This window comes from Streptomyces sp. NPDC037271, assembly GCF_055603605.1.
In genome coordinates this window covers 21,199-78,103 of the sequence record NZ_JBVJVN010000016.1, presented here as the reverse complement: position 1 = coordinate 78,103, position 56,905 = coordinate 21,199, and the positions used below count along the sequence as shown (strand labels likewise).

48 protein-coding genes and 5 tRNA genes are annotated in these 56,905 nt (G+C 71.7%); 33 read left to right on the top strand and 20 right to left on the bottom strand.

Translation table 11 applies throughout. The annotated features are described in order from the left end of the window. Nucleotides 1–336: 336 nt before the first annotated feature. Nucleotides 337–1,926 carry a phosphoglycerate dehydrogenase gene (gene serA / locus ACZ7G3_RS24915; RefSeq protein ID WP_426600244.1) on the top strand — a complete coding sequence of 530 codons (1,590 nt, stop codon included), beginning with the start codon at nt 337–339 and terminating at the stop codon, nt 1,924–1,926. 63 nt (nt 1,927–1,989) lie between these two features. Here serA and ACZ7G3_RS24910 read toward each other — a convergent pair whose 3' ends face one another. Beyond that, on the bottom strand, nt 1,990–3,537 hold the full coding sequence (locus ACZ7G3_RS24910; protein WP_470928302.1) for an MFS transporter: 1,548 nt from the start codon (nt 3,535–3,537) through the stop codon (nt 1,990–1,992). A gap of 83 nt (nt 3,538–3,620) precedes the next feature. On the opposite strand from ACZ7G3_RS24910, the gene ACZ7G3_RS24905 reads away from it, so the two are divergent. Beyond that, on the top strand, nt 3,621–4,205 hold the full coding sequence (locus ACZ7G3_RS24905; RefSeq protein ID WP_470928301.1) for a TetR/AcrR family transcriptional regulator: 585 nt from the start codon (nt 3,621–3,623) through the stop codon (nt 4,203–4,205). Here the strand turns inward: ACZ7G3_RS24905 and ACZ7G3_RS24900 are convergent. The 5 genes from ACZ7G3_RS24900 to ACZ7G3_RS24880 form a co-directional block, all read right to left on the bottom strand. Beyond that, nucleotides 4,192–4,872 carry an ATP-binding cassette domain-containing protein gene (locus ACZ7G3_RS24900; RefSeq protein ID WP_470928300.1) on the bottom strand — a complete coding sequence of 227 codons (681 nt, stop codon included), beginning with the start codon at nt 4,870–4,872 and terminating at the stop codon, nt 4,192–4,194. The genes ACZ7G3_RS24905 and ACZ7G3_RS24900 overlap by 14 nt on opposite strands. Then, the gene (locus ACZ7G3_RS24895) at nt 4,869–5,828 is read right to left on the bottom strand and encodes an ABC transporter ATP-binding protein (protein WP_470928299.1); all 960 of its coding nucleotides are present in this window, start codon (nt 5,826–5,828) and stop codon (nt 4,869–4,871) included. The genes ACZ7G3_RS24900 and ACZ7G3_RS24895 overlap by 4 nt, the downstream gene beginning before the upstream one ends. A gap of 212 nt (nt 5,829–6,040) precedes the next feature. Then, on the bottom strand, nt 6,041–7,825 hold the full coding sequence (locus ACZ7G3_RS24890) for an ABC transporter permease subunit (protein WP_470928298.1): 1,785 nt from the start codon (nt 7,823–7,825) through the stop codon (nt 6,041–6,043). After that, on the bottom strand, nt 7,822–9,315 hold the full coding sequence (locus ACZ7G3_RS24885; protein WP_470928297.1) for an ABC transporter substrate-binding protein: 1,494 nt from the start codon (nt 9,313–9,315) through the stop codon (nt 7,822–7,824). Before ACZ7G3_RS24885 ends, ACZ7G3_RS24890 begins: the two co-directional genes overlap by 4 nt. Before the next feature lie 115 nt (nt 9,316–9,430). Continuing rightward, complete coding sequence (locus tag ACZ7G3_RS24880) at nt 9,431–10,690, bottom strand: PucR family transcriptional regulator (RefSeq protein WP_470928296.1); 1,260 nt, start codon at nt 10,688–10,690, stop codon at nt 9,431–9,433. Nucleotides 10,691–10,854: 164 nt separating this feature from the next. On the opposite strand from ACZ7G3_RS24880, the gene ACZ7G3_RS24875 reads away from it, so the two are divergent. From ACZ7G3_RS24875 to ACZ7G3_RS24820, 12 genes are all read left to right on the top strand, one after another. After that, the gene (locus ACZ7G3_RS24875; RefSeq protein ID WP_470928295.1) at nt 10,855–11,835 is read left to right on the top strand and encodes a proline dehydrogenase family protein; all 981 of its coding nucleotides are present in this window, start codon (nt 10,855–10,857) and stop codon (nt 11,833–11,835) included. Between the two features lie 49 nt (nt 11,836–11,884). Continuing rightward, the gene (gene pruA, locus ACZ7G3_RS24870) at nt 11,885–13,525 is read left to right on the top strand and encodes an L-glutamate gamma-semialdehyde dehydrogenase (protein ID WP_470928294.1); all 1,641 of its coding nucleotides are present in this window, start codon (nt 11,885–11,887) and stop codon (nt 13,523–13,525) included. 304 nt (nt 13,526–13,829) lie between these two features. Next, entirely contained in the window at nt 13,830–13,961 is a 132-nt protein-coding gene (locus ACZ7G3_RS24865) for a hypothetical protein (RefSeq protein ID WP_011030289.1), read from the top strand. Between the two features lie 73 nt (nt 13,962–14,034). Next, complete coding sequence (locus ACZ7G3_RS24860; RefSeq protein ID WP_426600234.1) at nt 14,035–15,078, top strand: 3-isopropylmalate dehydrogenase; 1,044 nt, start codon at nt 14,035–14,037, stop codon at nt 15,076–15,078. A gap of 259 nt (nt 15,079–15,337) precedes the next feature. Next, the gene (locus tag ACZ7G3_RS24855; protein WP_426600233.1) at nt 15,338–16,426 is read left to right on the top strand and encodes a branched-chain amino acid aminotransferase; all 1,089 of its coding nucleotides are present in this window, start codon (nt 15,338–15,340) and stop codon (nt 16,424–16,426) included. 238 nt (nt 16,427–16,664) lie between these two features. Then, complete coding sequence (gene ureA, locus ACZ7G3_RS24850) at nt 16,665–17,366, top strand: urease subunit gamma (protein ID WP_470928293.1); 702 nt, start codon at nt 16,665–16,667, stop codon at nt 17,364–17,366. Continuing rightward, complete coding sequence (locus ACZ7G3_RS24845) at nt 17,366–19,078, top strand: urease subunit alpha (RefSeq protein WP_470928292.1); 1,713 nt, start codon at nt 17,366–17,368, stop codon at nt 19,076–19,078. The genes ureA and ACZ7G3_RS24845 overlap by 1 nt, the downstream gene beginning before the upstream one ends. Nucleotides 19,079–19,095: 17 nt before the next feature. Further along, nucleotides 19,096–20,115, top strand: a complete 1,020-nt coding sequence (locus tag ACZ7G3_RS24840) for an agmatine deiminase family protein (RefSeq protein ID WP_470928291.1) — start codon at nt 19,096–19,098, stop codon at nt 20,113–20,115. Between the two features lie 11 nt (nt 20,116–20,126). Further along, nucleotides 20,127–20,735, top strand: a complete 609-nt coding sequence (locus ACZ7G3_RS24835) for a TetR/AcrR family transcriptional regulator (protein WP_470928290.1) — start codon at nt 20,127–20,129, stop codon at nt 20,733–20,735. Between the two features lie 138 nt (nt 20,736–20,873). After that, on the top strand, nt 20,874–22,151 hold the full coding sequence (locus ACZ7G3_RS24830) for a TolB family protein (RefSeq protein WP_470928289.1): 1,278 nt from the start codon (nt 20,874–20,876) through the stop codon (nt 22,149–22,151). A 305-nt stretch (nt 22,152–22,456) separates the two neighbouring features. Continuing rightward, nucleotides 22,457–24,061 (top strand): citramalate synthase, encoded by a 1,605-nt coding sequence (gene cimA / locus ACZ7G3_RS24825; RefSeq protein ID WP_426600227.1) that lies wholly within the window; start codon nt 22,457–22,459, stop codon nt 24,059–24,061. Nucleotides 24,062–24,130: 69 nt separating this feature from the next. After that, a complete protein-coding gene (locus tag ACZ7G3_RS24820; protein ID WP_470928288.1) occupies nt 24,131–25,492 on the top strand; it encodes a hypothetical protein in 1,362 nt (453 codons plus the stop codon). 55 nt (nt 25,493–25,547) lie between these two features. Here the strand turns inward: ACZ7G3_RS24820 and ACZ7G3_RS24815 are convergent, their stop codons facing one another. The 3 genes from ACZ7G3_RS24815 to hpnR form a co-directional block, all read right to left on the bottom strand. Next, nucleotides 25,548–26,726 (bottom strand): Cmx/CmrA family chloramphenicol efflux MFS transporter, encoded by a 1,179-nt coding sequence (locus ACZ7G3_RS24815; RefSeq protein ID WP_470928287.1) that lies wholly within the window; start codon nt 26,724–26,726, stop codon nt 25,548–25,550. A 341-nt stretch (nt 26,727–27,067) separates the two neighbouring features. Next, entirely contained in the window at nt 27,068–27,625 is a 558-nt protein-coding gene (locus ACZ7G3_RS24810) for a YceI family protein (protein ID WP_426600224.1), read from the bottom strand. Between the two features lie 92 nt (nt 27,626–27,717). After that, nucleotides 27,718–29,211, bottom strand: coding sequence for a hopanoid C-3 methylase HpnR (gene hpnR / locus ACZ7G3_RS24805; RefSeq protein WP_470928286.1), 1,494 nt, complete (start codon nt 29,209–29,211; stop codon nt 27,718–27,720). Between hpnR and ACZ7G3_RS24800 the strand changes: the two genes are divergently transcribed. The 3 genes from ACZ7G3_RS24800 (at nt 29,191) to ACZ7G3_RS24790 (ending at nt 31,743) form a co-directional block, all read left to right on the top strand. Further along, a complete protein-coding gene (locus ACZ7G3_RS24800; protein WP_470928285.1) occupies nt 29,191–29,790 on the top strand; it encodes a polysaccharide lyase beta-sandwich domain-containing protein in 600 nt (199 codons plus the stop codon). The two genes, hpnR and ACZ7G3_RS24800, sit on opposite strands and share 21 nt — an antisense overlap. 154 nt (nt 29,791–29,944) lie before the next feature. After that, entirely contained in the window at nt 29,945–31,528 is a 1,584-nt protein-coding gene (locus ACZ7G3_RS24795) for an acyl-CoA carboxylase subunit beta (RefSeq protein ID WP_426600221.1), read from the top strand. 17 nt (nt 31,529–31,545) lie between these two features. After that, nucleotides 31,546–31,743, top strand: coding sequence for an acyl-CoA carboxylase epsilon subunit (locus ACZ7G3_RS24790; protein ID WP_426600220.1), 198 nt, complete (start codon nt 31,546–31,548; stop codon nt 31,741–31,743). 210 nt (nt 31,744–31,953) lie between these two features. On the opposite strand, the gene ACZ7G3_RS24785 is transcribed toward ACZ7G3_RS24790, so the two are convergent. The 8 genes from ACZ7G3_RS24785 to ACZ7G3_RS24750 form a co-directional block, all read right to left on the bottom strand. Beyond that, entirely contained in the window at nt 31,954–32,535 is a 582-nt protein-coding gene (locus ACZ7G3_RS24785) for a GTP-binding protein (protein WP_009314218.1), read from the bottom strand. Next, nucleotides 32,516–33,088, bottom strand: a complete 573-nt coding sequence (locus tag ACZ7G3_RS24780) for a DUF742 domain-containing protein (RefSeq protein ID WP_470928284.1) — start codon at nt 33,086–33,088, stop codon at nt 32,516–32,518. Before ACZ7G3_RS24780 ends, ACZ7G3_RS24785 begins: the two co-directional genes overlap by 20 nt. A 94-nt stretch (nt 33,089–33,182) precedes the next feature. Further along, the gene (locus ACZ7G3_RS24775; RefSeq protein WP_055421938.1) at nt 33,183–33,596 is read right to left on the bottom strand and encodes a roadblock/LC7 domain-containing protein; all 414 of its coding nucleotides are present in this window, start codon (nt 33,594–33,596) and stop codon (nt 33,183–33,185) included. A gap of 10 nt (nt 33,597–33,606) precedes the next feature. Beyond that, nucleotides 33,607–36,882: a nitrate- and nitrite sensing domain-containing protein gene (locus tag ACZ7G3_RS24770; RefSeq protein ID WP_470928283.1), complete on the bottom strand. Its 3,276-nt coding sequence runs from the start codon at nt 36,880–36,882 to the stop codon at nt 33,607–33,609. 402 nt (nt 36,883–37,284) lie between these two features. After that, entirely contained in the window at nt 37,285–37,860 is a 576-nt protein-coding gene (locus ACZ7G3_RS24765) for a GTP-binding protein (RefSeq protein WP_426522086.1), read from the bottom strand. Then, entirely contained in the window at nt 37,841–38,239 is a 399-nt protein-coding gene (locus tag ACZ7G3_RS24760) for a DUF742 domain-containing protein (RefSeq protein WP_003973454.1), read from the bottom strand. Before ACZ7G3_RS24760 ends, ACZ7G3_RS24765 begins: the two co-directional genes overlap by 20 nt. A 111-nt stretch (nt 38,240–38,350) precedes the next feature. Next, nucleotides 38,351–38,764 carry a roadblock/LC7 domain-containing protein gene (locus tag ACZ7G3_RS24755; protein ID WP_003993189.1) on the bottom strand — a complete coding sequence of 138 codons (414 nt, stop codon included), beginning with the start codon at nt 38,762–38,764 and terminating at the stop codon, nt 38,351–38,353. A gap of 9 nt (nt 38,765–38,773) precedes the next feature. Continuing rightward, on the bottom strand, nt 38,774–42,808 hold the full coding sequence (locus ACZ7G3_RS24750) for a sensor histidine kinase (RefSeq protein ID WP_470928282.1): 4,035 nt from the start codon (nt 42,806–42,808) through the stop codon (nt 38,774–38,776). A 601-nt stretch (nt 42,809–43,409) separates the two neighbouring features. Between ACZ7G3_RS24750 and ACZ7G3_RS24745 the strand changes: the two genes are divergently transcribed. The 9 genes from ACZ7G3_RS24745 to ACZ7G3_RS24705 all read left to right on the top strand — a co-directional run bounded on the left by ACZ7G3_RS24745 (nt 43,410) and on the right by ACZ7G3_RS24705 (nt 47,987). Further along, entirely contained in the window at nt 43,410–43,598 is a 189-nt protein-coding gene (locus ACZ7G3_RS24745; RefSeq protein ID WP_470928350.1) for a hypothetical protein, read from the top strand. A gap of 183 nt (nt 43,599–43,781) precedes the next feature. Continuing rightward, entirely contained in the window at nt 43,782–44,558 is a 777-nt protein-coding gene (locus ACZ7G3_RS24740) for a fumarylacetoacetate hydrolase family protein (RefSeq protein WP_426600212.1), read from the top strand. Continuing rightward, nucleotides 44,551–46,038 carry a glutamate--tRNA ligase gene (gene gltX, locus ACZ7G3_RS24735; protein ID WP_470928281.1) on the top strand — a complete coding sequence of 496 codons (1,488 nt, stop codon included), beginning with the start codon at nt 44,551–44,553 and terminating at the stop codon, nt 46,036–46,038. The genes ACZ7G3_RS24740 and gltX overlap by 8 nt, the downstream gene beginning before the upstream one ends. A gap of 592 nt (nt 46,039–46,630) precedes the next feature. Further along, nucleotides 46,631–47,365 (top strand): HAD family hydrolase, encoded by a 735-nt coding sequence (locus tag ACZ7G3_RS24730; protein ID WP_426600209.1) that lies wholly within the window; start codon nt 46,631–46,633, stop codon nt 47,363–47,365. 93 nt (nt 47,366–47,458) lie between these two features. Beyond that, nucleotides 47,459–47,530: transfer RNA gene (locus tag ACZ7G3_RS24725), tRNA-Gln, on the top strand. Nucleotides 47,531–47,570: 40 nt separating this feature from the next. Further along, a tRNA-Glu gene (locus ACZ7G3_RS24720) sits at nt 47,571–47,643 on the top strand. Nucleotides 47,644–47,705: 62 nt separating this feature from the next. Further along, nucleotides 47,706–47,778 (top strand) — tRNA-Glu (locus ACZ7G3_RS24715). 20 nt (nt 47,779–47,798) lie between these two features. Then, nucleotides 47,799–47,870: transfer RNA gene (locus ACZ7G3_RS24710), tRNA-Gln, on the top strand. A 44-nt stretch (nt 47,871–47,914) separates the two neighbouring features. Further along, a tRNA-Glu gene (locus tag ACZ7G3_RS24705) sits at nt 47,915–47,987 on the top strand. A 147-nt stretch (nt 47,988–48,134) separates the two neighbouring features. Here the strand turns inward: ACZ7G3_RS24705 and ndgR are convergent. Next, a complete protein-coding gene (gene ndgR, locus ACZ7G3_RS24700) occupies nt 48,135–48,851 on the bottom strand; it encodes an IclR family transcriptional regulator NdgR (RefSeq protein WP_217162275.1) in 717 nt (238 codons plus the stop codon). A 197-nt stretch (nt 48,852–49,048) separates the two neighbouring features. On the opposite strand from ndgR, the gene leuC reads away from it, so the two are divergent. The 4 genes from leuC (at nt 49,049) to ACZ7G3_RS24680 (ending at nt 52,370) form a co-directional block, all read left to right on the top strand. Beyond that, nucleotides 49,049–50,479: a 3-isopropylmalate dehydratase large subunit gene (gene leuC / locus ACZ7G3_RS24695; protein ID WP_426600208.1), complete on the top strand. Its 1,431-nt coding sequence runs from the start codon at nt 49,049–49,051 to the stop codon at nt 50,477–50,479. Nucleotides 50,480–50,484: 5 nt separating this feature from the next. Continuing rightward, on the top strand, nt 50,485–51,078 hold the full coding sequence (gene leuD, locus ACZ7G3_RS24690; RefSeq protein ID WP_470928280.1) for a 3-isopropylmalate dehydratase small subunit: 594 nt from the start codon (nt 50,485–50,487) through the stop codon (nt 51,076–51,078). 276 nt (nt 51,079–51,354) lie between these two features. Continuing rightward, nucleotides 51,355–51,585 carry an SCO5555 family protein gene (locus ACZ7G3_RS24685; RefSeq protein ID WP_426600206.1) on the top strand — a complete coding sequence of 77 codons (231 nt, stop codon included), beginning with the start codon at nt 51,355–51,357 and terminating at the stop codon, nt 51,583–51,585. 137 nt (nt 51,586–51,722) lie between these two features. After that, a complete protein-coding gene (locus ACZ7G3_RS24680) occupies nt 51,723–52,370 on the top strand; it encodes an HU family DNA-binding protein (RefSeq protein ID WP_470928279.1) in 648 nt (215 codons plus the stop codon). 209 nt (nt 52,371–52,579) lie between these two features. On the opposite strand, the gene ACZ7G3_RS24675 is transcribed toward ACZ7G3_RS24680, so the two are convergent. Both ACZ7G3_RS24675 and cofC read right to left on the bottom strand, forming a co-directional pair. Beyond that, on the bottom strand, nt 52,580–52,783 hold the full coding sequence (locus ACZ7G3_RS24675) for a hypothetical protein (RefSeq protein ID WP_426600204.1): 204 nt from the start codon (nt 52,781–52,783) through the stop codon (nt 52,580–52,582). Nucleotides 52,784–52,792: 9 nt separating this feature from the next. After that, nucleotides 52,793–53,431 (bottom strand): 2-phospho-L-lactate guanylyltransferase, encoded by a 639-nt coding sequence (cofC, locus tag ACZ7G3_RS24670; protein WP_426600203.1) that lies wholly within the window; start codon nt 53,429–53,431, stop codon nt 52,793–52,795. Between the two features lie 143 nt (nt 53,432–53,574). Between cofC and ACZ7G3_RS24665 the strand changes: the two genes are divergently transcribed. From ACZ7G3_RS24665 to ACZ7G3_RS24655, 3 genes are all read left to right on the top strand, one after another. After that, on the top strand, nt 53,575–54,378 hold the full coding sequence (locus ACZ7G3_RS24665) for a lysophospholipid acyltransferase family protein (RefSeq protein ID WP_470928278.1): 804 nt from the start codon (nt 53,575–53,577) through the stop codon (nt 54,376–54,378). Further along, a complete protein-coding gene (locus tag ACZ7G3_RS24660) occupies nt 54,375–55,385 on the top strand; it encodes an NAD(P)H-dependent glycerol-3-phosphate dehydrogenase (RefSeq protein ID WP_470928277.1) in 1,011 nt (336 codons plus the stop codon). Before ACZ7G3_RS24665 ends, ACZ7G3_RS24660 begins: the two co-directional genes overlap by 4 nt. Nucleotides 55,386–55,477: 92 nt before the next feature. Beyond that, entirely contained in the window at nt 55,478–56,635 is a 1,158-nt protein-coding gene (locus ACZ7G3_RS24655; protein ID WP_470928276.1) for a D-alanine--D-alanine ligase family protein, read from the top strand. Nucleotides 56,636–56,905: the final 270 nt, after the last annotated feature.

Genomic DNA, 56,905 nt, shown 5'->3' with positions numbered 1-56,905 from the left:
GAGCACTTCGGGGAAACAAAGGAAAGGGGGTGAAGAAGGCGCAGGGGTGGGGTAGACGGGGGGGCGAACCCCCGAAGGGCGGGGGGGGCCGGCCCCCCCCCCCCCCCCCCCCTCCCCGAACCCCGGGTAACGTCGTGGGGGCGGCGTTGTCCAACCCGTCCGGCCACGGACGGGTGATCCTTCCGCCAAGGCGCAGGACGACCTCCGCCACGCCACTAGACTGCTGACAACATACGCGTCAGGCCCACAGCGTCGTGCGTCTTCCACGCGGCCACCAACCCTCCACCGCATGCGGCCGTCGGGACGGCCGTCCGCATTGGACTTGTGAGGACTCACGTGAGCTCGAAACCCGTCGTACTCATCGCCGAAGAGCTGTCGCCCGCGACCGTGGACGCGCTCGGCCCCGACTTCGAGATCCGCCAGTGCAACGGCGCGGACCGGGCCGAGCTGCTCCCCGCCATCGCCGACGTGGACGCGATCCTGGTCCGCTCCGCGACCAAGGTCGACGCCGAGGCCATCGCCGCCGCGAAGAAGCTCAAGGTCGTCGCCCGCGCCGGGGTCGGCCTGGACAACGTGGACGTCGCCGCGTCCACCAAGGCCGGCGTGATGGTGGTCAACGCCCCGACCTCCAACATCGTGACCGCCGCCGAGCTCGCCTGCGGTCTGCTCGTCGCCACCGCCCGCAACATCCCGCAGGCCAACGCCGCGCTCAAGAACGGCGAGTGGAAGCGCAGCAAGTACACCGGTGTCGAGCTGGCCGAGAAGACCCTCGGCGTCGTGGGCCTGGGCCGCATCGGCGCCCTCGTCGCGCAGCGCATGTCGGCCTTCGGCATGAAGGTCGTCGCCTACGACCCCTACGTGCAGCCCGCGCGGGCCGCGCAGATGGGTGTCAAGGTGCTGTCGCTGGACGAGCTGCTCGAGGTCTCCGACTTCATCACCGTCCACCTCCCCAAGACCCCCGAGACCCTCGGCCTGATCGGCGACGAGGCGCTGCGCAAGGTCAAGCCGAGCGTCCGCATCGTCAACGCCGCGCGTGGCGGCATCGTCGACGAGGAGGCGCTGTACTCGGCGCTGAAGGAGGGCCGGGTCGCCGGCGCCGGCCTGGACGTGTACGCCAAGGAGCCCTGCACCGACTCGCCGCTGTTCGAGTTCGACCAGGTCGTCTGCACCCCGCACCTCGGCGCCTCCACGGACGAGGCCCAGGAGAAGGCCGGCATCGCCGTCGCCAAGTCGGTCCGCCTCGCCCTCGCCGGCGAGCTGGTCCCCGACGCGGTGAACGTGCAGGGCGGTGTCATCGCCGAGGACGTCAAGCCGGGCCTGCCGCTCGCCGAGCGCCTCGGCCGCATCTTCACCGCGCTCGCCGGCGAGGTCGCAGTCCGCCTCGACGTCGAGGTCTACGGCGAGATCACCCAGCACGACGTGAAGGTGCTGGAGCTCTCCGCCCTCAAGGGTGTCTTCGAGGACGTCGTCGACGAGACCGTGTCGTACGTCAACGCCCCTCTGTTCGCCCAGGAGCGCGGCGTCGAGGTCCGGCTGACCACCAGCTCGGAGTCCCCGGAGCACCGCAACGTCGTCACCGTGCGCGGCACCCTCCAGGACGGCGAGGAGGTGTCGGTCTCCGGCACGCTGGCCGGCCCGAAGCACCTCCAGAAGCTCGTCGCCGTCGGCGAGTACGACGTGGACCTCGCCCTCGCCGACCACATGGTCGTCCTGCGCTACGAGGACCGTCCCGGCGTCGTCGGCACCGTCGGCCGCGTCATCGGCGAGGCGGGCATCAACATCGCCGGCATGCAGGTCGCCCGTGCGACGGTCGGCGGCGAGGCGCTGGCCGTGCTGACCGTCGACGACACGGTGCCCGCCGGGGTGCTGGCGGAGGTTTCAGCGGAGATCGGGGCGACGTCGGCCCGGTCGGTGAACCTGGTCTGAGGTGACCGCCCCGGGGGCTGCCGCCCCCGGGACCCCCGCTTCGGCCCTGAACGGGCCTCGTCCTCAAACGCCGGACGGGCTGACTTGATCAGCCTGTCCGGCGTTTTCCGTGCACGCCTCCTCGCGCACCCGTACCCTCCGCAACGTCACCGACGCCAGGACCGCCGCACCGGCGAGCACCACCGCGCCCGCGATCGCCGCCGCGTGCATCCCGTCGGTGAACGCCTCCCGTGCCGCGGTGGCCAGGGCGTCTCCCGCGCGCCCCGGCAACTGCCCGGCGACGGCCAGCGCGCCGCCCAGCGTCTCGTGTGCCGCCTCCGGAGCGGAGTCCGGCATCTCCTGCCGGTAGACCGCCGTACCGATGGAACCGAGCACCGCCATCCCCAGCGCCCCGCCGAACTCGGCGCCGGTCTCCATGAGGGAGGACGCGGAGCCCGCCCGCTCCACCGGAGCGGCGCTCAGCGCGAGGTCCATGATCTGGGACATCACCATGGTGACGCCCGAGGCGAGGACCCCGGCGGCCACCAGCCCCAGCGCCAGCGCGTCCGTGTCCACCGGCGTCAGCAGGACGTAGCCGCAAGCGGCGAGGGCGAAGCCCGCCGACACCACGTGGGCGCGGTTGACGCCCTTCTGCACCAGGTGGGCCGCGAGCGGGGCCGCGAAGCCGATCGGCACCGAGGGCAGCAGCGCCCACAGGGCCGCCTCCAGCGCGCTCTTGCCCACGACCGACTGGATGTACTGCGAGGTGAAGAACGCCGAGCCCATCATCGCGAACATCGTGACCAGGTTGAGGACGACGGCCGGGGCGAAACCGCGCGCGCGGAAGAGGGCGGGTGAGACCATCGGCGAGGCGGTGGTCCGCTGCCGGTGCACGAACAGCGCCGCGAACAGCAGACCCACGGTCACCGCCATGACGTACCGGACGTTCCAGCCGTCGGCCGAGATCTCCTTGAGGCCGTAGACCACCGGGAGCACCGCGGCCATCGACAGCGGGATGCTCACCCAGTCGAAGCGGCCCGGCGCCGGGTCCTTCGACTCGGGCAGCAGGAGCGGCCCGAGGATCAGGAGCAGGGCCATCGCCGGCAGGTTCACCAGGAAGACCGAACCCCACCAGAAGAACTCCACCAGCATCCCGCTCAGCACCGAGCCGAGCGCCACGCCGGCCGTCATCACGCCGGACCAGATCGCGATGGCCCGCGCCCGCTGGGCGGGGTCGGTGAACAGGGAGCGGACCAGGGCCAGGGTCGAGGGCATCAGCGTCGCGCCGCCGATGCCGAGCAGCGCGCGGGCCGCGATGAGCGTCCCGGCGCTGTCCGCGTACGCCGCGGTCAGTGAGGCGGCGCCGAAGGCCGCGGCGCCGATCAGCAGCAGCTTGCGGCGGCCGATGCGGTCGCCGACCGACCCCATGGTGATCAGCAGGCCGGCCACGGCGAAGGCGTAGACGTCGAAGATCCACAGTTGCTGGGTGCCGCTCGGCGCGAGGTCGGCGTTGATCGCCGGGACGGCGAAGTACAGGACCGACACGTCCATGGAGACGAGCAGCAGCGGAAGCATCAGCACGGCGAGCGCGGTCCATTCGCGGCGGCCGGCACGGGACGGGGTGGGTGTCATGCGAGCGACTATACGAACGTGTAAGACGCCTGTCTATGACGCTTGTATAGGACGCCCGTATGGACCGGGGATAGGGTGGGCGCATGGGACACCGTGAGGATCTGCTCGCCGGCGCCAAGCGCTGCCTGCTGGAGAAGGGCTTCGCGCGCACGACCGCGCGGGACATCGTCAAGGAGTCGGGGACCAACCTCGCGTCGATCGGCTACCACTACGGGTCCAAGGACGCGCTGCTCGTACAGGCCTACATCGAGTTGGTGGAGGCGATGTCCGGCGCCTTCGAGGGCGGTGCCGAGGGCGATCTGCCCGGCGAACCCGGCTCGCTGGAGCGGTTCTCGGCGGTGTGCTCGAACATCATCGGCACCATGCGCGACCCGGGCTCGCTGTGGCGGCTCAGCATGGAGATCGTGTCCACGGGCGACCAGATGCCGGAGGTGCGGGATCACCTGGCACGGGCCCAGCGGGAGGGTGCGCGGGGCCTGGTCACGCTCTTCATGGGCGGGCGTGAGGAGGACGTACCGGAGGAGACCGTGGACACCCTCGGGAACTTCTACGTCACGCTGCTGATGGGACTCATGACGCAGTGGTCCTTCGCTCCCAAGGACGCCCCCGAGGCGGAGCAGCTCGCCGAGGGGCTGCGCCGGGTGGTCGAGGGCGTCACCCGGAGCTGATCCGCCCGTCCCGCATCTCGACCACCCGGTCCGCCACATGCCGTACGACGGCCCGGTCGTGGCAGATGAACAGGTAGCCGAGGCCCAGCTCGTCCTGGAGGTCGGCGAGCAGGTTCAGCACCCCGGCCCGTACCGAGGCGTCCAGGGCCGACACCGGCTCGTCGAGGACCAGCAGGCGGGGCTCGGAGGCGAGGGCGCGGGCGATGCCGACGCGCTGGCACTGGCCGCCGGAGAGCTCGTGCGGGCGCCGGTCGCCGTACGACGGGTCCAGGCCGACCCGGTCGAGCAGTTCGGCCACCCGGTCCGGGCCGTCGGCCGGGTTCCAGCGGCCCTGCACCTTCAGCGGCTCGGCCACCGCGTCGCGGATGCGGTGGCGGGGGCTGAGGGAGCCGTAGGGGTCCTGGAAGACGGGCTGCATGCGCGGGCGCAGCGGCCGCAGTTCCCGCTCGGACAGGCCCGTCAGCTCCCGCCCCTCGAAGCGGACCTCGCCGCCGTCCGGCCGGCGCAGTTGGAGCACCGCCAGGGCGGTGGAGGACTTGCCGCAGCCGGAGGGGCCGTTGAGGGCGAGGGTCTCACCGGCGTCCAGGGTGAAGGAGACGTGGTCCACGGCGGTCACCGGACCGTAGCGGACGACCAGGTCGCGCACGTCCAGGAGAAGGTCGTTCACGCGAACTCCTTGAGGGGCTCGGGGATCTCGGCCGCGCGGTGGCAGGCGACCAGCCGGCCGTCCACCGTCTGGGGCACCGGTTCGGCCGCACCGCACTGCTCCACCGCCAGTGGGCAGCGCGGGGCGAAGGCGCAGCCGGGGCCGAGGGCGTCCGGGGCGGGCGGGGTGCCGGGGAGGGCCGGGAGGCGGCGGCGCCGGGGGCCGTCCTGCGGGAGCGAGGCCAGCAGGCCCGCCGTGTACGGGGCACGCGGGCGGGACAGCACCCCTTCGGCCGGTCCGAGTTCGACCGCCCGCCCGGCGTACATCACCAGCACGCGGTCCGCGTGGCCGCGTACGACGTCCAGGTCGTGGGTGACCAGGACCAGTGCGGCGCCCACCGCCTCCCGCTGCTCGGCGAGCACGCGCAGCACCTGCTCGCGGCGCTCCTCGTCCAGCGCGGTGGTCGGTTCGTCGGCGACGACCACGTCCGGCTCGTTGACCGTCGCCATGGCGATCACCGCGCGCTGGCGCATGCCGCCCGAGTACTCGTGCGGGTAGGCGCGCGCCAGGCGGGAGGCGTCGGGGATGCCGACCCGGTCGAGGGCCGCCACCGCCCGCGCCCGGGCCTCCTTGTGGGAGACGCGGCGCACCGACCGTACGGCGGCCGCGAGTTGGTCGCCCACCGGGTGGACGGGGGAGAGGGCGGACAGGGCGTCCTGGGGCACGAGGGCGATCCGGCGCCCGCGCTCGGCGGCGAGGTCGGCCGCTCCCCGCAACCGGACGCTGCCGCCGGTGGCCGCGCTCCGCGGCACCATGCCCAGCAGCGCGCGGGCGGCGAGGGACTTGCCCGCCCCCGACTCCCCGACGACGCCCAGGACCTCACCCGGGTGCACGTCGAAGGACAGACCGCGCACGGCCTCCGCGGGGCCGAAGGAGATACGCAGGTCACGCACGGACAGCAGGGGCTCGGGTGGCATCGGTGGCCTCCTTCCGGGGGGCGGGTGTGGCGTGGGGGGCGTGTCGGTCACCGTGCGCCGCGCCTGATGCCGACGGCTCCGCGTGCGGGGCCGCCGGCAGGCCGGAGGGGGTGCCGCGCACGGACGGCGGCGGCTCGGGTGGCCTCGGTGCCGCTGCTGATGCCGGCGGCTTCGCGCGGGGGGCCGCCGTGGGGCCGGAGGCGGTGCGCGGGTCACGCACCGACGGCAGTGCCTCGGACCGCATCGTTGGTCTCCTTCCGGGACGCGGGGCCGGCAGTGGGCCTGGCGTGCGGGCCGCGGCGGGTGCCGCGACCGCGGGCGAGCGCCGCGCCCGACACCGCCAGCCCCGCCAGCAGGGCGAGGGCGACGGCAGGGGCCAGGGCCGCCCAGGGGGCGCGTTCGATGTAGGCGCGGGACTCGTCCAGGAGCAGGCCCCACTCGGGGGCCGGTGGCTGGGCGCCCAGGCCCAGGAAGCCCAGGGAGGCCAGGGCGAGCGCGATGCCGGGCAGCCGGAGGAGGGCGTGGCGGGCGACCGGGGCGGCGACGGACGGCAGGACGTGCCGGGTGAGGATCCACAACGGCGGTGCGCCGATGGCGCGTTGCGCGGCCAGGAACGCCGACGCCCGTACCTCCTGCACCAGCGCAGCCGCGTGCGCGGCCAGCGGCGGCCAGGAGATCAGCGCGACGGCGAGGGCCGCGCCGCCGGTGCCGGGACCGGCCGCAGCCGCGACCAGGATGCCGACGATGACGGGCGGCAGGGCGTTGGCGATGTCCGCCGCACCCGCCGCGACACCCGGCCAGAAGCCCAGCGCCAGCCCGGCCAGCAGGCTCAGCAGGCAGACGGCCGCCGCCGTGCCGACCGTCGAGGCGGCGCCGTGTCCGAGCCGGGCCAGCACGTCGCGGCCGAGCCCGTCGGTGCCGAGCGGGTACGCCCAGGAGGGTGGGGAGAGGCGGGCGGCCGTGTCCACCGCGTACGGGTCGCGCAGCAGGCCCCAGCCGATCGCCGCCAGCAGTACGGCGGCGAGGGCGGCCGGGATCGCCGGATGCGCCCGGACCGGGCGGGCCGGCGGCAGCGAGAGCCCGGCGTCGCGCAGGGCGGGGCCCAGCAGCCGGCGCCGTACGAGGGCGGATGCCGCGCCGGCCACCAGGCCGAGGGCGAGCAGGGCGAGGACCGCACCCTGGAGCAGCGGCAGGTCCTGCGACTTGGCCGCCCCCAGTGCCGTACGCCCGATGCCGGGGACCGCGAACACCGTCTCCACCGCGACCGCGCCGCCCGTCAGTCCGACGGCGACCATCCCGAACTGCGGGACCAGCGGCGGCAGTACGCGGCGCAGTGCGGCGGCCGAGACGCGGGCACGGCTCACTCCCGCGCCCCGCCACAGCTCCACCCACCGTTCGTCCAGTACGGCGGGCAGCGCGTCCGCGACCAGCCGCCCGAGCAGGCCGCCCGCGGGGACGCCGAGCGCGAGGGCGGGCAGGACCAGGTACTCGGGCCCCTGCCAGCCGGACGTCGGCAGCCATCCCAGCCACACCCCGCACACCAGCAGCCCGACCGTCGCCAGCAGGAACTCGGGGACGGCGGCGGCCATCGCGGCGAACGCCCCGGCCGACCCCCGCCCCCGCACCAGTACGGGTGCCACCAGCGCCACCGCCAGCAGCACGGCCACCGTCAGCGCGGCGGCCATCAGGCCCAGTGACACCTGGAGTCCGGAGACGACGGACGGCGCGACCTCGGTCCCCGACACCCACGAGGTGCCGAGGTCGCCGCGGAGCAGCCCGGACGCCCAGTCGCCCAGCAGGGAGAGCGGGCCGGCGTCCAGGCCGAGGTCCCGGCGGATCGCGGACAGCGCCTCCTCGGTCGGTTCCTGCTCGGCGGACCGGGCGCGCAGCACGGTCAGCGCCGGGTCCCGGCCGGACAGCCAGGGCAGCAGGCCGACGGCGGCCAGCACGGCGACGAGGGAGACGGCGCGCGTCACCCCCGCTGTGGTCGGCCTCACTTGACGTGCGTGTCGAGCGTGACCAGTTCCCGCTCGCGCGGGTCGTGGGCCGCGCCGACCACGTCGGCGGCGTCGCCCTGGATCACGCGCTCGTGCAGCATCGGCACGGCCGCGTCGGTGGCGAGCACGGCGGCCTCCGCGTCGACGACCGCCCGGCGCCGGGCGTCACCGGTCGGGGTGGTGCCCGCCTTGTTCAGGGCCTTGTCCACGGCCGGGTCGGCGAGCTGGGAGATGTTGAAGGAGCCGTCGGAGGCGAAGTCGCTGTAGAGGTAGGCGGCCGGGTCGCCGGAGTCGAGGACGGTGGCGCGGGAGAGGATGAACGCGTCGAACGCGCCCGCCAGGGCGTCGGACTCGATGTTGGCGTACTCGCGGACCTCCAGCTTCACCTCGAACCCCGCCTTCTTCAGCTGCTGTTGCAGCGCGGCGGCCACCTCGGGCAGCTCGGCCCGGTCGGTGAAGGTGCCGATGGTGATGCTCTTCCCGGACGGGTCGCCCGCCTTCGCCCGCCGCACCGGCTCGCGCAGCCCGGCCGCCCACGGCAGCGCGGGTCCGAGCAGCCCCTCGGCCACGTCGGCCCGCCCCTCGTAGACGCCCTTCACGATCGACTCGGCGTCGATCGCCTCCCGGGCCGCCGCCCGCAGCGCCGGGTCCTCGAAGGGGCCCTTCTCCGTGTTGAGGTACAGCGTGTTGGTGCGCGGCATCGGGACCTCGGTGATCAGGTCCTTCTCCAGCAGCGCGGCCTGCGAGACGGGCACCGCCTCGACGATGTCGGCCTCGCCGCTGCGCAGGGCGGCGGCGCGCGCGGTGCCGTCCGGTACGAACGTCACGTCGATGCCGGGTGCCTTGGCCTTGCCGCCCCAGTAGTCGTCGTAGCGGTCGAGGGCGGCGGAGGAGGTGCCGTTGACCTCGGTCAGCTCGAAGGGGCCGGTGCCGGCGCCGACCGGGTTCACCGTCTTCCCCCGGTACGCCTTCGCCGCGAGGACCGACAGCTGCGGGGAGCTGAGCCGCTGCGGGACCAGGGGGTCCACCTCGGCGGTGGTGACGACCACGGTGCCGGCGTCGCCTTCCTTCACGGTCAGCTCGACGCCGTCCAGGATGCGGGGCTTGGGGGAGGCGGTGGCGGCCTCGGTGAGGGAGCGGACGACGGCCTCGGCGGTCAGCTCCGTGCCGTCGTGGAAGGTGACGCCCTCGCGGAGGGTGAACGTCCAGCTCCGGCCGGACTGCTTCCACTCGGTGGCCAGCGAGGGCTGGGCGTCGCCGTCCGCGTTCAGTTTGACGAGCGTCTCCGCGGTGGACCAGCGGGACAGCTTGAACGCGTCGTCGGAGAGCGGGGACAGGCCCGAGCGCGGCGGCTGCATCATCGCGACGCGGATGCGCTCGCCCCCACCCGCGCCGGTGCCGGTGGCTTCCGTGGACGCGAAGCAGCCGGTGAGCAGGGCGGAGGCGGCGAGGGCCGCGGGGACGGGCAGGAGGCGGGCGGAGACGCGCACGGGGTCACTCCGAGTAAGGGGCCGGTCAAAGGTTGAGCGTTCGATGACCGTAACACGATGACAATCGTTTTCAGAAGTGGCCCCGGGGGTGGCCGTATGGCCGCGTGACCGTGCGTCAGAGGCGCGCGCTCTTCAGCGCCATGTGCAACAGCAGCCGGTCCTCGCCGTCGTCCAGGTCCAGGCCCGTGAGCTGTTCGACGCGGGAGAGGCGGTAGTACAGCGTCTGGCGGTGGATGCCCAGCTCGGCCGCCGTACGGCCGGCCTGGCCCGCGCAGTCGAGGTAGACCTCGGCCGTGCGGGCCAGTTCGCGGTGGGCGGGGGAGAAAAGCCCCCGTACGGCGGGATCGTGGACGACCCGCGCGGGCAGCGCGGTCAGCAGGCGGAACGCCCCGATGGACGTCCACTCGGCGACCGGCCCGAACCGGCTCTCGGCGCGCGCCGCCCGGGCCGCCGCCGACGCCTCCCACCAGGCGTCCCCCAGCTCCGCCAGCCCGGTGCGCGGTGCGGACACCCCCGCCGCCACCCCCGCCGTCGCCCCGGCCGCCCCCGCTGCCGCCCCGGCCGCGCCCCGCGCCCGCTCCAGCAGCCGCCCCGCCGCCGTCGTCGCCGGGGTCGGCACGTCCACCGAACGCAGCCGCACCAGCAGCGCCAGCGACTGTCCCGCGGCCCCCGCCGCCCAGAGGGCGTGAGCGGCGTCCCCGTCCCACGGCATCGTGCACAGCGCCGTCGCCCCCGGCACCGTACGGACCGAGGGCGCGTCGTCGGGGCCGGCCGAAGGCCAGGGGGCCACGCACACCACCGCGTGCGGGGTGTCCGCGCGGGCGCCGAGCGCGGTGCGCAGTTCCGCCACGGCCATGTCCCGCTGCCAGTCCCGGTCGGCGGTGAGGACCGCCCGCAGCTCCCGGCTCAGGTCCGCGCCGTGCTGCGCCTCGTCCGCGAGCAGCGCGCCGATCCGGGCGGTGACCTCCATGGCCGCCGTCAGCTGCCGCTCCGTCGGGCCGGGCTCGGTGTCCAGGAGCCACACGTAGCCGAGGACGACGCCCCGATGGCGTACCGGCAGGCAGGTGCGCCCCCGGTACACGCCCGCCTCCGGGGTCGGCGGGATACGGACCGGGCCGGTCGCGCGGGTGATGCCGAAGCCCTCGAACCAGGCCCGGACCGCCGTGGTGGAGCGCCGGGTGAGGATCGAGCGGGTGCGCACCGGGTCCAGCGCGGAGGGGTCGAGGTCGCCCTCGCTGTCGTACGCGCCGAAGGCGATCAGCTCGAAGTCGCGGTTCTCCAGGGTCGCGGGCGCGCCCAGCAGTTCGGAGATCTCGTCGACCAGCTCCTGGTAGTCACCCCTGGAATCCGTCGTCACCCGGGCATTCTGCCGCATTTGCGTGCCTGGTTCATACATCTGTCTGAGATCTGCGGCACGGATGCGTGACAGCTGTCGATGGCCCACGATCGGGGGGATCCTTAGATTTCACGGTGGTTCTCCGTGCCGTCCCCCGTTCGTCGGGCTACGGCCTCGTGTTGGTTGGTAAGTGGAGGTGCCCCGTGCTGGGTCCCGTGATTCTCGCCGCGTCGCGCAGCGACCGGATGCGTCGTCTGGTCTCGGCCGCGCCGGTGACCAAGCCGGTCGTCGACCGGTTCATCCCCGGCGAGACGGTCGACCAGATCGTGCCGATCATCAGGGACCTGACCGACCAGGGCCTGGAGCTGACGATGGACGTCGTCGGCGAGGACATCACCACCCCCGAGCAGGCCGAGGCCGCCCGCGACGCCTACCTGGAGCTGATCGACCGGCTCAAGCCGCTGGACCTCGGCACCCGCGCCGAGATGTCCGTCAAGCTCTCGATGTTCGGCCAGGCCCTCCCGTCGCCCACCACCGCCCTCAACGGAGGGTCCTCCGGACCCGCAGCCGCATTCCACGGCGGCCACGAGCTGGCCCTCGCCAACGTCCGCCCGGTCGTCGAGGCCGCCGCCGAGATCGGAACCACGGTCACCCTCGACGCCGAGGACCACACCACCCTCGACTCGATGTTCGCCATCCACGACGAGCTGCGGAAGGACTTCCCGCAGACTGGCTGCGTCATCCAGGCCTACCTCTTCCGCACCGAGGCCGACGCGCGCCGGCTCGCCGACAACGGCTCTCGCGTACGGTTGGTGAAGGGCGCCTACAAGGAGCCCGCCGAGGTCGCCTACCAGCAGCGCCACGAGATCGACAAGGCGTACGTGCGCATCCTGCGGACGCTGATGGAGGGCGAGGGTTACCCGATGATCGGGTCCCACGACCCGCGCCTGATCTCCATCGCGCAGGAACTGGCCCGCACCGCCGGGCGCAAGCTCGACGAGTACGAGTTCCAGATGCTGTACGGCATCCGCGGCGACGAGCACCTGCGGCTCGCCGCCGAGGGCCACCGCATGCGCGTGTACACCGCCTACGGCACCGACTGGTACGGCTACTTCATGCGCCGTCTCGCGGAGAAGCCGGCCAACCTCCGGTTCTTCGCCCGCTCGATGGTGAGCAAGGGCTGAGCCCGCACCCGCTCGCACAACCCGCTCAAGTCAAGGAGTAACGGAACCCATGGACGCTGTGACCCAGGTCCCCACCCCCGTCAACGAGCCGGTGCACGGCTACGCCCCCGGCTCGCCCGAGCGTGCCCGTCTGGAGGCCAAGCTCAAGGAGCTGGCCGACAACCCGGTCGACCTGCCCTGCACCATCGGCGGTGTGAAGCGGATGGGCGGCGGTGAGCGCTTCGACGTCGTGCAGCCGCACAACCACAAGGCGCGTCTGGGCACGTACGCGAACGCCACCCAGCAGGACGCCCAGGACGCGATCGACGCCGCCCTGGCCGCCGCACCCGCGTGGCGCGCGATGTCCTTCGACGACCGCGCGGCGATCATCCTGCGCGCCGCCGAGCTGCTGTCCGGCCCGTGGCGCGAGACCATCGCCGCCTCCACCATGCTCGGCCAGTCCAAGACGGCCCAGCAGGCCGAGATCGACAGCCCCTGCGAGCTGATCGACTTCTGGCGCTTCAACGTCCACTACGCCCGCCAGATCCTGGCCGAGCAGCCCCCGGCCAACTCCCCGGGCGTGTGGAACCGCATGGACCACCGCCCGCTGGAGGGCTTCGTCTACGCGATCACGCCGTTCAACTTCAGCGCGATCGCCGCCAACCTGCCCACCGCCCCCGCCCTCATGGGCAACGTGGTGGTCTGGAAGCCGTCCCCGACGCAGACCCACGCCGCCGTGCTGCTGATGCAGCTGCTGGAGGAGGCCGGGCTGCCCAAGGGCGTCATCAACCTGGTCACCGGCGACGGCATCGCGGTCTCCGAGGTCGCCCTGGAGCACCGCGACCTCGCGGGCATCCACTTCACCGGCTCGACCAAGACCTTCCAGCACCTGTGGAAGACGGTCGGCAACAACATCGAGAAGTACCGCACCTACCCGCGCCTGGTCGGCGAGACCGGCGGCAAGGACTTCCTGGTCGCCCACCCGAGCGCCGACCGCGCCGTGCTGAAGACCGCCCTGACCCGCGGTGCCTTCGAGTACCAGGGCCAGAAGTGCAGCGCCACCTCCCGCGCGTACATCCCGGCGTCCATCTGGAACGACGGCTTCAAGGAGGAGTTCGCCGCCGAGGTCGACTACCTCACCATGGGTGACGTCACCGACCTGTCGAACTTCATCGGCGCCGTCATCGACGAGCGGTCCTTCGCCAAGAACAAGGCCGCCATCGACCGCGCCAAGGCCGACGAGACCTGCACGATCGTCGCGGGCGGCTCCTACGACGACTCGGTCGGCTACTTCGTCCGCCCGACGGTCGTCGAGTGCACCGACCCGGAGAACGAGGTGTTCCGCACCGAGTACTTCGGCCCGTTCCTCGCGGTGTACGTGTACGACGACAGCAAGGCCGACGCGTACGACGAGATGCTGACCCAGATGGAGTCGGTCTCCGACTACGCGCTCACCGGCTCGGTCATCTCGAACGACCGCGCGGCGGCGGCGTACACGATGGAGAAGCTGCGCTACGCGGCCGGCAACTTCTACATCAACGACAAGTCGACCGGCGCCGTCGTCGGCCAGCAGCCCTTCGGCGGCGGCCGTGCCTCCGGCACCAACGACAAGGCCGGCGCCCCGCAGAACCTGATGCGCTGGACCCTGACCCGCGCCATCAAGGAGACGCTGGTCGCGCCGACCGACTACACGTACCCGCACATGGGCTGACGCCCACCCGATCCCGGACGGGCCAGGTCTCCCCCCGACCTGGCCCGTCCGACGTTTTCGCAGGTCACGGCGGAGTGACCGACGGCACTGTCTCAGATAGTAGGAAGTCCGAGTAATTGTGGAGACAGACGCACCGCGTTCCCTTAGTTTTGTAGGAGCCGAACGTCCCGCTCGATCGAGCGAAAGGCGGTCGTGAGCCGGGCCCCGCGCAGGCAACCCCTGCGGCACCGCGCTCCCCGCCCTTCCGGCGTCTCCCCGTACCACTCGCTTTCCGCGCTCCCGCGCGCCGAAGGAGACGATTCCCATGGCCGAGACGACCGTCCGCCGCCGAGTCCGCCACCTCTCCCGCACCAGCGACTCCGACCGCAAGAACGCGGCCGCCGCCCTCCAGCGCTCCCTCGACCGCCGCGACAACGGCGGCGCCACCGGCCACTGAGCCGGGCGTGACGGGCGCGTCCGCATGCCGGACGTCGCATGTCATCCCGTGGGACGAGGGGTAGGGTGCCGTCATGTCTCGCAGCCTCAATCTCGCAGTGATTCCCGGTGACGGCATCGGCCAGGAGGTCGTGGCCGAAGGCCTGAAGGTCCTCTCCGCCGTCCTTCCGCAGGATGTGAAGCTGGAGACCAAGGAGTTCGACTTCGGCGCCCGGCGCTACCACGCCACCGGTGAGACCCTCACTGACGCCGACCTCGACGCCCTCAAGGCGCACGACGCCATCCTGCTCGGCGCGATCGGCGACCCGTCGGTGCCGTCCGGCGTGCTGGAGCGCGGCTTCCTGCTGAAGCTCCGCTTCGCCTTCGACCACCACGTCAACCTGCGGCCGTCCAAGCTGCTGCCGGGTGTGGCCACCCCGCTCGCCGGCCAGCCGGAGATCGACTTCGTCGTCGTCCGCGAGGGCACCGAGGGCCCGTACACCGGCAACGGCGGCACCATCCGCAAGGGCACCGAGCACGAGGTCGCCACCGAGGTCTCCGTCAACACGGCCTACGGTGTCGAGCGCGTCGTCCGCGACGCCTTCGCCCGCGCACAGGCCCGCCCGCGCAAGAAGCTGGCGCTCATCCACAAGAACAACGTGCTGACCTTCGCCGGTCACCTGTGGACGAACGTCTTCAACAAGGTGGCCGCCGAGTACCCCGACGTCACCACCGAGTACATGCACGTCGACGCGGCCACGATCTACCTCGTCACCCAGCCCGAGCGCTTCGACGTGATCGTCACCGACAACCTCTTCGGCGACATCATCACCGACCTCGCCGCGGCCGTCTCGGGTGGCATCGGCGTCGCCGCGAGCGGGAACATCAACCCCTCCGGCGACTTCCCCTCGATGTTCGAGCCGGTCCACGGCTCCGCGCCCGACATCGCCGGCCAGGGCAAGGCCGACCCCACCGCCACCGTCCTGTCCGTCGCCCTGCTGCTGCGCCACCTCGGCCACGAGGCCGAGGCGGCCCGCATCGAGGACGCCGTCTCCGCCGACCTCGGTGAGCGCGGTGACCTGCCCGCCCGGAGCACCTCCGAGATCGGCGACGCGCTCGCCGTACGCGTAGCCGGCTGACCCGGCACACTCGAAATCCAACCTTTCGAAGCCGCCGGGTCCGAGAAACAAGGCACCCGGCGGCTTTCTCCTGCGTCCGCAAGGTGCGACCATCGAGACCTGGGCCGCATTCACCCCGCTTCATCCGTCACGGACCGCGCGCGATAATCGAACGCGAAGCCGTGACATGAGGGAATGCTCGGACGTCCTAGCACCGGCCACCGGCCGTACGGGCGTGACCGCGGCCCGTCACAACCAAACCGGTGAAGGACATCAACCCATGACGACGCCCACGATCGAGCTCAAGCCCTCCGCCAACCCGCTCTCCGACACGGAGCGGCAGGCGATCCTGGCCAACCCCGGGTTCGGCCGCCACTTCACCGACCACATGGTGACGGTCAAGTGGACCGAGGGCCGCGGCTGGCACGACGGCCGGCTCGTTCCGTACGCCCCGCTCTCCCTCGACCCGGCCACCATGGTCCTGCACTACGCGCAGGAGATCTTCGAGGGGCTGAAGGCCTACCGGCGCCCCGACGGGTCCGTCGCCACCTTCCGCCCGGAGAAGAACGCGCAGCGCTTCCAGGCGTCCTCGCGCCGGCTCGGCATGCCGGAGCTGCCGGTGGAGACCTTCATCGAGGCGTGCGACGCGCTGGTGCGGCAGGACCAGGGCTGGGTCCCGGCGCACGGCGGTGAGGAATCCCTCTACCTGCGCCCCTTCATGATCGCGACCGAGGTCGGCCTGGGCGTGAAGCCGGCCAACGAGTACCTCTTCATCGTCATCGCCTCCCCGGCCGGCGCCTACTTCCCGGGCGGCGTCAAGCCGGTCTCCATCTGGGTCTCCGAGGACCGCGTCCGCGCCGTGCCCGGCGGCATGGGCGACGCCAAGACCGGCGGCAACTACGCCGCGTCCCTCCTCGCCCAGGCCGAGGCGGCTGCCAAGGGCTGCGACCAGGTCTGCTACCTCGACGCGGTCGAGCACCAGTGGGTAGAGGAGCTCGGCGGCATGAACCTGTACTTCGTGTACGGCGACAGGATCGTCACCCCGACCCTGACCGGTTCCATCCTGGAGGGCGTCACCCGCGACTCCCTCCTCACCGTCGCCCGCGACCTCGGTTACGAGGCCGAGGAGGGCCGCGTCTCCGTCGAGCAGTGGCAGCGCGACTCGGAGAACGGCACCCTCACGGAGGTCTTCGCCTGCGGTACGGCGGCCGTGATCACGCCGGTCGGCACGGTGAAGCGGGCCGGGGCGCAGTGGCAGCAGAGCGGGGGCGAGCCCGGCGAGGTGACGCAGCGCCTGCGCGGGGCCCTGCTGGACATCCAGCGCGGCACCGCGGAGGACAAGCACGGGTGGATGCACCGCCTGGTCTGAACCGCCCCCGCTGAACGGCCCCCTTCCCGGACACCGGACACCGGACGGGCTGAGTCCGCGCCGCCCCCGGGCCCTGCCGAGGCAGAGCCCGGGGGCGGCGGCACGTCCACCGCCTTGCCCAGCATTTAGAGCGACGTTCAATGCGATGTCTACAGGCGAGCTCATCAGCGCTTTTCTTCCAAGGAATCCGCGTTTAGAGTGATGCTCTAACTTATGGATGGCAAGGAGGTGTCGCGTCGTGAGACTGACTCCCACGGAGCGCGACCGGCTGCTGCTCTTCGGGGCGGCCGAGCTGGCCCGCTCCCGGCGCGCCCGCGGGCTGCGGCTGAACGTGCCGGAGGCGACCGCGCTGATCGCGGACACCGTGTGCGAGGCCGCCCGCGACGGCGCCCGCCTCGCGGAGGCGGTCGAGCGCGCCCGGTCCGTGCTCGGCCCGGACGACGTGCTGCCCGGCGTCGCGGACGTCGTCACCGAGGTGCACGTGGAGGCGGTCTTCGACGACGGCTCCCGGCTAGCGGTCGTCTCCGACCCGATCGGGGGCGGACTGGGGGAGCGGGCGCCGGGCGCCCTGCTGCCGGGTCCCGCCCTCGCCGAACCGGAGGCGGCGGTACGCGTCCCGGTCACCAACACCGCGACCGTGCCCGTCTCCGTCACCTCCCACTTCCACTTCTTCGAGGCCAACCCGCGCCTGGACTTCGACCGCGCGCGGGCCTACGGCATGCGCCTCGCCGTCCCCGCCGGGTCCTCGGTCCGCTTCGGGCCCGGGGAGAGCGCCGAGGTCGGCCTGGTGCCCATCGGCGGGCGGCGGGTCGCGATCGGGTTCGCCGGTCTGGTCGACGGACCGCTGGACGCACCGGGAGCGAAGGAAGAGGCCCTGCGGCGGGCGGCGGCCTGCGGGTATCTCGGCGTCGCACGACAGGCACCGGAAGGAGACGGGTGATGAGCCGCTCGAAGGGACGCGAGGTCAGCGAGGCGGTCCGCGTCGACGCCCACGCCTACGCCGCCACCCACGGCCCCCGCGCCGGCGACCGCCTCCGCCTCGGCGACTCGGGGCTGGTGGTCCGCGTCGAGTCCGATGCCCAGCGCCACGGTGACGAGTTCCTCGCCGGCTTCGGCAAGACCGCCCGCGACGGACTCCACCTCAAGGCCGCCGCCGTGCGCGAGACCTGCGACGTCGTCATCAGCAACGTCGTGGTGATCGACGCGGCGCAGGGCATCCGCAAGGTGTCGATCGGCATCCGCGAGGGACGGATCCACGCGATCGGCCGGGCCGGGAACCCCGACACCCTCGACGGCGTCGACGTCGTCGTCGGCACGGGCACCTCCATCGTCTCCGGCGAGGGCCTCATCGCCACCGCCGGAGCCGTCGACACCCACGTCCACCTGCTCTCCCCGCGCATCATGGAGGCGTCGCTCGCGTCCGGCGTGACGACGGTCATCGGGCAGGAGTTCGGCCCCGTCTGGGGCGTCGGCGTCAACTCGCCCTGGGCGCTCAAGCACGCGTTCGGCGCCTTCGACGCCTGGCCGGTCAACATCGGGTTCCTGGGCCGGGGATCGTCGTCCGACCGGGCGCCCCTGATCGAGGCGCTGGCCGAGGGCGGCGCGTCCGGCTTCAAGGTGCACGAGGACATGGGAGCCCACACCCGCGCCCTCGACACCGCCCTGCGCGTCGCCGAGGAGCACGACGTCCAGGTCGCCCTGCACAGCGACGGCCTGAACGAGTGCCTCTCCGTGGAGGACACCCTCCGCGTCCTGGAGGGCCGCACCATCCACGCCTTCCACATCGAGGGCTGCGGCGGCGGACACGTGCCCAACGTGCTGAAGATGGCCGGCGTCCCCAACGTCATCGGCTCCTCCACCAACCCCACCCTGCCCTTCGGCCGGGACGCGGTCGCCGAGCACTACGGCATGATCGTCTCCGTCCACGACCTCAAGACCGACCTGCCGGGCGACGCCGCCATGGCCCGCGACCGCATCCGCGCCGGGACCATGGGCGCCGAGGACGTGCTGCACGACCTGGGCGCCATCGGCATCACCTCCTCCGACGCACAGGGCATGGGCCGGGCCGGCGAGACCGTCCGCCGCACCTTCGCCATGGCCGGGAAGATGAAGGCCCAGTTCGGCGCCGACGGGGACGACGACAACGAACGCGTCCTGCGCTACATCGCCAAGCTGACCATCAACCCCGCCATCGCCCACGGCCTGGCCCACGAGGTCGGCTCCATCGAGGCCGGCAAGCTCGCCGACATCGTGCTGTGGCGGCCGGACCACTTCGGTGCCAAGCCGCAGCTCGTCCTCAAGTCCGGCTTCCCGGCGTACGGCGTGGTCGGCGACCCGAACGCGGCCACCGACACCTGCGAACCCCTCGTCCTCGGACCGCAGTTCGGCGCGCACGGCGCCACGCCCGCCGAGATATCGGTGGCCTTCGTCGCGCAGGCCGCCCTCGACCAGGGCGGCGACACCATGCCGACCCGCCGCCGCCGGGTCGCCGTGCGCGGCACCCGTGGCATCGGCCCGGCCGACCTGCGCCTGAACTCCCGCACCGGACAGGTCGACGTCGACCGGCGCACCGGCCTGGTCACCCTGGACGGCGACCCGCTGCGCTCGGAACCGGCCGACTCCGTCTCCCTCAACCGCCTCTACTTCCTCTGACCTCCTGGGACATCTCCATGACCTTCCGCATGCCCCCCGAGTGGGCCCCGCACGAACGCACCTGGATGGCCTGGCCCGGCCCCAACCCGACGTTCGCCGACGCCGGGCAGCTGGCCGAGGCCCGCGCCGCCTGGGCGTCCGTCGCCCGCGCGGTGCGCCGCTTCGAACCGGTGACGATGGTGCACGGACCCGGCCAGGGCGACTCTGCGCGTGAGCTGCTCGGCCCGGACGTCGACCTGGTCGAGCGCGAGCTGGACGACGCCTGGATGCGGGACATCGGCCCGACCTTCGTGACGGACGGGCAGGGCGTCCTGGCCGCCGTGGACTGGGTGTTCAACGGCTGGGGCGCCCAGGACTGGGCCCGCTGGGAGCACGACTCCGAGATCGCCCGCCATGTCGCGCAGCTCGCCGGTGTCCCCGTGCTGGGCAGCGCGCTCGTCAACGAGGGCGGCGCCATCCACGTCGACGGCGAGGGCACGGTCCTGCTGACCGACACCGTCCAGCTCGGCCCCGGCCGCAACCCCGGCTGGACCCGCGAGCAGGTCGAGGCGGAGATCCACGCCAAGCTCGGCACCACCAAGGCCATCTGGCTCCCGCACGGCCTGACCGGCGACTACGGCACGTACGGCACCCAGGGCCACGTCGACATCGTCGCGGCCTTCGCCCGGCCTGGCACCGTCGTAGTGCACAGCCAGCGCGACCCCGCCCACCCCGACCACGCCCGCTCGCAGACCTACCTGGAGATCCTGCGCGGCCAGACCGACGCCAAGGGCCGGCGCCTGGAGGTCGTCGAGGTTCCCGCCCCGACGGTCCTGAAGGACGACGAGGGCGACTGGGTCGACTACTCGTACATCAACCACTACCTGTGCAACGACGGCGTCGTCCTGTGCGCCTTCGACGACCCGAACGACGAACTCGCGGCGGGCATCTTCCGGCGCCTGTTCCCCGAGCGCACGGTGACACTGGTGGACGCCCGTACGATCTTCGCGGGCGGTGGGGGCATCCACTGCGTCACGCAACAGCAGCCGAGGATCTAGAGGAGTCAGCCATGGCCGGTGCGGCGCGAGCGCGGAAGAACGCACCGCCCCGCGAGGACGTCCTCGCCGCCGCCATGGAGATGATCGCCGAGCGCGGCCTGGAGAAGCTCACCATGGCGGCGCTCGGCCGCGAGGTCGGCATGAGCAGCGGCCACCTCCTCTACTACTTCCGCTCCAAGGACGAACTGCTGCTGCGCACCCTGGAGTGGAGCGAGGGCCGCCTCGGCGTCGAACGCGGCCGGCTCCTCGCCCGGCCCGGCACCGCCCGCGAACGCCTCCACGCCTACGTCGACCTGTACGTCCCCGACGGGCACCGCGACCCGCACTGGACGCTGTGGCTGGAGGTCTGGAACCGCTCGCAGAACGCCGGCGACGAGGCCCGCGACCGGCAGGCCGCCATCGAGGGCGCCTGGCACCGCGACCTGGTCGCACTGCTCGCCGAGGGCGTCTCGCGCGGCGAGTTCCGCCCCGTCGACCCGGACCGCTTCGCGTCCCGGCTGCGCGCCCTCCTCGACGGCTTCGCCATCCACGTGGCGATCGGGCTGCGGGGCACGGACCGGGCGCAGGTGCTCGACCACGTACGGGAGTTCCTGACGGACGGCCTCTTCGCGGACGCCTGAACCCGTGCCCGGGTTGTACGTAATACGGGTGATTGACCCTGTGCGTGCGATGCGCTTGGCTCGGGGAAGCCCCTCGGCGCGGGGCCGGGGGAAGGCGTCAACGGGGAAACAGGGGGAATCGTGCTCAGGTCGGGAATCATGCGCAGATCCATGCGGGGAGCGTCCGTCGCGGTGCTCGCGGGGGCGATGGTCGCACTGTCGGCGACCTCGGCGGCACCGGCACCGAAGCCGGGGACCGAGCGGGTCACCCTGGCGGGGACGGGGGAGCAGGGCGACGGCGACTCGTACGGCCCGCGGCTCAGCGCCGACGGCCGGTTCGCGGTCTTCTCGGGATACGCGTCCAACCTGGTACCCGGCGACACCAACGCGCTCGCGGACGTCTTCGTGCGCGACCTGCGCGAGGGAACCGTCGAGCGGGTCAACGTCGGCCCGGACGGCGCGCAGGCCGACGGCGACTCCTCGGCGCTCGCCGTAAGCTCCGACGGGCGTCACGTCCTGTTCCGTTCCCAGGCCCGGAACCTGGTCGACCGGGAGGCCCCGCCCGCGGACGCGGGGGCGTACGACATCTACCTGCACGACCGGCGCACCGGCCGCACCGAGCGGATCAGCGTCGGCCTCGACGGAGGTTCCGCCCACGCGGGCGGCGCCGTCATGTCGGCGGACGCCCGCCACATCGCCTTCAACGCCAAGGCCGACCGGATGGAGCACGAACCCGGCGACCTCTTCGGAGCCGTGTACGTCCTCGACCGGCGCACCGGCGCCGTGGAGCGGATCAGCAACCGCGACCGCCCCGACAACCCCGCCCTGCTCCAGGCCATCAGCGCCGACGGCCGCCACGTGGCGTACACGCAGATGGTGCCACGCAGCTCCAACGGCGCCACCTGGGTCCACGACCGCCGCACCGGCACCGAGGAGCGGGTCAACGTCCGGGCGGACGGCACCCCGGCCGAGCGGTACGCGCTGCCCGCCTCGCTCTCCGCGGACGGCCGGACCATCGCCTTCCAGTACTGGGGCGACGACCTGGTGCCGGGCGAGACCCCCGGGGACGACACCCACCTCTACGTCCGCGACCTGCGCACGGACGTCACCCGCCGCGTCGATCCCGGAACGGCCGGCGAGGAGCGGCCGCGCCAGCCGGTGCTCAGCCCGGACGGCCGGTACCTGGCCTACCAGGCGGATCCCCGGTCGGCGGACGGGCGGCTCGGACCGGCCAACGTCTACCTGCGTGACCTGCGCGACGGCACCACCCGCACGGTCAGCGAGTCCGTCACCGGGGGCCCGGTGACCGACGCCTCCGTGGCGGTGTCCTGGGTGAGCGCGGACGCCCGGAGCGTCGGCCTCGGCAGCGACTCCGCGCAACTGGTCCCGGGCGACACCAACGGCCACTACGACGGCTTCGTGCGACGCCTGCGCTGAACGCCCACTGTTCGCATCCTGAGACGGACGGTGAGCACGGGGACAGACTGTGCCAGAATGCCCGCGTGCTCTCGTTCGCCATGATTATTGGCAGCAGGCGCGCCGGTCCGCAGTGACCACCACGTACGACCAGGTACGGGTGGACACCGTCGTCCTCGACCCGCGCGCAGACCTCTCGCACCCGCGAGAGGTTTTTCGTTTTCCTGGCCCCACCCCCAGCCGGGAAGAGAGCGCGAGGGATCATAGACGGACGGTGGAACCGGTCATTCCGGTAGACCGAGATCCCCTACAGGAGCCTTCAGATCATGACCGCAACCAGCGAACTCGACGATTCGTTCCACGTCTTCGACACCACCCTGCGCGACGGCGCGCAGCGCGAGGGCATCAACCTCACGGTCGCGGACAAGCTGGCCATCGCACGGCACCTGGACGACTTCGGGGTGGGCTTCATCGAGGGCGGCTGGCCCGGCGCCAACCCGCGGGACACCGAGTTCTTCGCCCGTGCCCGCGAGGAGATCGACTTCCAGCACGCCCAGCTGGTCGCCTTCGGCTCCACGCGCCGCGCGGGCGCCACCGCCGCCGAGGACCACCAGGTCAGGGCACTGCTGGAGTCCGGCGCCGAGGTGATCACCCTGGTCGCCAAGTCCCACGACCGGCACGTCGAGCTCGCCCTGCGCACCACGCTCGACGAGAACCTGGCGATGGTGCGGGACACCGTCTCCCACCTCGTCGCACAGGGCCGCCGGGTCTTCGTCGACTGCGAGCACTTCTTCGACGGCTACCGCGCCAACCCCGAGTACGCCAAGGCCGTCGTCCGCGCCGCCTCGGAAGCGGGCGCCGACGTCGTCATCCTCTGCGACACCAACGGCGGCATGCTCCCGGCGCAGATCCAGGCCGTGGTCGCCACCGTGCTGGCCGACACCGGCGCCCGGCTCGGCATCCACGCCCAGGACGACACCGGCTGCGCCGTCGCCAACACCCTCGCCGCGGTCGACGCGGGCGCGACCCACGTCCAGTGCACGGCGAACGGCTACGGCGAGCGCGTCGGCAACGCCAACCTGTTCCCGGTCGTGGCCGCCCTGGAGCTGAAGTACGGCAAGCAGGTCCTGCCCGAGGGCCGGCTCCGCGAGATGACCCGCATCTCCCACGCCATCGCCGAGGTCGTCAACCTCACCCCCTCCACCCACCAGCCCTACGTCGGCGTCTCCGCCTTCGCCCACAAGGCCGGCCTGCACGCCTCCGCCATCAAGGTCGACCCGGACCTGTACCAGCACATCGACCCCGAGCTGGTCGGCAACACCATGCGGATGCTGGTCTCCGACATGGCCGGCCGCGCCTCCATCGAGCTCAAGGGCAAGGAACTCGGCATCGACCTGGGCGGCGACCGCGAACTGGTCGGCCGGGTCGTCGAGCGCGTGAAGGAACGCGAGCTGGCGGGCTACACGTACGAGGCCGCCGACGCGAGCTTCGAGCTCCTGCTGCGCGCGGAGGCCGAGGGCAGCCCCCTCAAGTACTTCGACGTCGAGTCCTGGCGCTCCATCGCCGAGGACCGGCCCGACGGCACCCACGCCAACGAGGCCACGGTCAAGCTGTGGGCCAAGGGGGAGCGCATCGTCGCCACGGCGGAGGGCAACGGCCCGGTCAACGCCCTGGACCGCGCCCTGCGCGTCGCCCTGGAGAAGATCTACCCGGAGCTGGCCAAGCTCGACCTCGTCGACTACAAGGTCCGCATCCTGGAGGGCGTGCACGGCACCCAGTCCACGACGAGGGTCCTCATCTCCACGAGCGACGGGACGGGGGAGTGGTCCACGGTGGGCGTCGCGGAGAACGTCATCGCCGCCTCCTGGCAGGCCCTGCAGGACGCGTACACGTACGGGCTGCTGCGGGCGGGGGTCACGCCCGCCGGGTGAGCCGGTTCTGCCGGTTTTCCCCGCCCGCACCGATGTCTTATTGAGGGTGATTCGGGTATTTTCGAACGTATGGCGGACATACGTGTTCGAGTCCTCATACGCCTCCTGGTCGCGCCGGTCGTCGCCGCGCTGGCGGTGCTGATGGCCGGTGCGCCCGGCGCGTCCGGGGCGCAGGCGGCCACCGACGTCTCCGAGATCGGCGCCGCCCTGCGCGAGAGTCCCGTGTACGTGGACCCGGCCGCCTCCGACCTGCTGTCGTCGGCGGACGCGGAGGCCCTCGCCGACAAGATCGAGGACTCGGACGAACCCGTCTTCGTGGCGGTCCTCCCGGCGGACTACCCGACCCAGAACCTGTTCCAGAACCTCCGCACCGAGACCGGAGTCACCGGCCTGTACGGCGTCCGCCTCGGCGACCGCTTCGACGCGCGCGCCGACAGCAGCGTGCTGAGCCGCCAGGGCGTGAACAACCTGGTCACGGCCGTGCAGGGCGCGGGCGACGCCAAGGCCCAGCTGAACGACTTCGTCGACGACGCGCTGCGCAGCGTGCGCGGCTCCGGACCCTCGTCCTGGGACGCGGGCGACGCCTCCGTGCCGACCGGTGCCCTGATCACCGCCGGTGCGGTCGTGGCCGCCGGCGGTGCGGGCGTCTACGCGCTCTCCCGGCGCAACCGGCGCCGCCGGGAGGAGGAGCAGCGGGAGGCACTGGAGAGGCTGCGGGTCGTGGTCGACGAGGACATCACGGCGTTCGGCGAGGAACTCGACCGCCTGGACTTCCACCCTGCGGAACCGCGCGCCGACGACGCGATGCGCACCGACTACGCACACGCCCTCGACGCCTACGAGCAGGCCAAGACGTTCATGGCGGACGCCCGTGGACCGGAGGACGTCCGCGCCGTGACCCAGGCCCTGGAGGACGGCCGTTTCTCGCTGGCGCAACTCTCGGCCCGCCGCGAGGGCAGGGCCCTGCCCGAACGCCGCCCGCCCTGCTTCTTCGACCCGCGCCACGGCCCGTCGGTCGCCGACGTCACCTGGACCCCGCCGGGCGGCGCCACCCGCCAGGTCCCGGTCTGCGCCGCCGACCGGACCCGCCTCTCCGACGGACGGGACCCGATGATCCGCGAGGTGGACACCGAGTACGGCCGCCGCCCCTACTGGGACGCGGGCCCGGCCTACGGCCCCTGGGCCGGCGGCTACTTCGGCGGCGGCATCCTGCCCGGCCTGCTGGTCGGCACCATGCTGGGCAGCATGATGGCGGGCCCCGCCTACGGAGCCGGTTACGGTGCCGGTTACGGCGACTTCGGCGGCCACGAGGGCGGCGACGTCTCCGGCGCCGACTTCGACCCCGGCGACTTCGGGGGCGGCTTCGGCGGCGGAGACTTCGGCGGTGGCGGCGGCTTCGGCGGCGGAGGGGACTTCGGCGGAGGCTTCTGACCGGGTGGCCGTGCGGCGCCTCCGCCGGCGCCCCGCCGACGGACGGCTCCGGGGATCAGACCGGCGTCGTCGTCCGGTACGCCGTCCGTCCGGAACGGGCAGCCGACGCCGTGAGGGCGAGAACGACGGCGGCGGACGCGACGAGCCCCGCGCTGACCCACACCGGGGACCGGTATCCGAACCCCGCGCCGATCGCCGCGCCCCCGGCCCACGGCCCCAACGCCGCCCCCACGTTGAACGCGGCCGTCGCGAAGCCCCCGGCCAGCGTGGGGGCGTCCGGTGCCGCGTACAGCACCTGGGAGATCAGCGTGGAACCGACCCCGAAGGCCAGGGCGCCCAGCAGGAACACGAGCCCGAGCAGCAGGACCGGGTCTCCGGCACCGAGCGCCAGCACGCACCACCCGGCGCCCAGCGCGGCCCCGCCCGCCGTCACCACCAGCACCGGGCGCCGGTCGGCGAACCGCCCGCCCGTACTCACCCCGACGAACGACCCCGCCCCGAACAACGCCAGCACCCCGGGCACCCACGCGTCGTCGAGCCCGCCGACCTCGGTGGCCAGCGGCGCGAGATAGGTGAACGTACAGAAGGTGGCTCCGTTGACCAGGGCACCCAGCAGCAGCGTGACCAGGAGGCGAGGGCCGCGCAGTGCCGCCAGCTCGCCCCGCAGCGGCGGACGCGTGGTGTCCGCGGCGCCGCCCGGAACGGACCGGGCCACCGCCACCACGGCCGGCACCGTCAGCAGGGCCACCGCCCAGAACGCCGAGCGCCAGCCCCACACCTGCCCGAGCAGCGCCCCGGCGGGCACCCCGATCACGCAGGCCAGCGTGACCCCGCCCAGCAGCGTGGACGTGGCCCGCCCCTTGGCCTCCGGCCCGACCATGCCCGTGGCGGTCACCAGGGCGACGGCCAGGAACCCGGCGTTGGCGAGGGCCCCGACCACCCGGGTGGCGAGCAGCACTCCGAAACTGTCGGTGACGGCACCGACGACATGGACGGCGAGAAAGACGCAGAGGAAGCCCAGCAGGGCACCCCGCCGCGACCACCGCCGTCCCAGCGCCGCCATCAGCGGCGCCCCGACGACCATCCCCACCGCGAAGGCGGAGGTCAGCGCCCCCGCCGCCGGGACGGTGACCTGCAGGTCCCTCGCGATGTCCGGCACCAGCCCGGACAGCATGAACTCGGACGTTCCCTGGGCGAACACGGCAAGGCCCAGCAGAAGGATTGCGAACGGCATGAAGAAACTCCGCACCCCGAAGTCGATGGCGAACATGACACGGCGGACGGCAGTCCGGCGGCGGTCACGACAACGACGACTCCGGGTACGCGCGGAGCGCGCCCCTCAGCCCGACATCACGAACAGCCACCGGAGAGCCGGTGGCCGGAGTCTGGAAGCTTCGGGACTGTTCACGGAGGGCAGGCTAACGCGATTCGGCGGGGAACACGACCGAGAAAACCGGCACCGCTCGATCGCCCGGTACGACGCGGTCCACCGGACGCTCGGCCGGCCCGGCCGGAGTATCCGGGTCCGGGCCGCCGTCGGCGTGGACTTCGCCGCTCCCGAGGGAGCGCGCGGCGTCATGCCTGCTTGATCGCGGAGATGTCGAAGTTCAGCTTGATCTTGTCGGAGACGAGCACGCCCCCGGTCTCCAGCGCCGCGTTCCAGGTGAGTCCCCACTCGGAGCGCTTGATCTCGGCCTTGCCCTCGAAGCCGACGCGCTCGTTGCCGAAGGGGTCCTTGGCGGCGCCGTTGAACTCGAGGTCGATGGTGAGCGGCCTGGTGGTGCCGAGGATCGTGAGGTCACCGGTGATGCGGTAGTCGTCGCCGCCGAGGGCCTCCGCCCCGGTGGACCGGAAGGTCATCCGCGGGAACTCGTCCGTCTTGAAGAAGTCCGCGCTCTTGAGGTGGCCGTCACGGTCGGCGGAGCCCGTGTCGATGCTGTCCATCGTGATGTCGAGGGACGCCGTGGAACGGGTCGGGTCGGTGCCGTCCAGGTGGAGTGTTCCGCTGAAGTCGAGGAACTTGCCCTTGACGTTGGTGACCATGGCGTGGCGCGCGGTGAAGCCGATCGTCGTGTGGGCGGGGTCGATCGTGTACTCGCCGGTCAGGGTGGCGAGGTCGGCGGTGGTGGTCATGGGGCCCTCCGGGAAAGGTCGAGTCGTGATGTTGAATGTTCAACCAGTCCAACGGTTACGACTGTAGACCTATTCCGTTCACCCTTCAACGGTTACGCACGGCGTGGCGGCGAAGCCTGCGGTGCCGGCCGCGTGTGGACGTACAACTGCCGCCGGTCACCGACGTCGACCGGCCGGGGCAGCGGAAGTTCGTACCGCACGGGCATGCTGTGGTCCGCGAACTGGCGGCGCGGGTTGTAGACCTGGTTGAACTTCCACAGCATGCGGGCGAAGTTCGTCTGCCCGCGCAGCAGGTTCCGGCCGAGGATCCGGGCCGCGCCGAACGCCGTCCGCAGACCCAGGTGCTTGCGGTTGATCACGGCCTGGGTGCGCACCAGCTCCTCGTAGAAGCGCTCCAGCGGCAGCGTGGTCGGCACCACGGCGTGCTGGATGTCGAAGAGGCGGTAGTCGCGGGTGGTGAGGCGGCGCGACTCGGTGTGCCAGATCTCCGTCCCCGGATACGGCGTCATCACCGTGAAGTGGACGATCTCCGGCACCGACAGCGCGAACTCCCGGACGACCCGGAAGCGCTCCTCGTCCCAGGACGGGTCCACGATAAGGTTGATCGCGACCTGGATGCCCATGCGCCGGGCCGCCTCCAGGGCCCGGAAGTTCTCGTCCGGGCTGATCCGCTTGCGGAACAGGTCCAGGCCCTCGGCATCGATGGCCTCCATGCCCAGGAACATGTAGCGCAGGCCGAGCCGCGCCCACCGCTCGAAGACCTCGGGGTGGCGCAGCAGCACGTCGCTGCGGGTCTCCAGGTAGTACTGCTTGCGGATGCCGCGCCGCTCCACCTCGGCGGCGATGGCGTTGCCGTGCTCGGGCCGGATGAAGGCCACGTCGTCCACGATGAACACGTTGGGCTCGCGGATCCTCGCCAGGTCCTCGGCCGCCGCCTCGGGGGAGGCCTTGCGGTAGCTGCGGCCGTAGAACGTCCACGCGGAACAGAACGAGCAGTCCCAGGGGCAGCCGCGGGTGAACTCGATGGAGGCGCACGGGTCCAGCTCGCCGATGAAGTAGCGGCGCCGGTTGCGCATCAGGTCGCGGGCCGGGAGCGGGGAGTCGATGCCGTGCATCATCAGGGGCGCGGGCCCCCGCCCGGCGGCGGTGACGACCCCGGGGACGCCGTCCACCCCGCCGTCGCGCACCGCCTCCAGCAGCGGCGCCATCACCGGTTCACCCTCGCCCCGGACCACCGCGTCCACCGCGCCGGCCGCCTGCTCCAGCACGTCCTCGGCGACGAAGGAGACGCTGTGCCCGCCGAAGAAGACGAAGCAGCCCGGCACCTCGCGCTTCACCTTCGCCGCCAGGTCGATCGCCTCCGGGATGTTCGCCAGGTAGTTCAGCGAGACGCCGAGGGCCTGTGGCCGGAACGACCGCACCTCGTCCCGCAGGGTCGCCCGGTCCAGCACCTGGAGGTCCACGACCCGGACCTCGTGCCCCGCCTCGCGGGCCGCGCCCGCCACCCGTTCGAGGCCGAGGGGTTCCAGGCGCAGGAAGATCTCGGAGTACAGCAGGGCGCTGGGATGGACGAGCAGCAGGCGCATGGTCACCTCGTCGCGGATCGGGACGCACCGGAACGGAGGTGTACCGGAACGGCGGTCGGGCCTCCCCTTCGTAACCCGGCGGACCGTCACCCGCAGCGGCCGTACCGCCGCCTGGCGGACCCCGCGTCGGGGAAGCGCCGCGGGCGGGACCTCCTGACAGACCCTCTGCCCGGACCACGGCACGGACCCGGCCGGCGCCGTCTGCGTCCACGCCCACGCCCTCATGCCGGCCCCCGCGGGTTCACGGTCCTCGCCGACGACGACCGGTGCCGGGCGGCAGAGGTTCCCCCACTCGGCCGCACCGCCGCGAACTTCTGGCAGGCGGGCACGGCGGGCCCGCTCACCACGACGGCGGGGGCCGGTGTGCTGATCCACCGAAGGGGCCGTACCGCTACCCTCTGCGTGAGCGGACCACCGCGCACCCGCGAGCCCGTAGAGGTCCTCCGGGACCGACCGGTGCGAACCGCGGCACGGGCCGGCGGGACGGTCGAGATCCGCGCGACGGGCCGCCGACCGCACCTCCGCGTCACTCCAGGGGTGGTATGTACCACCCACGAATGTGAGGTGACTCTCAGCTGAAGACTTTGTGCGACCCCTACAAGCATGAGGCCCCCTGAGCAGTCGAAATGCCTGCATGGCATAGGGGTTCTGTTCAGTGCTACCAGGAAAACACGTCGGAGACTGTACGGAGTCGACGGCTGGCAATCCTTGGTCGGCTTCGTACAGTCGCTACATGACCGTTTTGGATGAGGCGCCGGGTGAGCCGACGGACGCGCGCGGGCGAGTGGCCGAACTGCACGAGATCCGTGCCCAGGCACTGGCCGGACCGAGCGAGAAGGCGACGGCGGCGCAGCACGCCAAGGGCAAGCTGACGGCGCGGGAGCGGATCGAACTCCTCCTGGACCCGGGCTCCTTCCGCGAGGTCGAGCAACTGCGCCGGCACCGGGCGACCGGATTCGGCCTGGAGACCAAGAAGCCGTACACCGACGGCGTCATCACCGGCTGGGGCACGGTCGAGGGCCGCACGGTCTTCGTCTACGCGCACGACTTCCGGATCTTCGGCGGCGCACTGGGCGAGGCCCACGCCACGAAGATCCACAAGATCATGGACATGGCCATCGCGGCCGGTGCCCCGCTGGTCTCCCTCAACGACGGCGCCGGCGCCCGCATCCAGGAGGGCGTCAGCGCCCTCGCCGGCTACGGCGGCATCTTCCAGCGCAACACCAAGGCGTCCGGGGTCATCCCGCAGATCAGCGTGATGCTCGGCCCGTGCGCGGGCGGCGCGGCCTACAGCCCCGCCCTCACCGACTTCGTGTTCATGGTCCGCGACACCTCGCAGATGTTCATCACCGGTCCGGACGTGGTCAAGGCGGTCACCGGCGAGGAGATCACGCAGAACGGCCTGGGCGGCGCCGACGTCCACGCCGAGACCAGCGGCGTCTGCCACTTCGCGTACGACGACGAGGAGACGTGCCTCGCCGAGGTGCGCTACCTCCTCTCCCTCCTCCCGCAGAACAACCGGGAGAACCCGCCCCGCACCGAGTGCGCCGACCCCGCCGACCGACGCGGCGACACCCTCCTCGACCTGGTCCCGGCGGACGGCAACCGCCCGTACGACATGACCAAGGTCATCGAGGAGCTCGTCGACGACGGCGAGTACCTGGAGGTCCACGAGCGCTGGGCCCGCAACATCATCTGCGCCCTGGCCCGCCTCGACGGACAGGTCGTCGGCATCGTCGCCAACCAGCCGCAGTCCCTGGCCGGCGTCCTGGACATCGAGGCCAGCGAGAAGGCCGCGCGGTTCGTGCAGATGTGCGACGCCTTCAACATCCCGATCATCACCCTCCTGGACGTACCCGGCTTCCTGCCGGGCGTCGACCAGGAGCACGGCGGAATCATCCGCCACGGCGCCAAGTTGCTCTACGCCTACTGCAACGCGACCGTGCCGCGCATCTCGCTCATCCTGCGCAAGGCGTACGGAGGTGCTTACATCGTGATGGACAGCCAGTCCATCGGCGCCGACCTCACCTACGCCTGGCCGACGAACGAGATCGCCGTGATGGGCGCCGAGGGTGCCGCCAACGTCATCTTCCGCCGTCAGATCGCCGAGGCCGAGGACCCCGAGGCCATGCGGGCCCGCATGGTCAAGGAGTACAAGGCCGAGCTGATGCACCCCTACTACGCGGCCGAACGCGGCCTGGTCGACGACGTCATCGACCCCGCCGAGACCCGCGAGGTGCTCATCAAGTCCCTGGCGATGCTCCACACCAAGCACGCCGACCTGCCCTCCCGCAAGCACGGCAACCCGCCGCAGTGACCCGAGGAGCCCCCTCCATGTCCACTCCCGACATCCGCGTCGAGAAGGGCCACGCCGAGCCCGAGGAAGTCGCCGCCATCACGGCCCTCCTCCTGGCCCGCGCCGCCGCCCGCCCCGCCGAGATCGCCCCCAGCCACGGCGGCGGCCGCGTCCGCGCCGGCTGGCGCCGCCTGGAGCGCGAGCCGGGCTTCCGCGCCCCGCACAGCTGGCGCTGACCTGACCCGTACACGTAGAGGCCCCCTCCTGCCCAGGAGGGGGCCTCTACGCATGAGCTGACGGCTGGGCAGCGCACCCAGGGGCGCGGGGCCGTGTCGATGTGCGGCTCCGCCGCCTGGGCGCGACCAGCCGCACGCCGCCCGCACCCGGCAACGAAACAGCCCCCCGCAGCCCAGTGGCCGCAGGGGGCGTCGCGCAACCCGGCGCGGTTAGCGCAACCGCGCCATCAGCGCGTGCTCCACGAGAGTGATCAGCGCGGACTTCGCGTCGGCGCGGTGCCGCGCGTCCGTCGTGATGATCGGGGTGTCCGGCCCGATCTGCAGCGCCTCGCGGACCTCGTCCGGGTTGTACGGCTGCTGGCCGTCGAAGCCGTTGAGGGCGATGACGAACGGCAGGCCCGAGTTCTCGAAGTAGTCCACGGCGGGGAAGCAGTCGGCGAGCCGCCTCGTGTCGACCAGCACGATCGCGCCGATGGCGCCGCGGACCAGGTCGTCCCACATGAACCAGAAGCGGTCCTGACCGGGCGTACCGAAGAGGTACAGGATCAGGTCCTGGTCGAGCGTGATACGGCCGAAGTCCATGGCGACCGTCGTGGTCGTCTTGTCCCCCGTGTGGGTGAGGTCGTCGATGCCCGCGGACGCGGATGTCATCACGGCCTCGGTGCGCAGCGGGTTGATCTCCGAGACGGCGCCGACGAACGTCGTCTTGCCCACGCCGAATCCGCCCGCCACCACGATCTTCGCGGAAGTGGTGGAGCGGGAAGGCCCTCCGCTAGAGCTTGCGAAGTCCACTGAGCACCCTTTCGAGCAGTGTCACGTCTGGCTGGCCGCCGGCGTTCTCGTCGCCGCCGGGCTGATGGATGGCGACCAGGCCCGCCTCCGCCAAGTCGGCGACGAGGATCCTGGCCACGCCGAGAGGGATCGTCAGGAGGGCCGAGATCTCGGCCACCGACTTGATCTCCCGGCAGAGGTTGCAGATCCGCTGATGCTCGGGCAGCTGGCCCTGCATCTGGTGCGGCTGCGCGGTGGTGTGTACCAGTGCCTCGATGGCGAGCTGGTACCGAGGCCTGGTGCGACCGCCCGTCATGGCGTACGGGCGCACCAGGGGGTTGTTCGACGCCCCTGCGGGCGCCGGCTCAGGGGTGCGGCGTTGCGGCTGCACGGGCTGGATGCGCGGAGCCTGCGGCTGGTCGTACGGCGAAGGGCCGGGGCCCTGCGGCGCGTACGGCTGCGGGTGGTCCGGCACGGAGGGGTAGCCGTATCCGTTCGCCGAGCCGTCGTTCTGACCCTGGCCAGGGCCGTACGACCAGTTGCCCGAAGACGGACCGCCTGGGGGTGTTGCCACTTTTTCCTCCTCCGACTGTGCCTGGCATCCAACACTGGGAAGCCGCGTCCCGAAACTTTACGGCCACGGGACGTCAAAACGCACCGTCTGTCCTTTAGTTGAGAAGGCTCCCCTGGAGCTCGGCCCGCAGATCGGGCGTCAGGACCGTGCCCGCACGGTCCACCAGAAGTGCCATCTCGTACCCAATGAGACCGATGTCCGCCTCCGGGTGTGCGAGAACCGCGAGGGACGAGCCGTCGGAGATGGACATGATGAAGAGGAATCCCCGCTCCATCTCCACAACTGTCTGGTTCACGCTGCCGCCCTCGAAGATGCGCGAGGCACCGGCGGTCAGCGAGGTCAGACCGGAGGCGACGGCCGCGAGCTGGTCGGCACGGTCGCGCGGGAACCCTTCGGACATCGCCAGAAGGAGTCCGTCGGCGGAGACCACCACCGTGTGGGACACCCCCGGGGTGTTCTCCACGAAGTTGGTGATCAACCAGTTCAGGTTCTGCGCCGCCTGGCTCATCGGGCTCACACTAACGCTCCTGGTTGTAGGTGCTGTCAGGACCACGGTGTTCATTCCTTGTGTCCTGGCCGTTCGTTTCACTGCCTGCGCTGCGGCCTCGCTCGACGCCGCGGCGCAGGTTGCTCAGCCTGCCCCGGACGTCCTCCGGGGCGCGGGAGACCTGGGGGCCTCCCTGTGGAGTGGTTTCGGCGGCGCCCTCGACCAGGTTGGCCTTGGGTACCCGTCGCGGCAGGCCCGAGGAGGTCACCCCGCCCGCCTTGGGCTTGCGCAGCGCCGAGGCCTGCTGCCAGCGGTCGTCGTTCGCCGACCGCCAGTTGTCCTCGCCGCCCGCCCCCGGCGCGGTGGCCGGCGTCTCCTGGGCCACGTGCCCCGCGTCGCCGGTGCCGCTCGCGGCCGAACCGCGGCGGGGAAGACCGGCGTCGGTCATCTCGTGGGCGGCGGAGGGGGCCGGACCCGGACGGTCGAAGCCTACGCGGTCCGCACCGTTCACGTCAGCGGCCTGCGCGGATTCCGGAGCCGGGGCACCCGCGGGGTACTGGTCCGGATAGCCGTTCCGGTGACCGTCCTGCTGGGGCCAGTCGTCCTGGTAGCGCCGCTGTTCGAAGGCCGGGTAGGCCTCCTGGGCGCCGGAGCCCGCCGGCCGGTGCTCGTCCTGGCCCGCCTCCGCGAAGGAGGGGTCCGGGTAGCCGCCGTCGGCCGGGTAGCCGCCGTTCTGCGGCAGACCGCCGTTCGGCGCGTAGTACTGCTCGCCGTACGACTGCTGCTGCGGTTCCTGGTACGACTGCTGCTGGTCCGGGTACGCCGACTGCGGGTCGTACGCGCCGTTCTGCTGCTCCGGGTAGCCGCCCCGGCCCTGGTCGAACCCCGGCTGCTGCCCCGTGAACTGGTCCTGGAAGCCGGACGCCTCGGTGTTCTCGGGGCCGCGCTCCGCGGGACCGGACAGCTCGGGGTGCGTCTGCGCCTCCAGGGCCGCGCGGCGCCCCTCGCGCATCAGCGAGCGGCCGACCGGGTCGAGCTCGCGTATGTCGTCGGGGACCTCGGAGTACCGGCTGTCGTCGAAGCCCAGCTCGGCGGCGGTCCGCATGGGCTGACCGACCTGACCGAAGCTCTCGCCGCCCTGGAAGTCCTGCTCCGGGATGATCTGCGAGACGGTGAACTCGTCGCGCGCCTGCTGTTCGCCGCCGCCACCGTGGGTGATGGCGTCCGGGAGCATGACCAGCGACGTGGTGCCCGCCTGCTCGCCGGAGGGGCGCAGCTGGACGCGGATGCCGTGCCGGTCGGACAGCCGGCCGACCACGAACAGGCCCATGCGCTGCGAGATCGCGGCGTCCACGGTCGGCGGGTTGGCCAGCTTGTGGTTGATGTCCGCGAAGTCCTCGGCGGTCAGGCCGATGCCCTTGTCGTGGATCTCGACCATCACACGGCCGTCGGGCAGACGGGTCGCGGTGACGCGGACCTTGGTCTGCGGGGAGGAGAACGTGGTGGCGTTCTCCAGCAGCTCGGCGAGCAGGTGCACGAGGTCGGTCACGGCCCGGCCGTGGATCTCGGCCTCCGGCACGCCGGACAGCTCGATGCGCTCGTACTGCTCCACCTCGGAGGAGGCGGCGCGCAGCACGTCGACCAGCGGGACCGGCTGGTCCCAGCGGCGGCCGGGCTCCTCGCCGGCGAGGACCAGGAGGTTCTCGCCGTTGCGGCGCATACGGGTGGCCAGGTGGTCCAGCCGGAAGAGGTTCTCCAGCTGGTCGGGTTCGGCCTCGTTGTTCTCCAGGTCGGTGATCAGGCTCAGCTGGCCCTCGATCAGCGACTGGTTGCGGCGCGAGAGGTTGGTGAAGATCGCGTTGATGTTGCCCCGCAGCAGAGCCTGCTCGGAGGCGAGCCGGACGGCCTCGCGGTGCACCTGGTCGAAGGCGCGGGCGACTTCGCCGATCTCGTCGGTCGTGGTGATCGGAATCGGCTGGACCCGGGTGTCGACCCGGCCGGGGTCGGTGCGGGAGAGCTGGTCGACCAGCATCGGCAGGCGCTGCTCGGCGATGCCGAAGGCGGCGTTGCGCAGCTGGCGCATGGAGCGGCTCATCTGGCGGGCCACCATGCCGGCCAGGATGAACGCGGCGAGCAGCGCGATCACGACCGCGGCACCCGTGATGTAGGCGTCCCGCTCGGCGTCGTCGGCGATCGTGGACGCCTCGGACACCGCCCTGTCCGCGAGGTCCGACTCGATCTTGCCGTACGCGTCGAACTTGAGGGTGTTGACCGCCCACCAGTTGTCCGGGGTGATGCCCTGCTCGGCCAGGTCGGCCCGCGCACTGGTGTCGGTGGAGTCAAGCCGGGCCAGCTCCGAGACCATGGTGGTCGGGTTGGCCGGCGGCGGCACGTAGTCCGGGTCCTTGGCCTTGGCCGCCTTGGCCATGGCCGCCCCGTCCGTCTTGAGCCGCGCCTGGGCGTCCTCGAGCTTCTGCGCGTCCGCCTCGGTACCGCCGCCGATGTACTCCTCGAGGGCGATGCGCTCCAGGTAGGCGTACGAGGAGAGCGCGACGCGCTGGCTGGCGAGGTGGCTGGGGTCCGGGCCCGGCTTGATCAGCATGTGCATGCCGATGGAGCGCTCCAGGGAGAGCGCCGCCTTGGTCAGGGAGATCGCGTAGACGGTACGGCCGTAGGAGGTGATGTTGCCGGTGCCCAGGCCGAGCTCGTTGGCGAACTCCATCAGGGGGTGGGCGATGCCGGTGTAGCCCTCCTCGGTCTCCACGCCCTTGAGGTTGGAGGTGTACGCGGCCACGCGCAGCGTCTGGAGCTTGGGCTCCTGCTCGCGGAACACCTTCAGCCGGCGCTCGAGTCCGTCCTTGCCCGGCATGCCCTGGGCGGCCTCGTCGAACGCGTCGGCCGCCTCGTCGGTCGCCCGGCGTGCCTCGGCGACGGCGGCGTCCTCCTGGCCCTTGCCCTGCAGCAGCGGGGCGGCGGTGACGTCGCGCTCGTTGTAGAGGGCGCCCGCGTAACCGAGGGAGGCCTGCACCAGGCGTGCGGTGCTCTCGGCGTCCTCGGCGTCCTGCCAGGTGTCGATCGAGCCCTTCACCTGGAAGCCGCCCATGACGAGGCCGACCAGCACGGGTATGAGCAGGATCGCGTTCAGCCGGGTGGTCACCCGCCAGTTGCGCGGGGAGATGCGGCCTCCGCTCGAGGCGGGCACGGCCTTGGGTTCCGCAGCGGGCTCGGGGGCGGGCGCCGCTGCGCGCGGCGGCGGGGTGAAGTTGCCCCGGGCCGATGGCTCGGGACTGTTCTTGCTTCGCCTCACTCGACCAACAACCTCTCGGCGGTCGGCACATACGTCGTGCCGCTGTGTCTCAGAGCCCAGTTCGTCATGGAGTACGCGCTACTGCTGAGTACGTCTTTGACCATTGGGCAGTTCTGGCATTCCAGCACGGCGACCAGCGCTCTTCCAAACAGTGGAACGCGAGGGTTACACGTGATGTAAGCCGCGCGTAAAACGGTCATAAAGAGCGAGGCCCGTCAAAAGACGGGGCGTCCGTGCGCACAGTGAGACCAGTTGACCGCGTCGCGTGTTGATACCACCCGATTCCTCTGCCGAAACGTTATGAACGGCGGAGCCGACCGTGTCAAAGGACACAGTCGGCTCCGTTACGCCTACGACAAGTGCCGTAGAACCCTGCCGACTTGGCTGTGACCGTCTGTGGACCTACCGCAGCCGTGCCATCAGCGCGTGCTCCACCAGCGTGATCAGCGCACTCTTCGCGTCGGCGCGGTGCCGCGCGTCGGTCGTGATGATCGGGGTGTCCGGCCCGATCTGCAGTGCCTCGCGGACCTCGTCCGGGTTGTACGGCTGCTGGCCGTCGAAGCCGTTGAGCGCGACGACGAACGGCAGACCCGAGTTCTCGAAGTAGTCCACCGCGGGGAAGCAGTCGGCCAGCCGCCGCGTGTCCACCAGCACCACGGCGCCGATGGCGCCGCGGACCAGGTCGTCCCACATGAACCAGAAACGGTCCTGACCGGGCGTGCCGAACAGGTACAGGATCAGGTCCTGGTCGAGCGTGATGCGGCCGAAGTCCATGGCGACCGTGGTGGTCGTCTTGCCCCCGGCGTGTGTGAGGTCGTCGATCCCGGCGCTGGCGGAGGTCATCACGGCCTCCGTGCGCAGGGGGTTGATCTCGGAGACGGCGCCCACGAACGTGGTCTTGCCGACGCCGAAGCCGCCGGCCACCACGATCTTCGCGGAGGTGGTCGCCCGGCCTCCGTCAGAGCTTTCGAAGTCCACTGAGCACCCTTTCGAGCAGTGTCACGTCCGGTGCACCGCCGTTGTTCTCGTCGCCACCAGGCTGGTGAATGGCGACCAGCCCGGCCTCCGCGAGGTCCGCGACGAGGATCCGGGCCACGCCGAGAGGCATCGCCAGCAGGGCCGACACCTCGGCCACCGACTTCACCTCGCGGCACAGATGGCAGATGCGCTGGTGCTCGGGAAGCAGCCCCATGAGCGCTGCCGGGTCGGCCGTCGTGCTGATCAGCGCCTCGATGGCGAGCTGATAGCGCGGCCTGGTCCGGCCGCCGGTCATCGCGTACGGACGTACCAGCGGCTGGTCGCCCTCGTCCTCGTACGGCTCCGCGTACGGATCATGAGAGGCGGTGGGCGGGGTCATGAATCCTCCGGGCGGGACAGCAGGTTGGTCAGTCGTGCCGTCTGACGAGGCCGGTGGGGGGATTGTGGCGGCCGGACGGTGATTTGGTAACACGGGTGGTGCCGGGGCCGTTCAGTGGAGCAGACTTCCTTGCAGTTCAGCGCGCAGGTCGGGCGTGAGTACCGCCCCCGCGCGGTCGACCAGGAGCGCCATCTCGTAGCCGACGAGGCCGATGTCGCACTCCGGGTGGGCGAGGACGGCCAGGGACGAGCCGTCCGAGACGGACATGAGGAAGAGGAATCCGCGCTCCATCTCCACGACCGTCTGTGCCACGCTGCCGCCCTCGAAGATCCGGGACGCGCCGGCGGTCAGCGAGGTCAGCCCCGAGGCGACGGCCGCGAGCTGGTCGGCGCGGTCGCGCGGGAAGCCCTCCGACATCGCCAGAAGGAGTCCGTCGGCGGACACGACGACGGTGTGGGACACCCCTGGGGTGTTGTCCACGAAATTCGTGATCAACCAGTTGAGGTTCTGTGCCGCCTGGCTCATCGGGCTCAACTAACGCTCCTGCTGGTGAGTGGGCCGCGGATAGCTGCCGGTCTGGTTGGTACCGGCCTGACGGCCCTGTGCGATTCCCCGACGGAGATTGGTCAGCCGGCCGCGCACCTCGTCGGGCGCACGCGACACCTGCGGACCGCTCTGCTGCGACTGCTGCTGAGCCGTTCCCGGGACGAGGTTGGCCCGGGGCACCCGGCGCGGGAGGCCGGAGGTGGTGATCCCACCCGCGGCCGGTTGCCGGACGCGTTCCGCCTGCCGGACGAGGTCGTCGTTCGGCGAGCTGCGCCAGGCGGAGGTGGCGGGCCGCTGGGGGGCCGCCGGGGTCTGGGGCTGGGAGGCCTGCGGCTCCGGTTCCGGGGCCGGCGCGTCCTGCTGCGCCCTCGCCTCGCGGTCGCCGTGGAACCAGTTGGTCTCCAGCGTGTCGAACAGGGGCGTACGGCCGTCACCGGGACCGGCGGCCGGCGGCAGCGCCCATCCGTCACCGTGCTGCTGCGCGGCGGCTCCGTCGGAGTTGCCGTTGGTGCCCGCAGGCTCCTGGTGGACGGGATGCTGCGAGGGGGCCGACGGCCGCGGGGCACCGAAGTCGTTGCCGCTCTGTACACCGTTGACCTGGGGACGCTCGAACTGGCCGGTGACGGCCGGGTCCTGACGGTCCGGCAGACGGTGCTGCCCGGTCGAGCCGTTGTCGTAGCCCTGGGCGCCGGTGAACAGGCCGGTCGCGGCCGGGCCGTTCGGCGCCGCCTGACCGGGCTGACCGCCGAAGACGTCCGAGCGGACGAAGGACCCGCCGTTCTGCTGCGGGGCGGCCGGCTCGGGACGCGCGAACTGGTCGTTCTGCGGGGCGCTCACGCCGCCCTGACCGTACTGGTCCCGGCCCGGCTGGTTCTGGCCGTACTGGTCCTGGCCCGGCTGGTTCTGGCCGTACTGGTCGTGGCCCGGCTGGCTCTGGCCGTACTGGTTCTGACCGGACTGGTCCTGGCCGTACTGGTCGTGGCCCGGCTGGCTCTGGCCGTACTGGTCCTGACCGGACCGGTCCTGGCCGTACTGGTCGTGGCCCGGCTGGGTGAACTGGCCCGTGTTCTGCGGGTCGTCCTGGCGAGGGGCCGGGGCGTCGAAGTCCGGACGGGCGAACTCGGCCGTGGCGGCGGGGCCCTGGGACTCACCGGGCCGGGGGATGACCGGCATCTCGGTGGTCGATCCCGGACCCTGCCGGTCGTCGGGGCGCGGCGTGCGGTCCGTACGGGAGCTGTCCGGCTCCTCGTGGCCGCGCGGGGCGTCCAGCGCGGCACGCGCCACGGGGGGCTGCGCGTTCTCGTCGCTCCAGCTGGGCGTGCGGGGCTGCGGGTTGCCGCCGGGCAGCTCGGCCCGCGGACCACCGCGAGGCGGCAGCTGCGGACGACGGCCCTGCTCGGCGTCGCCGTTCGCGTTGCCGCGGCGCTTGCCGCGCTGCGGGGGCGCGGAGGAGCCGCGTCCGCCGGCGAAGAGCGAGGTGTCCTGGCCCTGCGGCGCGTTCATGCCCGCGGCCTGCAGGCCCTGCGGAGCACCGGGCGCCTGACCGGCGCCGGCCGGAGCCGGGCGGTTCTGCTTGTTCGGCCCCGCCGGGGACTGGGGCCCGCGCGCGCCGCCCGGCGCACCCGGGCGACCGCCCGCGTCGCGCCCGGGCAGCGCGGCCCGGGGTCCCTGGCCGGCACCGAGCCGTCCGCCGCCGGGCGCACCGGCGCCGAGGGCACCGCCACCGCCGCCGAAGGCACCGCCGCCGAGAGCGCCGCCGCCCTGGCCACCACCACGCCGGGCCGCCGCGGCACCCGCCGCGGCCTGCGCGGCAGCCGGGCCGCCGTTGCCCGCGGCCGGCTGACCCGGCTTGGGCTGCGGCTTGCGGCCGCCCTGGGCGACGTCGACGGGCAGCATGACCAGCGCGGTCGTGCCACCGGAGTCGGACGGACGCAGCTGGATGCGGATGCCGTGGCGCTGCGAGAGGCGGCCGACCACGAACAGGCCCATGCGGCGGGAGACGGAGACGTCCACGGTGGGCGGCGCGGCGAGCCGCTCGTTGATCGCGGCCAGGTCCTCCGGAGAGAGGCCGATGCCGGTGTCGTGGATCTCGATCAGCACGCGGCCGTCCGGCAGCGCGTGACCGGTGACCTTGACCTTGGTCTGCGGGGAGGAGAACGAGGTCGCGTTCTCCAGCAGCTCGGCGAGCAGGTGCACGAGGTCGTTGACCACGCGGCCGGCGACCTCGGTGGTCGGCACGGAGGACAGCTCGATGCGCTCGTACTGCTCCACCTCGGAGGCGGCGGCGCGGAGCACGTCGACCAGCGGGACCGGGCGGGTCCAGCGACGGCCGGGCTCCTCACCGGCGAGGACGAGGAGGTTCTCACCGTTACGGCGCATACGCGTCGCGAGGTGGTCGAGCTTGAACAGCGAGGACAGCTGGTCCGGGTCGGCCTCGCGGGACTCCAGTTCGGAGATCAGCGACAGCTGGCGCTGGATCAGGCCCTGGGAGCGGCGCGAGAGGTTGGTGAACATCGCGTTGACGTTGCCCCGCAGCAGGGCCTGCTCGGCGGCGAGGCGGACCGCCTCGCGGTGCACCTCGTCGAAGGCGGAGGCCACTCGGCCGATCTCGTCCCGGGAGTGCACACCGACCGACTCCACCGAGGTGTCGACGTCCTGCGGGTCGGTCTCGGAGAGCTGCTTGACCAGCTCGGGCAGGCGGTCCTGGGCGACCTTGGTCGCGGTGTCCTCCAGGCGGCGCAGCGAGCGGATCATGGAGCGGGCCACGACGAAGGCGCCGACCAGGGAGACACCGAGCACCAGCAGGATCACGACACCCGAGATGATCGCCTCGCGCTCGGACTCGCTGCGCAGCTCACGGGCCTGCTGCTCCATGTCCTCCAGCAGCTTCAGCTCGATGTTCTTCATCTGCTGGATCTTGGTGGAGCTGTCGTCCAGCCAGTCCTGGTAGGACCGCTTGTCCAGGCCGCCGATGGCGTCCTTCTTGCCGAGCGCGCGGCCGGCGTACTCGTCGGACGACTCGATCACCGGGTTGCCCTCGGAGATCGGCTTGAGGAGTTCCTCGGCCCCGTCGCCGTAGATGCTGGTGAAGCTGCGGATCTCGGACTTCTGGCTCTGCAGCGCGGACTCGGCGTAGAGCCGGTCGTTCTCCGCGAGTTCGCCCTTCGTGGTGTTGCTCGCCGGGAGGGCGGCCGCGAGGACGGCGCGCTGGATGGACGCGTACTCCTTGGCCGAGGAGAAGGCCGACAGCGCGCGCGTGCGCTGGATCATGTCGGGGTTGCTGGTCGCCTCCGCCATGTCCTGCGAGAGGTCGAGCAGGTGGGTGATGAGGCGGTGGTAGGCCTCGACCGTCTGGGTCGAGTTGCCCTCGGCCTGGTAGGCGTTGCTCCGGATCCGCTCCAGGTCGTTCAGGTCGCCGGCGAGGCCGACGAGGCTGTCGCGGACGCCGACGAGGTTGCCGTCCTTGCTGGCGGCGTCGATCGCCTCGGAGCTGTCGAGGAAGTTCTTCCGGGCCCGGTCGGTCTTCTCCCGGTCGCCCTTGACGGCGATGGCACCGGACGTCGAGTCGTGGGCGAGGGGACCGGCGGACTGGTCGCGCTCCTCCTGGAGCGCGGCGGCCAGCTCGGTGGCCTGCTTGGTCATCTCGGTCAGCAGCTTCATGTTGTCGAGCTGCTGGATGTCGTCCATCGACTGGTTGATGCGCATCGCGCCCAGCGAGGTCGCGGCGACCACCGGAAGCGCGAGCAGCGACACCAGACGGGTGGAGATCCGCCAGTTGCGCAGGGCTATTCGCGGTCCGGGGCCGGTCGAGCCCTTGGCCGGCTTGGCGGGCGGCTTCTGGCCGGGAGCGGACGGGGCCGCCGCCTGGCCGGGGCGCCCGGCGCGGTCCCCGCCGTCGCCGGACTGCTCCTGGCCCTGGTTCTGGGCGTGCTGGGGCGAGGAGCCGACGGCCTTGGGGCCGGCCCCGCCGTGCGGCTCCGGCTCCGCCGAAGCGCTGCCATCCCTCTTGAAACGTCCCTGCACTAGCGTCGCAACCTCTGGACCAGGCGCCCGGCCGCGTGAACGGCTGGGCACGGTGTCGGCGTCATAGGGGCGCCCTGAATACGCCCCCGTGGTGGTCGTGAGTGACCGGCGCTGGGTCCCCCTTCTCGCCGCCGTTCGGCGCTGGTGTGCGCCCCCTGTGCGCCGGCTCGATCCCGCAGCGGTCCGTGGAATTCCAGCACAGTGCAGGATCTCCAACAAGGCCCATGGGTCGTCCCGTGACGCAGGTGACAGCACGTGAGGGGTGGGTCACCAGACGTAGAAAGTGATCACCCGCAAAACGGATATACATCCGCGAGTCGGCGGCGTGCGACGGGTGTCCCAGACGACATGATCAGGAGCGGAATGGGGGCTTCAGGTGGGCAATGTCGGTTTCGTCGGGGTGGTGTGCGAGCCGGAATTGACCGGTTTGACCCTGGATGAGTGAGCAAACTCACACGGAGATCATGGGCTCGGCCCCGGTTGCCGGGGAATCGCATGTTTAGCCTGACGCTTTACAGAGAAGGCAAAACCGACAACCCGCGCCCTCGCAGGGGTTCTTGCAGCCCTCCGGCGCCCGGACAGGACAGGGCTTCGTACAACCGTGAAGACGACGACGATGTTCCACAAGATCGCCAACCCGCGACGCACCACGCTGGCGCACCTCGACGCCGCTGCCGAGCTGCAGACGCCGGAGCAGCCGGAGCACGCCGTCGAGCTCCCCGCCCAGACCGCCAACCCCCGGCGCACGATCCTGATGGAGATCCCGGCCGCGGCCTCCGCCGCACAGTAGTACGCCACCCGGCCGCCGACTGTTCGGCCGGCCGAACGGGCACACGGGCGCCCGCGCGACGAACCGACGCCTCCCGGCGGGTCACGGCACGTCATGCGCGAGGCGCCCGCCCTGTGCGGCCTGCCCGCCGCGTTAGCCTGGAGTGTCAGACTCCAGCCAGCTCAGCAAGGGGCCAAGCAACCCGTGCGCATCGCCAGGTTCTCCATCGACGGGAACGTCGCCTTCGGCGCGGTCGAGGGCGACCAGCCGGACCAGCTCGTCCTCGACATCATCAAGGGCATCCCGTTCGCGGACTTCGAGCTCTCCGGCACCAAGGTGCCCCTGAGCAAGGTGCGGCTCCTGCCGCCCGTACTCCCCAACAAGGTCGTCGCCTTCGGCCGCAACTACGCCGAACACGCCCGCGAACTCGGCAACGAGGTGCCCGACGCCCCGTTCGCCTTCTTCAAGCCGTCCACCTCGGTCATCGGCCCCGGCGACGCGATCCAGTACCCCTCCTTCTCCGAGGAACTGCACCACGAGGCCGAGCTCGCCGTCGTCATCGGCCGCATGTGCCGCGAGGTCCCGCGCGACCGCGTCAAGGACGTCATCTTCGGCTACACCTGCGCCAACGACGTCACCGCCCGCGACGTGCAGCGCCGCGAGAAGCAGTGGGCCCGCGCCAAGGGCTTCGACTCGGCCTGCCCGCTGGGCCCCTGGGTGGAGACGGACCTCGACCCGGCCGACCTGACCATCCAGCTCACGGTCAACGGCGGCCAGCGCCAGCTCGGCCGCACCAGCGAGATGATCCACTCCATCGAGGATCTGATCGTCAACATCTCCGAGGCGATGACGCTGCTCCCCGGTGACGTGATCCTCACGGGCACCCCGGCCGGCGTCGGCCCCCTCAACGTCGGCGACGAGGTCGCCGTCACCATCGAAGGCATCGGCACTCTCACCAACAAGGTTGTCAAGCGTGGCTAGCGCACCCGGCTCCCCCGTACGCGTCCGTTTCTGTCCGTCCCCCACCGGTAACCCCCACGTGGGCCTGGTCCGCACCGCCCTGTTCAACTGGGCGTTCGCCCGGCACCACCAGGGCACGCTGGTCTTCCGCATCGAGGACACCGACGCGGCCCGCGACTCCGAGGAGTCGTACCAGCAGCTCCTGGACTCGATGCGCTGGCTGGGCTTCGACTGGGACGAGGGCCCGGAGATCGGCGGCCCCCACGCGCCGTACCGCCAGTCGCAGCGCATGGACATCTACCAGGACGTCGCCGCCAAGCTCCTCGACGCCGGCCACGCCTACCGCTGCTACTGCTCCCAGGACGAGCTGGACACCCGCCGCGAGGCCGCCCGCGCCGCCGGCAAGCCCTCCGGCTACGACGGCCACTGCCGCGACCTGACCGACGCGCAGGTCGAGGAGTACGTCGCCCAGGGCCGTGAGCCCATCGTCCGCTTCCGGATGCCCGACGAGGCGATCACCTTCACGGACCTGGTCCGCGGCGAGATCACGTACCTCCCCGAGAACGTCCCGGACTACGGCATCGTCCGCGCGAACGGCGCCCCGCTCTACACGCTCGTCAACCCGGTCGACGACGCCCTGATGGAGATCACCCACGTCCTGCGCGGCGAGGACCTGCTCTCCTCCACCCCGCGCCAGATCGCCCTGTACAAGGCGCTGATCGAGCTGGGCGTCGCCAAGGAGATCCCCGCCTTCGGCCACCTGCCGTACGTCATGGGCGAGGGCAACAAGAAGCTCTCCAAGCGCGACCCCCAGTCGAGCCTGAACCTCTACCGGGAGCGCGGCTTCCTCCCCGAGGGCCTGCTCAACTACCTCTCCCTGCTCGGCTGGTCGCTCTCCGCCGACCAGGACATCTTCACGATCGAGGAGATGGTCGCGGCCTTCGACGTCACCGACGTCCAGCCCAACCCGGCCCGCTTCGACCTCAAGAAGTGCGAGGCGATCAACGCCGACCACATCCGCCTGCTCGAGGTGAAGGACTTCACCGAGCGCTGCCGCCCGTGGCTGAAGGCCCCCGTCGCCCCCTGGGCGCCGGAGGACTTCGACGAGGCCAAGTGGCAGGCGATCGCGCCGCACGCGCAGACCCGTCTGAAGGTCCTCTCCGAGATCACCGACAACGTCGACTTCCTGTTCCTCCCGGAGCCGGTCTTCGACGAGGCGTCCTGGACGAAGGCCATGAAGGAGGGCTCGGACGCCCTGCTCCGCACCGCCCGCGAGAAGCTGGACGCGGCCGACTGGACGTCCCCCGAGTCCCTCAAGGAGGCCGTCCTGGCCGCCGGCGAGACCCACGGCCTCAAGCTCGGCAAGGCCCAGGCCCCCGTCCGCGTCGCCGTCACCGGCCGCACGGTCGGCCTGCCCCTCTTCGAGTCCCTGGAGGTCCTGGGCAAGGAGAAGACGCTGACCCGCATCGACGCGGCCCTGTCGAGGCTCGCGGCGGCGTAACGCACCGAAGCACGCGTGAAGGGCGGCAGCCGAGGAGGCTGCCGCCCTTGTCGTACGCCTCCCGGGCCACGCCTTCCCGGCCCCTCCGCCGTCGTCCCGGCAGACGGGACGCGTGCGCCGTGAGGACAGGGACCCGCGTCTCTGCGGTGACCGGTCGGCCTGCGACCGGGCGGCTGTCGTCGAGCAGCCGCAGCGCCGGCTTGCGGTCGCCGGCCCCGAGGCCCGGGACGACGAGGGCACCGTCGCGGCCGTGGGCGCCATCCGCGGCCGGATACGGCTGACGTTCCCACGCCTGGGCGAGACGCCGCACGAAGCCGGGTTCCCCCTGCGGCGACCCGGTCCGGACCGGAGTCCTCACCGTCGGCATCGAGGCGGTGACGGCCGGACACGACGTCGTGCGGAGCGTGCCGGCCGAGGTGGACCGCCGTCCGGCCAGCCGGCCGGCCACCGAGGCCGGAGCACTGTCCGATTCGCGGATACGCATCGAGTCCGCGGACACTCATCCAGATCGAGGGCCCCGCCCCCCGGCAGCCGTCCGGCCGCCCGTCCGGTATCCCCACGCCCGCCGCTTCGGCGGCCTAGGCTGGGTGCCATGCCGATCCGAGCAGTTGTCTGGGACGTCGACGACACACTCTTCGACTACACCACCGCCGACCGCGAGGGCATGCGGGCCCACCTCGTGGCGGAAGGGCTCCTCGCGGGGTACGGGTCGGCCGAGGAGGCCCTCGTGCGCTGGCGGGAGATCACCGACCGGCAGTGGGCCCGGTTCGCGGCCGGTGAGGTCGACTTCGTCACACAGCGGCGCGACCGCACCCGGGTCTTCCTGGGCCGGCCGGAGCTGACGGACACCGAGGCCGACGACTGGTTCCAGCGGTACGTCACGCACTACGAGGCCGCCTGGTCCCTCTTCCCGGACGTCCTGCCCGTCCTCGACGCCCTCGCCGACAGCCACCGGCACGCCGTGCTCTCGAACTCCAGCCTGACCGTCCAGGACCGCAAGCTGCGCGTCCTCGGCGTGCACGACCGCTTCGAGGCCATCCTGTGCGCCGCCGAGCTGGGCGTCTCCAAGCCCGATCCCGGCGCCTTCCTGGCCGCCTGCGACGCCCTCGGCCTCGCCCCGCGGGAGGTCGCCTACGTCGGCGACCACCCGGAGATCGACGGGCGCGGAGCCGCGGACGCGGGGCTGCTGTCGGTGTGGATCGACCGCGGTGGCGTGTACGCGACCGTCGACCCGCCCGCCGACCGGCGCCGTATCGCCTCCCTCTCCGAACTCCCTGCGCTCCTCGGCGCCGATACCCGTTTTGGAGCCCCGTCCACCTTCGGGTAATGTTCTTCCTGCGCCGCCGGAGAGCGGGCCGAAAGGGCCGGGAACCGGAAGCGCAACGCTAGAACAAGATCCCCTCCGGGGCTTGCGTTCCAGTGGCCTATGGTGTAATTGGCAGCACGACTGATTCTGGTTCAGTTAGTCTTGGTTCGAGTCCAGGTAGGCCAGCTCGCAGAGCTCATCTGCACCGTGGAGATCACTCCACAAAGCCCCCGTTGTGTAGCGGCCTAGCACGCCGCCCTCTCAAGGCGGTAGCGCCGGTTCGAATCCGGTCGGGGGTACAGATCCTTCCCGCGAGGACAGTCAGGGTAGCTCCCGCCGTCTTCGATGCAGGATCGCTAGGGCCCCCGTTGTGTAGCGGCCTAGCACGCCGCCCTCTCAAGGCGGTAGCGCCGGTTCGAATCCGGTCGGGGGTACAAACTGGTCTAAACCACATTGGTCTATGGTGTAATTGGCAGCACGACTGATTCTGGTTCAGTTAGTCTAGGTTCGAGTCCTGGTAGACCAGCTCGGGTCTGCAGCGGAGTAGCATGCAACGCTTGCAAGATCCTCGCCCCCGTTGTGTAGCGGCCTAGCACGCCGCCCTCTCAAGGCGGTAGCGCCGGTTCGAATCCGGTCGGGGGTACAACAGGTTCGGTGGCCCTTCGCTTCGGCGGAGGGCCACCGGCGTTTTGGCCGTCGCCAACTCCCCGTACGGCGCCATGGCGTCGGAAAGGGCCCGCCGCGGCGTTGAGGCGGACCCGATCCCGGTCACGTATCCAGGCAGGCGCGGTCAGCCCGTGCGGCGCAGGGCCTCGGAGAGACGGCCGGCGGCGTCGATGATCGCCTGGGCGTGCATGCGGCCCGGATGGCGCGACAGGCGCTCGATGGGGCCGGAGACGGACACGGCGGCCACCACGCGGTTGGAGGGGCCGCGCACGGGCGCGGAGACGGACGCCACCCCCGGCTCCCGCTCACCGATCGACTGCGCCCAGCCGCGCCGCCGCACGCCGGACAGGGCCGTCGCCGTGAAGCGGGCGCCCTGCAGGCCCCGGTGGAGGCGCTCGGGCTCCTCCCAGGCCATGAGGATCTGCGCCGACGAGCCTGCCTTCATGGTGAGCGTGGAGCCGACCGGGACGGTGTCCCGCAGGCCCGACAGACGCTCGGCGGCGGCCACGCAGATGCGCATGTCGCCCTGGCGGCGATAGAGCTGGGCGCTCTCGCCCGTGATGTCACGGAGGTGGGTGAGCACCGGGCCCGCCGTGGCGAGCAGCCGGTCCTCGCCGGCCGCCGCGGCCAGTTCGGCCAGACGCGGACCGAGAATGAACCGGCCCTGCATGTCCCGCGCCACCATGCGGTGGTGTTCCAGCGCCACGGCCAGGCGGTGGGCCGTGGGTCGTGCCAGTCCGGTCGCACCGACCAACCCCGCGAGGGTGGCCGGACCGGACTCCAGAGCGCTCAGGACGAGGGCCGCCTTGTCCAGAACGCCGACGCCGCTACTGTTGTCCATGCAACGATACTCCCGTCTCACTCTGTGAAACGCAAGTTCAATTTTCCATGGAACCCGCCACTCTGGACGGCAGGAAGTCACAACGGCCCGTGACGAAAGGGCCTGGTGGCGGTTGCCCGGAAACACAGGGGTGCGGGCACCGCTTCCCCAAGATCTCTAGTTGGGTCGGCGCTCTGCCGCCGGCCGGAGGGAAAGCGATGGGTAGGACACTCGCGGAGAAGGTCTGGGACGACCACGTCGTCCGGCGCGCCGAAGGCGAGCCCGACCTCCTCTTCATCGATCTGCACCTGCTGCACGAGGTGACCAGCCCGCAGGCCTTCGACGGCCTCCGCAAGAGCGGCCGCCCGGTGCGGCGGCTCGACCTGACCATCGCCACCGAGGACCACAACACCCCGACCCTCGACATCGACAAGCCCATCGCGGACCCGGTCTCCCGGGTCCAGCTGGAGACGCTGCGCAAGAACTGCGCGGACTTCGGCGTCCGGCTGCACCCGCTGGGCGACGTCGAGCAGGGCGTCGTCCACGTCGTCGGCCCGCAGCTGGGCCTGACCCAGCCCGGCACCACCGTGGTCTGCGGCGACTCGCACACCTCCACGCACGGCGCCTTCGGCGCGCTGGCGTTCGGCATCGGCACCTCCCAGGTCGAGCACGTCCTGGCCACCCAGACGCTGCCCATGGCCCGCCCGAAGACCATGGCGATCACCGTCAACGGCGAACTGCCCGACGGCGTCACGGCCAAGGACCTGATCCTCGCCATCATCGCGAAGATCGGCACCGGCGGCGGCCAGGGCTACATCCTGGAGTACCGCGGCGAGGCCATCGAGAAGCTCTCGATGGAGGCCCGGATGACCATCTGCAACATGTCGATCGAGGCCGGCGCCCGCGCGGGCATGATCGCCCCCGACGAGACCACCTTCGCCTACCTCCAGGGCCGCTCGCACGCCCCCGAGGGCGCCGACTGGGACGCCGCCGTCGCGTACTGGAAGACGCTGCGCACCGACGACGACGCCGAGTTCGACGCCGAGGTCGTCATCGAGGCCGCCGAACTGTCCCCGTTCGTCACCTGGGGCACCAACCCGGGCCAGGGCGCGCCGCTTTCCGCCGCCGTCCCCGACCCCGCTTCGTACGAAGACGCCTCGGAGCGCTTCGCCGCCGAAAAGGCCCTGGAGTACATGGGGTTGGAGGCCGGGCAGCCGCTGCGCTCCATCAAGGTGGACACCGTCTTCGTAGGTTCCTGCACCAACGGCCGCATCGAGGACCTGCGCGCCGCCGCCGAGATCGTACGGAGCCGCAAAGTCGCCGACGGCGTACGGATGCTGGTCGTCCCCGGATCCGCGCGGGTGGGTCTGCAGGCCGTCTCCGAGGGCCTGGACGAGGTCTTCAAGGAGGCCGGCGCCGAGTGGCGGCACGCGGGCTGCTCGATGTGCCTGGGCATGAACCCGGACCAGCTGGCACCCGGTGAGCGCTCCGCGTCCACGTCCAACCGCAACTTCGAGGGGCGGCAGGGCAAGGGAGGCCGCACCCACCTGGTGTCGCCGCAGGTCGCGGCCGCCACGGCGGTCCTGGGCCACCTGGCCTCCCCGGCCGACCTCGCCGCCGCCGACGCCCCCACGCCCGCTGGAGTCTGAGAGTCATGGAAGCATTCACCACCCACACCGGCCGGGCCGTCCCGCTGCGCCGCAGCAACGTCGACACCGACCAGATCATCCCCGCCCACTGGCTCAAGAAGGTGACGCGGGACGGCTTCGAGGACGGGCTGTTCGAGGCCTGGCGCAAGGACCCGGAGTTCGTGCTCAACCGGCCCGAGCGCGCGGGTGCGACGGTCCTGGTGGCCGGCCCCGACTTCGGCACCGGCTCCTCCCGCGAGCACGCCGTCTGGGCGCTGCAGAACTACGGCTTCAAGGCCGTGATCTCCTCCCGCTTCGCCGACATCTTCCGCGGCAACTCGCTGAAGAACGGCCTGCTCACGGTGGTCCTCGACCAGAAGGTCGTGGACGCGCTGTGGGAGCTCACGGAGAAGGACCCGCAGGCGGAGGTCACGGTCGACCTCGAGGCCCGTGAGGTTCGCGCGGAGGGCATCACCGCCTCCTTCGAGCTGGACGAGAACTCCCGCTGGCGGCTGCTGAACGGGCTGGACGACATCTCGATCACCCTCCAGAACGAGGCCGACATCGCCGCGTACGAGGCGAAGCGTCCGTCGTTCAAGCCGCAGACCCTCCCCGTCTGATTCGCGGGCGGTCTCCGAGGCCGCCGCAAGGTCGAGTTTCGGCCACCCAACACACCGGCTGTACCCCCGATCGGGCCGATCGGGGGTACAGCCGTTTCTGGTGCCGGGCGCATGCGCGTGTCGCGGCTGGAGCATCCAACTTCCCACGTTAGAGGCCTGGTTGCCGGGGTACGAAGATCACGGCGACGCATCTTCCGGATGTGCTCAGGAGGTCGTTGGGGGCGGCAGTTGCCCCCTGCGCAGGCGACAACTCGCCCCAGATGGCACAATCTGTGCATGGAACACGACGGCCAACTCCAGCTCTATGCGGCGGTCGCGTCCCGGCTCAAGGAAGCGCACACAAGAGTGCGCGCACTGCAAGTCCCGGAGGGCGTACGGATGGCGCTGACCCGGAAGCTGCTGGTCATTACGGCCGCGGCCAAACACGATCTCGCCGGTGCGGCAAGGCGCCTGGAGCGGTTCACCGAGGACCTCGACGAGGGGCGATTCCCCGAAGAGGAAGGCTGAACAGGCCGGGACAGCCCGAGTCCGTTGCGGCACAAGGGTGATTAGACCGTTTCGTGTTTGATTTGCGGTATATATCTGCCTAACGTGCGAAAAAGCTTGAACACATTCGTTCTGGCGATGTCTCCGAAGGGGAAGACGTGAACAAGGCGCAGCTCGTAGAAGCGATTGCCGACAAGTTGGGCGGCCGCCAGCAGGCCGCCGACGCTGTCGACGCGGTCCTGGACGCCCTCGTCCGTGCAGTGGTCTCGGGCGACCGGGTCTCGGTCACCGGCTTCGGCTCCTTCGAGAAGGTCGACCGCCCGGCTCGCTACGCCCGTAACCCCCAGACGGGCGAGCGGGTTCGGGTCAAGAAGACCTCCGTGCCGCGCTTCCGCGCGGGCCAGGGCTTCAAGGACCTGGTGAGCGGCTCGAAGAAGCTCCCGAAGAACGACATCGCGGTCAAGAAGGCCCCCAAGGGCAGCCTGTCCGGCCCGCCGCCCACCATCTCCAAGGCCGCGGGCAAGAAGGCCGCCGCCAAGAAGGCCACGGGCGCCGCGAAGAAGGCCACGGGCGCGGCCAAGAAGACGACCGCGGCGGCGAAGAAGACGACCGCGAAGAAGACCGCCGGCGCGGCGACCGCGAAGAAGACCCCCGCCAAGAAGTCCACGGCCAAGACCACCACGACGGCGGCGAAGACCACGGCCAAGAAGGCCCCCGCGAAGAAGGCGACGGCGAAGAAGGCCCCCGCCAAGAAGTCGACCGCCCGCAAGACCACCGCCAAGAAGGCCCCCGCCCGCAAGAAGTAACAGGCAGTAGCGGAAGCTGCGGAGGCGGTAGCAGCAGCGGAAGCAGCAGGCGAACGGGCACAGGGGCACTCACGCGCCGGGCCGGACTCCCTCTCGGAGCCCGGCCCGCGGCCTGTTCGGGGTCCGGCAGGGCCCCGCAGGGGAACGACAGGGCCACCCACGGGAACGGCAGGGGGCGACAAGCGGGACAGGAGCGAGGGCCGCGCGGATCAGAACGTCTGGAGCGTCACCAGCGTGATCCGGCGGTCCGTGTCCCCGCCCTCGGTCTCGATCCGTACCCGCTGTCCGGGCCGCAGCAGTCTCAGGCCCCCCGCCTCGAACGCCGCCGCGTCGAAGGGCACGGGCGTGCCGTCGTCGAGCAGCACCTGCCCGCTGCGGCTTTCCGGGTCGTACGTGTATGCGGTCGCCTGCATGCCGGCAGCCTACTGCCCGGCGATCAGCAACCGCGCCGCCACCGCGGCTGTACGGGGTCCCACACCCAGCGCCAGCGCGGTGCGCAGATCGGCGCCGGTGTCGACGTCCTGCCGTACGGAATCCACCGCCTCGAGCCGTAGTTCCACGGCGCCGGACCTGCGGTGGCGGGCCCGGGAATCCGTACCGAAAGCGGGGGACAATTCACGGCCCGGCGCCGCTGCCAGCAGGGTCGTTCCGATTCCGGCGGAGTCCGCGAGAAAAGCGCGCGGGAATTGTGTGGCGGCCGCCAGTACGAGTGCCAATTCCGCGGGCCGCAGCGCGGGGAGATCGGCGTTGAGCGCGGCCACCGGACTTCCGGGACGTGCCGCCCGTACCGCGGCCGCTCCGTGCGCCAGGGCGGCGTTCAGGCCGCCGCGGGGCTCGTCCGGGACGACCCTGGCGCCCAGTGCCGCCAGCTCCCGTCCGGCCCGCGCGTCGTCCGTGACTACTGCCACATCCGCCACCGCCGGGCAGGCCAGCGCCGCTGCCACGGTGTCCTGGGCGAACGCCAGCGCGAGGCCCGGCCGCACCCCGTCGTCCGCGGTGTCCGACAGCCTGCTCTTGGCCCGGGCGAGGGGCTTCACGGGTACGACCAAGGTCCACTGCACGAGCGTTCCGTCCTTCTCTCGTCGCTGTCATTGTCACCCGGGGGACCTGGCGGTTCACTCTCCGGGGCGTACGGTGTTCTCGACAGACGGGCGGCCCGGGGCGACACTTGTCCGGCCCCAGGCCCTGGAGGAAAGGTGTCAGCGTGCCCCGCCGCAGAATCGGCTTCTGGTACCGCTTCGCCGCGGTGCTCTGCAAACCGCCGCTCGTGGTTCTGATCAAGCGGGACTGGCGGGGAATGGACAACATTCCGGCCGACGGTGGATTTATCACCGCCGTGAACCACAATTCGCACGTGGATCCCTTCGCGTACGCGCACTACCAGTACAACACCGGGCGCGTCCCGCGATTCCTGGCGAAGAGCGGCCTTTTCGGAAAGGGATTCGTCGGTGCCGCGATGCGGGGCACCGGACAGATCCCCGTCTACCGCGAGAGCACGGACGCGCTGAGCGCCTTCCGTGCCGCGATCGACGCCGTGGAGCGCGGCGAGTGCGTCGCCTTCTACCCGGAGGGCACCCTCACCCGCGACCCGGACGGCTGGCCGATGACCGCCAAGACCGGTGCCGCGCGCGTGGCCCTGCAGACCAAGTGCCCGGTGATTCCGGTCGCCCAGTGGGGCTGCAACGAACTGCTGCCGCCGTACGCCAGGAAGCCCAGCCTCCTCCCGCGCAAGACCCACCGTGTGCTGGCGGGCCCGCCGGTCGACCTGTCGCGGTTCTACGACAAGGAGATGACCGCGGAGGTGCTGAAGGAGGCCACCGAGGTCATCATGGCCGCCGTCACCCGCCAGCTGGAGGAGATCCGCGGCGAGAAGGCGCCCGAAACCCCCTACGACCCGCGCCGGGAGCGGATCGAGCAGCGGCGCCGGACCCAGCGGCAGGCGCAGACACAGACACACGCGACGCGGGCACGGACGCAGGGACCGCGGACAGAAGGGCAGAGCACGTGAGCAAGCCCGTCAAGGCGGCCGTCTTCGGCACCGGATCGTGGGGCACGGCCTTCGGCGCGGTCCTCGCCGACGCGGGGTGCGACGTCACCCTGTGGGGGCGCCGTGCCGCACTCGCCGACGCCGTCAACTCCACCCGGACCAACCCCGACTACCTGCCCGGCGTGGAACTCCCCGCGAACCTGCGGGCCACCACCGACGCCGCCGAGGCCGCGCACGACGCCGATTTCACCGTCCTCGCGGTCCCGTCCCAGACGCTGCGCGCCAACCTCGCCGACTGGACGCCGCTGCTGGCGCCCGGCACGGTCCTGGTGTCGTTGATGAAGGGCGTCGAACTCGGCTCCGCGATGCGGATGAGCGAGGTGATCGAGGACGTCGCCAAGGTCGGCGCCGAGCGCGTCGCCGTGGTCACCGGGCCCAACCTGGCCCGGGAGATCGCCGCCCGCATGCCGGCCGCCGCCGTGGTCGCCTGCCCCGACGAGTCCGTCGCCCAGCGGCTCCAGACCGCCTGCCACACACCGTACTTCCGCCCGTACACCAACACCGACGTCATCGGCTGCGAACTCGGCGGCGCGGTCAAGAACGTGATCGGGCTGGCCGTCGGCATCGCGGACGGCATGGGCCTCGGCGACAACGCCAAGGGGTCCCTCATCACGCGCGGCCTCGCCGAGACCACGCGCCTCGGGGTCGCCCTCGGCGCCGACCCGCTGACGTTCTCCGGACTGGCCGGTCTCGGCGACCTGGTGGCGACCTGCTCCTCGCCGCTGTCCCGCAACCACACCTTCGGCACCAACCTCGGCAAGGGCATGACCCTTCAGGAGACCATCGCGGTCACCAAGCAGACCGCGGAGGGCGTCAAGTCCTGCGAGTCGGTGCTGGATCTGGCCCGGCGGCACGGTGTCGACATGCCGATCACCGAGACGGTCGTCGGCATCGTGCACGAGGGCAAGCCCCCGGTGGTCGCGCTCAAGGAGCTGATGTCGCGCAGCGCGAAGCCGGAACGACGCTGAGCGACGCTCGGACGGAACCAGGCCGCCGCCCGCGCCACGCGGCTGTGGGGACGCTGCCCCGCGGCCCTGAGGGCGGGTACTCTCGACGCGATATGAGCACCGAGAACCTCCCCCAGAGCCCCGAGCAGCCGCCTCGCAAACCGCGTGTGGCCGTCGTGTTCGGCGGGCGCAGCTCCGAACACGGGATCTCCGTGGTCACGGCCGGCGCCGTCCTCGCGGCCATCGACCGGACGAAGTACGACGTCCTGCCGATCGGCATCACCCGCGACGGCCGCTGGGCCCTCACCGCCGACGAACCGGAACGCATGGCGATCACCGAACGCCGTACGCCCGACGTCGAGGAGCTGGCCGAGTCGACCGAGGGCGGCGTGGTGCTGCCCGTCGATCCCGGCAACCGCGAAGTCGTCTACAGCGAACCCGGTTCGGTGCCCAAGGCGCTGGGCGAGGTCGACGTCGTCTTCCCCGTGCTGCACGGCCCGTACGGCGAGGACGGCACCCTCCAGGGCCTGCTGGAGCTGTCCGGTGTGCCGTACGTCGGCGCCGGCGTGCTCGCCTCGGCCGTCGGGCAGGACAAGGAGTACATGAAGGCCGTGTTCACCTCCTACGGGCTGAAGGTCGGCCCGTACCTGGTGATCCGGCCCCGCGAGTGGCAGCAGGACCGTTCCGGCGCCCGCGAGAGGATCGTCGGCTTCGCCGGCGAGCACGGCTGGCCGCTGTTCGTGAAGCCCGCCCGCGCGGGGTCGTCGATCGGCATCACCAAGGTCGACGACCTCTCCGGACTCGACGAGGCGATCGAGGAGGCCCGGCGCCACGACCCGAAGATCCTCGTGGAGGCCACGCTGCGCGGCCGGGAGATCGAGTGCGGGGTGCTGGAGTTCGAGGACGGCCCCCGGGCCTCCCTTCCCGCCGAGATCCCGCCGCCCTCGGAGCACGCGTACTACGACTTCGAGGCCAAGTACATCGACTCCACCCCCGGCGTCGTGCCCGCCCCGCTCACGTCCGAGGAGACCGCCGAGGTCCAGCGGCTCGCCGTGGCGGCATTCGACGCGGCCTCCTGCGAGGGGCTGGTGCGCGCGGACTTCTTCCTCACCGAGGACGGAGAGTTCGTGATCAACGAGATCAACACCATGCCCGGCTTCACGCCGATCTCCATGTACCCGCAGATGTGGCAGGCGAGCGGCGTCGGCTACCCGGAGCTGGTGGACCGGCTGGTCCAGGCGGCGCTGACGCGGTCCACGGGACTGCGCTGACACCGGGGCCTGTCCGGCGGTCGCCGACGGCCCGGGCGCGGCTGCTCCCACGCTCGCTCTCGTGTGAGCCGGTCAGGTCCGTGCGGGTCCCACCGCCCCGCTCACCGGCGGCGAGCGGATGCCGTCCGTTTCGCACGGTCCCACGGCCCGGTCTCCGGGCAGTCACCGGTCCCGCGCACGGGGGGGGGGGGGGGGGGGGGGGGGGGGGGGGGGGGGGGTGGTGGGGGGGGGGGGGGGGATGGGGGGGGGGGGGGGGTGTTTCGTCCCGAC

What these genes read in the sequence shown, in the direction of transcription:
- ACZ7G3_RS24820 (WP_470928288.1), top strand. Translation starts at nt 24,131, where the DNA reads ATGGCGGACATACGTGTTCGAGTCCTCATACGCCTCCTGGTCGCGCCG.
- ACZ7G3_RS24855 (WP_426600233.1), top strand. Translation starts at nt 15,338, where the DNA reads ATGACGACGCCCACGATCGAGCTCAAGCCCTCCGCCAACCCGCTCTCC.
- ACZ7G3_RS24810 (WP_426600224.1), bottom strand. Translation starts at nt 27,625, where the DNA reads ATGACCACCACCGCCGACCTCGCCACCCTGACCGGCGAGTACACGATC.
- ACZ7G3_RS24910 (WP_470928302.1), bottom strand. Translation starts at nt 3,537, where the DNA reads ATGACACCCACCCCGTCCCGTGCCGGCCGCCGCGAATGGACCGCGCTC.
- leuC (WP_426600208.1), top strand. Translation starts at nt 49,049, where the DNA reads ATGGGTAGGACACTCGCGGAGAAGGTCTGGGACGACCACGTCGTCCGG.
- ACZ7G3_RS24905 (WP_470928301.1), top strand. Translation starts at nt 3,621, where the DNA reads ATGGGACACCGTGAGGATCTGCTCGCCGGCGCCAAGCGCTGCCTGCTG.
- ndgR (WP_217162275.1), bottom strand. Translation starts at nt 48,851, where the DNA reads ATGGACAACAGTAGCGGCGTCGGCGTTCTGGACAAGGCGGCCCTCGTC.
- ACZ7G3_RS24860 (WP_426600234.1), top strand. Translation starts at nt 14,035, where the DNA reads ATGTCTCGCAGCCTCAATCTCGCAGTGATTCCCGGTGACGGCATCGGC.
- ACZ7G3_RS24835 (WP_470928290.1), top strand. Translation starts at nt 20,127, where the DNA reads ATGGCCGGTGCGGCGCGAGCGCGGAAGAACGCACCGCCCCGCGAGGAC.
- ACZ7G3_RS24840 (WP_470928291.1), top strand. Translation starts at nt 19,096, where the DNA reads ATGACCTTCCGCATGCCCCCCGAGTGGGCCCCGCACGAACGCACCTGG.
- ACZ7G3_RS24830 (WP_470928289.1), top strand. Translation starts at nt 20,874, where the DNA reads ATGCGCAGATCCATGCGGGGAGCGTCCGTCGCGGTGCTCGCGGGGGCG.
- ACZ7G3_RS24730 (WP_426600209.1), top strand. Translation starts at nt 46,631, where the DNA reads ATGCCGATCCGAGCAGTTGTCTGGGACGTCGACGACACACTCTTCGAC.
- ACZ7G3_RS24800 (WP_470928285.1), top strand. Translation starts at nt 29,191, where the DNA reads ATGGACGAGCAGCAGGCGCATGGTCACCTCGTCGCGGATCGGGACGCA.
- ACZ7G3_RS24760 (WP_003973454.1), bottom strand. Translation starts at nt 38,239, where the DNA reads ATGACCCCGCCCACCGCCTCTCATGATCCGTACGCGGAGCCGTACGAG.
- ACZ7G3_RS24755 (WP_003993189.1), bottom strand. Translation starts at nt 38,764, where the DNA reads ATGAGCCAGGCGGCACAGAACCTCAACTGGTTGATCACGAATTTCGTG.
- ACZ7G3_RS24865 (WP_011030289.1), top strand. Translation starts at nt 13,830, where the DNA reads ATGGCCGAGACGACCGTCCGCCGCCGAGTCCGCCACCTCTCCCGCACC.
- ACZ7G3_RS24775 (WP_055421938.1), bottom strand. Translation starts at nt 33,596, where the DNA reads ATGAGCCAGGCGGCGCAGAACCTGAACTGGTTGATCACCAACTTCGTG.
- ACZ7G3_RS24685 (WP_426600206.1), top strand. Translation starts at nt 51,355, where the DNA reads ATGGAACACGACGGCCAACTCCAGCTCTATGCGGCGGTCGCGTCCCGG.
- pruA (WP_470928294.1), top strand. Translation starts at nt 11,885, where the DNA reads ATGGACGCTGTGACCCAGGTCCCCACCCCCGTCAACGAGCCGGTGCAC.
- ACZ7G3_RS24790 (WP_426600220.1), top strand. Translation starts at nt 31,546, where the DNA reads ATGTCCACTCCCGACATCCGCGTCGAGAAGGGCCACGCCGAGCCCGAG.
- ACZ7G3_RS24815 (WP_470928287.1), bottom strand. Translation starts at nt 26,726, where the DNA reads ATGCCGTTCGCAATCCTTCTGCTGGGCCTTGCCGTGTTCGCCCAGGGA.
- leuD (WP_470928280.1), top strand. Translation starts at nt 50,485, where the DNA reads ATGGAAGCATTCACCACCCACACCGGCCGGGCCGTCCCGCTGCGCCGC.
- ACZ7G3_RS24675 (WP_426600204.1), bottom strand. Translation starts at nt 52,783, where the DNA reads ATGCAGGCGACCGCATACACGTACGACCCGGAAAGCCGCAGCGGGCAG.
- ACZ7G3_RS24880 (WP_470928296.1), bottom strand. Translation starts at nt 10,690, where the DNA reads ATGCGGCAGAATGCCCGGGTGACGACGGATTCCAGGGGTGACTACCAG.
- ACZ7G3_RS24795 (WP_426600221.1), top strand. Translation starts at nt 29,945, where the DNA reads ATGACCGTTTTGGATGAGGCGCCGGGTGAGCCGACGGACGCGCGCGGG.
- ACZ7G3_RS24655 (WP_470928276.1), top strand. Translation starts at nt 55,478, where the DNA reads ATGAGCACCGAGAACCTCCCCCAGAGCCCCGAGCAGCCGCCTCGCAAA.
- cimA (WP_426600227.1), top strand. Translation starts at nt 22,457, where the DNA reads ATGACCGCAACCAGCGAACTCGACGATTCGTTCCACGTCTTCGACACC.
- hpnR (WP_470928286.1), bottom strand. Translation starts at nt 29,211, where the DNA reads ATGCGCCTGCTGCTCGTCCATCCCAGCGCCCTGCTGTACTCCGAGATC.
- ACZ7G3_RS24895 (WP_470928299.1), bottom strand. Translation starts at nt 5,828, where the DNA reads ATGCCACCCGAGCCCCTGCTGTCCGTGCGTGACCTGCGTATCTCCTTC.
- ACZ7G3_RS24845 (WP_470928292.1), top strand. Translation starts at nt 17,366, where the DNA reads ATGAGCCGCTCGAAGGGACGCGAGGTCAGCGAGGCGGTCCGCGTCGAC.